The sequence below is a fragment of the Streptomyces sp. NPDC085946 genome, from assembly GCF_044540485.1.
GTDB lineage: Bacteria > Actinomycetota > Actinomycetes > Streptomycetales > Streptomycetaceae > Streptomyces.
In genome coordinates, this window is sequence record NZ_JBITSF010000013.1 from 1 (window position 1) to 57,142 (window position 57,142).

Genomic DNA, 57,142 nt, shown 5'->3' on the forward strand with positions numbered 1-57,142 from the left:
GGGTCGACGTGCTGTGGGCGATGCTGCGTGACAAGAGGCTGTTCACCTCCGCCCCGCCGGTCACGCAGGCGGCTTGACACGATCATTGAGATTCCCTTCGAGGGGCGCGGTCGGACGACGGGGTCGCGTTCGGCCGGGCAGCTCATGCGGCACGGGCCGCCCCGGCCGCGGCCGGGCTCGGCACCGCTGGTCCGCGGGGATGCCGCGGCCGCTCCCGGACCGGCCCTTCGCCGACGGTCTTCCGGCGCGGCGCGGATCACGGTGAGTGGCCGCACGTCCCCGGGGCCCCTGGGTCCCGGGCGAGAAGTCCGTTCGGCCCCGCGCCGGACGTCGGCGCCGCGCCTGCGGTGTCATCCGGTTCACGGACGCGACCGGACGCGGGCCGCGCACGAGGCCGCGCGCGGAATCGGGACCGAGCCCTCACCCCGCCCCCGCCGATCGGTGAGCGCGGACTGAGAACGACCGCTTCAGTGGGCCACCAGGCCGTGTCCCCGGAACTGCCCGCGGACCCGGTCCACCAGCGCCGTGTCGGGGACCGGTGTGTCCCGCAGGGGGAAGGGGACGCCCAGCGCGTCGTACTTGGCGGCGCCGAGCTTGTGGAACGGCAGGATGTCGATCCGCTCGACACTGCCGAGGCCCGCCAGGAAGGCGGCGAGGCCGTCGATCGCCTCCGGGTCGTCGGTCCAGCCGGGTACCAGCACGTACCTGATCCACATGCGCTTGCCCAGCCGGTCGAGGCGGGTGGCGAAGTTCAGGGTGGGGGCGAGCGCGCCCCCGGTCAGCTTCCGGTACGTCGTGACGTCGAAGGACTTGATGTCCAGCAGCACCAGGTCGGTGTCGGCGAGGAGTCCGTCCGTGGCACGGGCCCCGAGGAAGCCGGAGGTGTCCAGCGCGGTGTGCAGACCGAGTTCCTTGCAGCGGCGGAAGACCGCGGCCGTGAATACCGGCTGCAGGAGGGCCTCGCCGCCGGTGAGGGTCACTCCCCCGCCGGCGGTGGTGATGAAGGCCCGGTACTTGCCGATCTCGGCCATCACCTCCTCGACGGTGGCCCTCCGCCCGTCGCGCATGTGCCAGGTGTCGGGGTTGGCGCAGTACAGGCAGCGCAGTGGGCAGCCGCTGACGAAGAGCACGAACCGGGTCCCGGGACCGTCCACGCCGGTGGACAGGTCCCAGGAGTGGATCCGGCCGGTGACCGTGCCGCTCACGGTGCCGTTCACAGCGATCCGTGGAAGGTACGGCTGATCACGTCGAGTTGCTGCTCGCGGGTCAGGCGGACGAAGTTGACCGCGTACCCCGAGACCCTGATGGTCAGCTCCGGGTACTTCTCCGGGTGCTCCATGGCGTCCTCCAGCACGGCCCGGTCCAGGACGTTCACGTTCATGTGGAACCCGCCCGAGGACATGTAGGCGTCGAGGATGCCGACCAGGTGACCGGCACGTTCCCCCGGGACGTGCCCCAGCCCTTCCGGGGTGATCGTGGTGGTCAGGGAAATGCCGTCCCGTGCCGCCTCGTACGGCAGCTTGGCCACCGACAGCGCCGAGGCGGCCACGCCGTGCCGGTCGCGGCCGTTCATGGGATTGGCGCCGGGCGCGAAGGGCTGTCCTGCGCGGCGCCCGTCGGGCGTGTTCCCGGTGTGCTTGCCGTACACGACGTTGGAGGTGATCGTCAGCACGGACTGGGTGTGCTCGGCGTCGCGGTAGGTGGGGTGCTTGCGCACCTTCGCCATGAACGACTCCACCAGGTCGACGGCGAGGGCGTCGGCGCGGTCGTCGTTGTTGCCGTACGCCGGGAACCCGCCCTCGGTCTTGAAGTCCACGGCCAGTCCCGTCGCGTCGCGGAACACCTTGACCCGGGCGTGCTTGACGGCGGACAGGCTGTCCACGGCGACGGACAGGCCGGCGATGCCGCAGGCCATGAAGCGGTGCACGGGGTGGTCGTGCAGGGCCATCTCGATGCGCTCGTAGGCGTACTTGTCGTGCATGAAGTGGATGACGTTGAGCGCGTCGACGTACGTCTGCGCGAGCCAGTCCAGGACGCGGTCGTACGCCGCCGTCAGCTCGTCGTAGTCCAGGTACTCGCCGGTCAGCGGCGGCATCTCGGGGGCGATCTGCTCGCCGGTCATCTCGTCGCGGCCGCCGTTGACGGCGTACAGCAGCGCCTTGGCGAGGTTGACCCGGGCGCCGAAGAACTGCATCTGCCTGCCGACCGCCATGGCGGAGACGCAGCAGGCGATCGCGGTGTCGTCGCCGGTGCGCGGGCGCATCAGTTCGTCCGACTCGTACTGCACGGCGCTGGTGTCGATGGACACCTGCGCGCAGAACCGCTTGAAGCCGTCCGGGAGCCGAGGCGACCACAGCACGGTCAGGTTGGGTTCGGGGGCCGGGCCCAGGTTGTACAGGGTCTGCAGGAAGCGGAAGGAGGTGCGGGTGACCAGCGGCCGGCCGTCGGCGCCGATGCCGCCGATCGACTCCGTCACCCAGGTCGGGTCGCCGGAGAACAGGGCGTCGTACTCCGGGGTGCGCAGGAAGCGGACGATGCGCAGCTTGATGACGAAGTCGTCGACCAGTTCCTGGGCGCGGGTCTCGTCCAGGGTCCCCTCGTCCAGGTCGCGCTGGAGGTAGACGTCCAGGAACGTGGAGGTGCGGCCCAGCGACATCGCCGCGCCGTTCTGCTCCTTCACGGCCGCGAGATAGCCGAGGTACAGCCACTGGACCGCCTCGTGCGCGGTGGTCGCGGGCCGCGTGACGTCGCAGCCGTAGGTCGCCGCCATGCGGGTCAGCTCGCCCAGCGCCCGGATCTGTTCGGCCAGCTCCTCGCGGTCGCGGATGACGTCCGCGGTGGAGGGGCGGGCGTCCAGCAGGGCCCGCTCGGCGCGCTTGGCCTGGATCAGGCGGTCCGTGCCGTACAGGGCGACGCGCCGGTAGTCACCGATGATCCGGCCGCGGCCGTAGGCGTCCGGCAGCCCGGTGATGATGCCGGCCTTGCGGGCGGCCCGCATCTCGGGGGTGTAGGCGTCGAAGACGCCGTCGTTGTGGGTCTTGCGGTAGGTGCCGAACACCTTCGTGACGAACGGGTCGGCCTCGTAGCCGTAGGCCTTCAGGCCGTTCTCCACCATGCGCAGCCCGCCGTTGGGCATGATCGCGCGCTTGAGCGGGGCGTCGGTCTGCAGGCCCACGATCAGCTCGCGGTCCCGGTCGATGTAGCCGGGGGCGTGCGAGGTGATCGTGGAAGGGGTGGCGGTGTCCACGTCGAGGACGCCCCGGGCCCGCTCCTCGGGGAACAGGGCGCTGACCTTCTCCCAGACCGCGCGCGTGCGGTCCGTGGGGCCGGTCAGGAAGACCGCGTCGCCTTCGTAGGGCGTGTAGTTGGCCTGGATGAAGTCGCGGACGTCGATGCGCTCGCGCCATCCGCTTCCGGCGAACTGCCGCCAGGCATCGGCGGTCCGGGGGCCGGCTGTCACCGTCGCGGTCATCACGGGTCCTCTCGTCGAACCAACGGTCCTCTCCTCGACGATGCTCGTCGTCCGGGCTGGCGGCGGGCAGTGCCGTACAGGGCACGGTGCGGGTCCCCTCCGGCCCCGGGCCGCCGGGACCTTCGGCCCCGGGCCGGCGGCGAGAACCGGCGGACGGCGGGCTCGGCCCTCATCGGCACCTGGAACGCCCCGCCGCTGCGGCGATCCGGCCGGTCCGGGTGGGCGGGTCGCGTGCGGGCGGGCTCAGCCGTGCGGGACCACGGCGACGGGGCAGCCGACGTGGTGCGGGACGGCGTGCGCGACCGGGCCCGTGTGGGCACCGAGCCGACGTCCGTTCGTGCACCGGCCCACCACGAGGAGCCCGGCGTCCCGCGCCCCGTGCACCAAGGCGACGGTGGCCCGGCTTCCGGTGACCGTCCTCGCCCACCTCGACGAGGGCGTCTTTCCCACCTCCCCGTTCGAGACGCTCGACCGGGACGGCGTGGGGCGGCTGGCAGGGATCGCCGTCGCGGAAGGCCGCGCCACCCGGCCGGACCTGAAACTCGGCGTCCGCGGCGAGCACGGCGGGCGTTCCGACTCGGTGCGCTTCTGCCACGTCGCCGGCCTCGACTACGTCTCCCGCTCGCCCTTCCGGGTCCCGGTGGCACGGCTGGAGCCGGGCGGGCCGCACTGGAGGGAGCCGATGTGGGCGACAGCAGGTGAGCGGGACTCCCGGCCCGGTCCCGGGGGCCGGGAGTCCCTGGGACCGGGCCGGGACGCCCGGCAGGCTGGAGGCGTGCCGGAACGATCACAGGGAGTGGAGCACATGACTGCCAAGGACATCGGTATCCGTGGCCTCGACGCCACTGTCCGGGTGCGTGCCGAGGGCGACGTGGACGAGGAGTCCCTCGCCTATCTCCGGGAGAAGGTCGGCGCCGCTCTGGACCGTCCCGGGCTGCCGCCCGCCGGCGGCGAAGTGCGCGTCGTCAGGGCCGCGGCCCACCACGTCGAGCTGCCCTGGTCCGCCGGCGCGGAGGTCCGGGTGGGGAACCACCTCGTGGTCGTCCACGCCCGCGAGGCGAGCGCCCGGGAGCTCGCCGACCGGTTGCAGGACCGGCTGCGCAGCAGCACGGACCGGGTCGCACACCGCCGGGACGCCACCCGCAGGACGGCCACGCCGCCCCCGTGGCGCGGCGGTCCGGAGCGATAGGCGCACCCGGCGCCCGACCTGGCGGGGAGACGGAGCCGTCCGGCCCCCTCCCCGCCGTGCTCGTGCAGGAGGAACCGCCGTGCCCACTCGCACTGTCGGTGAAGTGATGACCAGGAACGTCGTGCGGGCCCGCCGAACGGCACGTTCGAGGAAGTGGCCGGGCTGCTCGATCACCACCGGACCAGCGGAGTGCCGGTGGTCGACGACGACAAGGTGCTCGGTGCGGTCCCCGGAACCGACCTCGTACGCGCGCGGGCGCACCGGGCCGACCACGGTCCGGCTCCCGCCGTCACGGCGGCGGAGGTGACGCCGAGTCCCGCGATCACCGTGCACCCGGAGCAGACCGTCCCGGACGCGGCCCGGCCGATGGAGCGCCGTGGCGTCGAGCGGCTGCCCGTGGTCGACGAGGAGGACCGGCTCATCGGCATCGCCACCCGCCGGGACCTGCTCCGGGTCTTCCTCCGCACGGACGACGGCATCCGCCGCCGGGTGACCGAGGAGATGTTCGCCGGCGCCCTGGGACCGCCGGCCGGAGCCGTCCGCGGCCGCGTCCGCGACGGTGTCGTCACCCTCGACGGTCGGGGGGGAGCCGCGCAGCCAGGTGCCGGAGGCCGTCCACGCCGCATGGCTGCTGGAGGGCGTCGTCGGTGTGATGAACGCCCCGACGTTCCGCGTCGACGCCTGCGCACCGCCTGTCGCGGCCGGTCGCGCGGAAGTCCGGTGACCTGCTCGGCCGGCGGGCCTGCCGGACTGTCCGGGGCCCGGGCCGACAGACCCCGCCGACCCGGGCCGGACGGGCTCGGAAGGGGACCTTCGGCGCCTGCTGCGGCACCGGGTTCGCCAGGACAGTGGAGTCAGGGAGGGTCACCGGTTCCCGCGTTGCCTCTCCCGTCCCGAGCCGCCGCATGTGCACGGCGGCCCTGACAACGGAGGCGGACCACCATGACCCGACAGGACTCGCGGACCGCGGTCACCACCGGCACCGAGGCCCCGTCCGACACCGCGGTCGCCGTGGACCGTCTGGTCACGGCCGGTCTCAAGGCACTCGCCGACTACGAGGACCTCACCCAGGAGCAGGTCGACCACATCGTGAAGAAGGCATCCGTCGCCGCCCTGGACCAGCACACCGCGCTGGCCCTCCTGGCGGTGGAGGAGACCGGGCGGGGTGTGTTCGAGGACAAGGCGGCCAAGAACATGTTCGCGTGCGAGCACGTCACGCACAGCATGGGCCGCATGAAGACCGTCGGGGTCATAGCCCGCGACGACATCGAGGACATGGTGGAGATCGCCGAACCGGTGGGCGTGGTGTGCGCGGTCACGCCCGTCACCAACCCGACCTCCACCACGATCTTCAAGGCGCTGATGGCCCTGAAGACCCGCAATCCGATCGTGTTCGCCTTCCACCCCTCGGCCCAGCGGTGCAGCGCCGAGGCCGCCCGCATCGTGCGCGACGCGGCCGTCGCCGCGGGAGCGCCGGAGCACTGCGTGCAGTGGATCGAGCAACCGTCCATCGAGGCCACTGACACGCTGATGCGGCACCCGGGCGTCTCGCTGATCCTCGCCACCGGTGGCAACGCCATGGTCAAGGCCGCCTACTCGGCCGGCAAGCCCGCCCTCGGCGTGGGCGCCGGCAACGTCCCCGCCTACGTCCACAGGAGCGCGAGGCTGCGCCGGGCCGTCAACGACCTCGTCCTGTCCAAGTCCTTCGACAACGGCATGATCTGCGCCTCCGAGCAGGCCGTCATCCTGGACACCGACATCTACGACGCGGCACTCGCCGAGTTCCGCACCCTCCACGCCCACCTGGCCACCCCGCGGGAGAAGGAGAAGCTGGAGGCGTTCCTGTTCCCCGCCACCGGCGGCTCGGGCGCCGGCTGCGCACCCAAGGTCAACGCGGCGGCCGTCGGGCAGAGCCCGGCGTGGATCGCCGAGCAGGCCGGGTTCTCCGTACCGCAGGACACCTCGGTCATCCTCGTCGAGACCGGACGCGTCGGCCCGGACGAGCCGCTGACCCGGGAGAAGCTCTGCCCCGTGCTGGCCGTGCTCCGGGCCGAGAACGAGCACCAGGGCTTCGACCTGGCCGCGGACATGGTCGCCTTCCACGGCCAGGGCCACAGCGCCGTCATCCACACCGAGGACCGCGCCCTGGCGGAGGCGTACGGCACGCGCATGAAGACCGTGCGGATCATCGTCAACGCCCCGTCCTCACAGGGCGCGATCGGCGGCGTCTACAACGGCCTGCTGCCGTCCCTCACACTGGGCTGCGGCTCGTGGGGCAGCACGTCGGTGTCGAACAACGTCTCCGCCGCCCAGCTGCTCAACGTCAAACGGATCGGCACCCGCCGCAACAACCTGCAATGGTTCAAGGTCCCGCCGAAGATCTACTTCGAGCCGCAGGCCATCCGCTACCTGACGTCCATGCCGGACGTCCACCGCGTCACGATCGTCACCGACGCGACGATGACCCGTCTCGGCTTCGTCGACCGGATCACGCGAGTGCTGCAGCGGCGTCGTGAGCCGGTCACCGTGCAGATCATCGACAGCGTCGAACCGGAGCCGAGCATCGACTCGGTGCAGCGTGGCGCCGGCCTGATGCGGGACTTCCGTCCCGACACGATCATCGCGCTGGGCGGCGGCTCTCCCATGGACGCGGCGAAGGTGATGTGGCTGCTGTACGAGCAGCCCGACGTCGACTTCGCGGACATGCGGCAGAAGTTCTCCGACATCCGCAAGCGCGCCTTCCGCTTCCCCACCCTGGGCAGGCTGGCCCGCCTGGTCTGCATCCCCACGACCTCCGGCACCGGCGCCGAGGTCACCCCGTTCGCCGTCATCTCCGACCCCGCCACCGGCAAGAAGTACCCACTGGCCGACTACGCGCTCACCCCCAGCGTGGCCATCGTCGACCCCCTGCTCACCACCGCCCTGCCCCCGGCGCTGGCCGCCGACAGCGGCTTCGACGCCCTCACCCACGCCATCGAGGCGTACGTGTCCGTCTACGCCAACGACTTCACCGACGGCCTCGCCCTGCACGCGATCCGCCTGGTCTTCGGCAACATCGAGTCGGCGGTCAACGACCGCGACGGCTCGGCGGAGGCCCGCGAGAAGATGCACAACGCAGGCACCATCGCGGGCATGGCCTTCGGCAACGCCTTCCTCGGCATCGTCCACGCCATGTCCCACACCCTCGGCGCCACCTTCCACATCGCGCACGGCCGCACCAACGCGGTCCTGCTGCCGCACGTCATCCGCTACAACGGCAGCGTCCCCACGAAGCTCACCGGCTGGCCCAAGTACGAGAACTACCGGGCCCCCGAACGCTTCCAGGACATCGCCCTCGCCCTCGGCCTGCCCGCCGCCACCCCGGCCGAGGGCGTGGAGTCCCTCGCCCTGGCGGTGGAGCGGCTGCGGGACGCCGTGGGCATCGAGCCGACGTTCCAGCGCCTCGGCGTCGACGAGCGGACCTTCCTCGACGCCCTGCCGCGGCAGGCCCTCAACGCCTACGAGGACCAGTGCGCACCCGCCAACCCGCGGATGCCGATGCTGGACGACATGCAGGAGATCATGCGCACCGCCTACTACGGCTGAGCGCGGTCTGCGACGGACCACCGAAGCCGGCCGGGCAGGGGCAGCCGAACCCCTGCCCGGCCGGCTTCGTCCATCCGTCATCACGGTGCGGCTCGATGCCCTCACCGCTGCTCCGCGGCCCGATGTGGTGGTGGACCTGCGGCCGGTGCTCTTCATGGACCGCGCCGGGCTGAGTGTGCTGTGCCGGGCACGCAGGCGGACCGAGAAGCGGCACGGAGGCTGCGTGTCGTGGGTTTCGCCCTCATGGCAGCGGGGGTCCTCGGCCTCGTCGCCTTCCTGCCCACCCGGGGCGCGGTGCTCCGGCCCGGTGAGCGCGAGGCCGTCATCGAGGAACGGCACCACATCGGTCATCACGCCGACCACCACCACTGCAGGTCATGACCGGCCGGAATCCCGGGACCGGCTTCCATGAACACGTCCATCACGCCCCCCGGTCCATCCCGCCCGGCTGACGGCGGTGCTCGATCCGTCGCTGTCCCGCTGACTGTGGCTGGTCAAGTGGCTGCTCGCCCTCCCCCATTACGTCGTCCTGTTCGCCGGGGTCGCCCTGACCTTCACGGGCCGCTACCCGCACGGCATCTTCGACCTCGTCGTCGGCCTCGACCGCTGGGTGCTGCGCGTGGCGGCCTACGCTGCCCTGATGACCGATGAGTACCCGCCCTTCCGGCTCGACCAGGGAGGCGGGGAGCCCGGCCCGGCACACGAGAAGGAGGAACCGAAGCCATGACCACCGCTCTCGTCCCGGCCTTCCTGCTCATCCACGGAATCGTCCATCCGCCGGTCCGACTGGCGCGCGCCGCCGACGACGAGCCGTTCGCCCCCGGCGCTCCCGGGCGTCGGCCGCTTCGGGAGTGCCCGGCCCCCGTGTCACGGGCGCGGCCGCCATCGCACTGGCCTCCCTCACGTCCATGCTCGACGTCATCGCGGGCGCGGCCACCACGACGCAAAGCAGCGCCCGGCCCACGGCAGCCCTCGTCGCGGCCGGCACCGGATCGCGCCCTCGGTCACGGGCCTGGGTGGCAATGACCGCCGCCTGAACGGGAAAAGTAGTTCTTCACCGTCTTGTCCGCCAGACACAACCGCTGGCCGATCTTCCGGTCGGTCAATCCCTCTCCGATCGCTTCAGCACGTACCCCGACGCCCCTCGACACACCACCTCATGATCGTCCAGCAGAAACACCCGGATCGGGCCACCCGCACAATCACGCTGCTCACCGACCGCCGTCAAACACCCCTCATGCTTTCTCGGGCTCCACTGGCCGCCCTTCCCCGGCTCGGCAGCGAAAGGACACAGCCCTCACTTGATGAAGTCCACCTCATTCGAGGACATAAACCCTGCCCTCCACTCTCTTACAGGACGTAATTCAAGGTAAAGCTGGAAAATGACAAACACAATCAAACGGAAGCCGAAATGCCGGATTGATCCTGCGGAAGGGATTTGCTTGCCGAGTTTGCGCACGGCCTCCAGCGGGCGCATGATGGAAATACGACTGTAAAGGTGAGCGGTGCGCTGCGGAAGGTGTGCTGCTTCAAGGCAGGGCACTGCCATGGCGGGCCAGTAGGCTCATTCCTTGTCGGCCTCCATTGATCGGGGGCGCAATGGTTGCTCTTTTCAACGGGCGGCTCGGCAAGCGCGACGAAGACATGAAGGCCACCCAAGCCGCTCCCATCGCAGTCGGAATCAGTGTCCCCGCGGGCGCCATCGGATTCTTCGGCGAGCAGACAGGACCCACCTACGCGACCTGGCAGCGCATACCGGTATTCACCGGCTGCTCCTCCGAGTCGCCCTTCAATCCGAACGCCGTGAACCGGAACGACGTGAATTCCCCAGGCCCGTTGCAATCGGACGGCGCCAGGCTCAACTGCTCACGCGGCTACGCTCAAGCGATTCCCGATACGTCGCCGAGAACCACCAGGCGGGCACATCAGACCGGATCTACGACCTGGTGGCGAACATCGCGGGCGGCCGTCAACTACACCTGGCGCCGGTACGGCGACATCTCGTGTGTTCAACAGGCGAATCCGCATCATGATCCGGCCCTCTGCTGAAAGGAGGATGGCCATGCCTACGCTGGCACCCTTCCCAGGAGCGGGATTCTTCCACAAAGGACAACGCAGTCCCATGATCGCTGCGATGGGCAAACGCCTGGTGGCGGAAGGGTGCGGGAAGTACCGGAAAGGTCCCGGCCCCGAGTGGACCGAGGTCGATCAACAGTCGTACGCCGCCTGGCAGCGCAAACTGGGGTTCGACGGAGCTGAGGCCAACGGCATTCCCGGCAAGACGTCTTGGGAGCGGCTCCGCGTTCCAGCCGCGACGACGCCCACACCCGCAGGCGCCCGCGTCGCATCTCCCGTTCCGGGTCGCAGCGTCACGACCCCCTACCGGAAGAAGGGACCTCACTGGAGCCTGGGCTACCACACCGGTGCCGACTACGCCGCTCCGGAGGGCAAGCCGTGCGTCGCGGTGCGCAGCGGTTCCATAGTCCGCAGCGGACGAGACGCGAGCTTCGGCAAGTTCCTCGTGCTGCGCACAGGCGGGTTCGACTTCTGGTACTGCCACCTCTTCGAGCGGACGGTCACCGGGGGTTCGGTGCGGGCGGGCCAGAAGATCGGGAGTGTCGGGTCCACCGGTAACGCCACGGGTCCCCACCTCCACTTCGAGAAGCGCCCGGCCGGCGGTGGCTTCGGAACCGACGTGAAACCCGTCTGGTAAGCGTCCGGGGCGCCGTACCACGGCCGCCTGAGCGGGAGCGATTTCGCCGTACACCGTGCGACCGGTGCCGCGCAGCCGCCGAGGTATCGGGCCGCGCTCGCTCCCGCCGGATTGAAAGAGCCGGACGGTGGTGGCGGAACGAGGGCAGGGGCGGGCGCGGACCTGCCCGGTGTGTACGGGTTGGCTGGTGATGCGCTGGTACCAACTGCTCGTTTCAGAAAGAGATCCATCAGGAAGGCCTCGAAGGCTGAAGGCAGGCGCCATCGGCCTGCCGCGCGGTAGGCATGAGCGGTGGCTGCCTCTCTTCGGGTCGCCGGTCTCGTCGGCCACCAGGACCACGTCGTCGGAGCCGAGGTGGTCGACGACGAAGCTGCGCGGGTCGTCCCGGGCCCGGTCCGCGTCCCGCTCCGCCCTCGCCAGTAGGTGCCGCAGCCGGTCGGGGTTTGTGCGGCCGGCGTGCTCGGCCGGCGTCCAGCAGTTCTTCCGCGACAGCCCGGCCGGCAGCCCGAGCACGCACTCCCGGGCGCGGCGGCGTGGTTCGACCCGCCTGAATCGGGAGGCGATCCGGCCCGTCAGGACCTCGAACGTGTGCTGCCGACAGTCACGATCTATGGCTGGGTGCCCCTTGAGGCCGGTGACCTCGGATAGCTTTCCGGCGTGAGCATGTGGATCTACCTTCAAGGGATGAAGCCCTCTGACCTGCCCCGGGACCTGGCGGCCGTGGAGGCTCTGTTCGACGTGGAATTCGACGAGCTGCGTCAGCGAGTCCGGGCAGGCCGCGCGGTCTGGCTGGAGAGGGGCTTTTTCGAGTTGAACGAAATCTACCGGCCCCGGTCGGAGCCAGATGGCGACCGGGAGCTCCCCGTCTTCGGTGGGCGGCACATACCGGACCCTGGTGGTGGCCCCGGCCATGTGGTGCTTGAACCGGCTGAAGTGGCGCGCGCGGCGGTGTACCTGGAGGGGGCGTCATTCTCCGACCTGTGCCTGGAGTGGTGGTCGCAACTGCCCCCGTCGGAGCAGGACGAGGAACTACGGGAGCACCTGACCCAATGCCACGGGGACCTGAGGTCCTTCTATGGCAGGTCAGCGGAGCAAGGCCGGGCTGTGGTCAAGTACTTCTCCTTCTGACCGTCCGGGATCCTCAAGTCCGCGGCCGCTCAGCCCGCCGGATGAAGGTCCCCGCCACATCACCCGATCACGAGATCACGATCTACGGCTGGAGTACTGACACTCCAGTTGCAGTTCGCTATCTCTGCTGGTCAGAGGCCCCTTCTCGAATCTATTCGGTTGCCGTGGCGTCAGGTGCCGGAGGGTCGTGACCTCCACCGTGGCGGCGACGGCAGTGACAGCGGCGTGCGGTTGCCTGGCGGCGGCGCCGCCACCAGGACCGGTTCAGCGCGTGATCGGCCTTCCGCCGGCGTGTCGGGGGGAGACGGTGAGCTGCCAGGATCCACCGGTCATGCATGGGCTGGCCACCGTCGAAGTCGTGGATGGCCGGCAGTTTCGCCGCGGCCCGGTCGTAGGCGCGTGGCCCCTTCGCTCCGTCACCGCAGGAGTGGCGTTCCCAGGCTTCATCCGCCGCAGCCGCCGTTCTTGGCCGCAGGCCGAGTTCGCGGTCACCCAGGCGATGGGCGATCACACCGGGGCAGGCAGACGACGGGCCGTGGATGATCCCGGTGCTGGAGCGCGTCCGTGTGCCGCGCCCGGCCGACGGGCGTCCTCGCACTCGGCCGGACCACCTCAGCGGCGACAAGGCGTACAGCTCCCGCCGCGACCGCCGCTGTCTGCGACGTCGGCAGATCAAGCACACCGTTCCCGAGCGCCACGACCAGCGGGCCCATCGGCAAGAGCGCGGCCGCGAGGGTGGCCGGCCCGCCGTCTTCAACCGGCCCGGTACGCCCGCAGGAACGAGATCGAGCGGACGATCAACGTTCTCAAGAGCTTCCGCACCGTGGCCACCCGCTTCGACAAACGGGCGTACGTCTTCCACGGCACGGTGATCGTCACCGTGATCCGGCGCTGTGACTCCGCTCCCGAGCCCTGCTCGCTTGCTTCCGATTCATCGTGTCTGCCGCAGGACGGGACGGTTGGCGGATGTGTACTCGTCCGCGATCTTGAACATGCTGGCGCAGCGTGGGCATTCGGCCTGGCCGAAGAGGTGGGCGATTCCGTCGGCGAGGGCCTCGTGCCCGTCGCGGACGGCAGCCTCGTGCAGCCACCGGCCGGTGCCGAAGAGTGCCTCGGGAGACGCCGGCCGTAGGTCGCGGCGGTCCACGTCGCCCAGGTGCCAGTCCCGGATCGCTGAATAGCGCCCGTGGTCCCCGATGGCGACCGTCACTTCCACGGCGCAGTGGGGGCAGGCCAGGTGGTAGAAGTCGTCCGTGAAGTCCCCCAGGACGGCCGCCCAGTGGTACTCCTCTTTGGCCGCGAGCGAATCGCGCAAGGTCGCGAGGTAGTCGGCCGGCCTCGATCGCAGGTGCCGGTCCAGCAGCTCGCGGAACTCCGCGATCACGTCGGCGCGGTCCGCCAGCAGGTCGTCGCAGCCGTGGTGTCCTGCCGCGCGTCGCAGGATCGCTCCGGCCAGTCCACGCGCCCGTGCGCTCCTCGAGGCGAGACGCACCAGGCGCGGCAGGGCGGCAAAGCCGGCGGGGAAGACGAGGTCGTGTTCGAGGACCAACCGGTATCCCAGCTCCTCCCATGCTTCGGCGTCGTCCTCCAGCTCCACCCGTTCCAGAAGCGCGGGGACGCGATCGACATCCCCGTAGCAGTCGTGCATCTGCGTCCAGTTCACCACCTGGACATTGAAGCGCCCCATGGCAGCCGGGGTGGGCCCTCTGTTCCCGACCCATTCGAAAGGGCGCGGGTTCCTCGGGCAAGTCTCGCCGGGGCGAGCAGGTGCGGTACTTCCACGCAGGCTTCCGGGGTGCGGCGGTGATCGGCCCACCGTCGTCCACGGACCGGATCGGCCCGCATCAGCAGCTCGATCCGGTCCCGCATCCCATCGGTGATGACTCAACGCATCACAACCGCCCCGGATGAGGACCGTTGCCGCCGTCTCGCTCCCCTCGGCCGGAGAGCCGGACGAACCGCCGGCTCTTGACGGTGTCTCCCAAGACACTCGGCTTCCCTGACGAGTCGACCCGCACCGTCCTCAGGATGAGGCGCCGGCCGGCCGGGAGGTGAGGCCCGGTCCTATGCGCGGGCGGCGGGCGCCTTCTGCTCCAGGCGGGCGCCCAGGGTGGCGGCGAAGTCCTCGGCGCGCGCCAGCTGCGCGCGCAGCTTCTCCACCTGCTCGGTGGCGGCCTGCTGGTAGCTCCGCACGCGTTCCAGGAGGGCCTCTCGCTCGTCGGCGTCGAGGTCGGTGCCTGCGTCGAGGCGGTCGGTGGCTTCCAGCAGGTCGCGCATCTGGTCCAGGGTGAAGCCGAGCGGCTTCATGCGGCGGACGACCATGAGCCGGGCGACGTCGGCCTCGGTGTAGAGGCGGAACCCGCCCTGCGAGCGGGCCGAGGGGACGACCAGGCCGGTCTCCTCGTAGTGCCGGATGGTGCGCAGGGACAGCTCCGTGCGCGCGGCGACCTCGCCGATCTGCATGTGCTTGCCGTCCACGCCCGTGATCCCCTGATCCTTCTCGTCGTCAGTGCTCTCGGCCCCGGGTGGGCACCGCCGATCCCTACTCTAACGTTAGGGTAGAGTTGCTGGTGGTGAGAGCGGCGTGCTGCCGCCCCGCTGTTGCCGTGTCGGGGCCGACGACGCCCCCGGCGAAGATCCGATTCCTGCGGGAGAAAGCGTGCGCGAGTCCAAGGCGCCCGACGCTGCCGCCTGCCCGCCGTGAGGATTCACCCCCGGACGTGAGGCAGGGCCGCGCCCTTGCGCAGGCCCCACCCCGCCCGTCCGCCACTTCCGGCTCCGCGTTCGCGGGGCCGCCCGCGGGGTGCCGGCCCGGCCCCTCCGCGCCTTCCCGCACGCCCCGGCCAGTCGAACGGGGTATGCCCGAGCACGACAGGTTCCCTCTCCCTTGTCTTCTGCCGCCACCCCTGTGTCTCCGGCTGCGCGCCTGCGCGGCCTGAAGCCCGACTGGATCTCCGACCCGAAGGTCTGGGGCACCGAGGTCCTCGCGGGCCTGGTCGTCGCGCTCGCGCTGATCCCCGAGGCGATCTCCTTCTCGATCATCGCCGGTGTCGACCCGGCCGTCGGCCTGTTCGCCTCGTTCACCATGGCCGTGACCATCGCGATCGTCGGTGGTCGCAGGGCGATGATCTCCGCTGCCACCGGTGCGGTGGCCCTGGTGATCGCCCCGCTGAACCGGGAGCACGGCTTCGGCCACCTGGTCGCCGCCGTCGTCCTGGCCGGTGTCTTCCAGGTCGTCCTGGGCGCGGTCGGGGTGGCGAAGCTGATGCGGTTCGTCCCGCGCTCGGTCATGGTCGGCTTCGTCAACTCCCTTGCGATCCTCATCTTCGTGACCCAGGTCCCGGAGATGCAGAACGTGCCCTGGCCGGTCTACCCCTTGGTCATCGGCGGCCTCGCCCTGATGGTGTCCCTCCCGAGGATCACCACCGTGGTCCCGGCCCCGCTCGTCTCGATCGTGATCCTCACCGTGATCACGGTCGCGGCCGGTATCGCGGTGCCCACCGTCGGGGACAAGGGCGAGCTGCCGTCGTCGCTGCCCGTACCGGGCCTTCCCGACGTGCCCTTCACGCTCGACACCCTGACCACCATCGCCCCGTACGCGTTCGCCATGGCGCTGGTCGGGCTGATGGAGTCGCTGATGACCGCGAAGCTGGTCGACGACATCACCGACACCCGTTCCGACAAGACCCGCGAATCGATCGGCCAGGGCGTCGCCAACATCGTCACCGGCTTCTTCGGAGGCATGGGCGGCTGCGCCATGATCGGCCAGACGATGATCAACGTGAAGGTCTCCGGTGCCCGCACACGCGTCTCCACCTTCCTCGCCGGCGCGTTCCTGATGGTGCTGTGCATCGTCTTCGGCCCGGTCGTCTCCGACATCCCCATGGCCGCCCTCGTCGCCGTCATGATCATGGTGTCCTTCGCGACCTTCGACTGGCACTCCGTCGCCCCCGGGACCCTCAGGCGGATGCCCGCCGGCGAGATCGCCGTCATGGTGATCACCGTCGCCTGCGTCGTCGCCACCCACAACCTCGCCATCGGCGTCGTCGTCGGCTCGGTCACCGCCATGGTCGTCTTCGCCAAGCGTGTGGCCCACCTCGCCGAGGTCACCGCCGTGGTCGACCCCGACGGCAAGGCGGTCGTCTACCGCGTCACCGGCGAGCTGTTCTTCGCCTCCTCCAACGACCTCGTCGGCCGGTTCGGCTACGCCACCGACCCTGACAAGGTCGTCATCGATCTGTCCGCCGCCCACATCTGGGACGCCTCCTCCGTGGCCGCCCTGGACGCGATCGAGACGAAGTACGCCCAGCGCGGCAAGACCGTCGAGATCACCGGCCTGAACGACCCGAGTGCCGATCTTCACGGCAAGCTCACCGGCGAACTGGCCGGCAGCCACTGACCCGGCACACATGAGCGGCGTGAGGACCCCGGCACCCGGCCGGGTTCCTCACGCCGCTCTGCGGTGCGGCTCCGGCAGCCCGGCCCGGCGGTGACAAGCCCGAAGTGACACCGCGACGACACTGCGCACGAGCGCACCCGCAGTTGCCGGCCGGGGAACGCCCTCTCGGTACCGCCGTGCTGTGACTGTGATGTGCGGGGAACCGGCGGGTGGGTAAGGGGCGTTGGGGACTCAGGGACGGATGAGCGGCGCGGCGGTGGCGTGCCGGGGAGGAGCGGGGGTGCGTCTCACACTCGGCGTACAGGCGGAGACCGGCGACCACGCGAGCGCCACGGACGAGTTGTACGACTGGCTGCGTCAGGATCCCGAGCTGCGCGGACTGGTGCGGCGCGACCTCGCGGACAGTGCGCCCGCGGGAGCGATGGGCGGTGCCTGGAGCGAGCTGCTGACCCTGCTGCTCGCTCCCGGCGGGCCCACCGCGGCGGCCGGTGCCGCCCTCGTCGTCTGGCTGCAGAACCGGCGGAGCAATGTGACCGTCACCATCAACCGGCCGGACGGCACCCAGTTGGTGGTCGCCTCCGAGAAGGTCCGGCCGCTGACCGCGGAGGGCACCGGCGAGCTGGCCCAGCGGGTGGCGGAGGCCCTGCGGGAGCCATCGGCTCAGGACGCCGGGCGGGAGCCGTCCGCGCCGGACACGGGCGAGCGCGGACCGTCCGGCGGGGACGGCACGCGGCAGGCCGACGGGGACGGTTCCCGCCGGGCGGACGGGGACGGCACGCGCCGGGCCGAGGGGGACGGTTCCCGCCGGGCGGACGGGGACGGCACGCGCCGGGCCGAGGGGGCGCACTGACCATGCCGTCAGGGGGAGGGCCGGATCTGACCGGACCCGGCTGTCACGCGGTGGTGGTCGGTACGGGCCGCCACCCGGGAGACCGGCTGCACGATCTGCCCGCGGCCGTGCCCTCGGCGCGGGCGCTGGCCGAGACGTTGCGCACCCAGTGCGGCATGGGCGACCGGGTCCGCGTGCTGGCGGACCCCGCGTCACCCAGCGAGGTGCTGGAGGCGCTGGCGGAGGCCGCCGACCGGGCGGCGCCCACCGAGGAGCGGCCTGAGAGCGGCATCGTCGTCTTCTGCTTCGTCGGCCACGGTCTGCGCGGGCCCGGCGGACGGCTGTATCTCGCGACGGCCGCGACGAAGTCCCTCACGGACACGGCCCACGCGGTGCCCTACGCGGAGATCGAGCGCTACCTCGGCGACGCCGCCGCGGACCCGGTGCTGATCCTCGACTGCTGCTTCGCCGGGAACGCCCGGGAACCCGACCGCGCCCTCGCCCCGGACCCGTTCGGCGCGTCCCGCCCCCAGGGCAGCTACCTGCTCGGATCGGCCCAGCGCAACACCCTCGCCCACGCCCCCGAGGGCGCCGAGTACACCCTGTTCACGGGCCATCTGCTGCAGCTGCTGCGGGAGGGTGACGCGGGCGCCTCCCGCCTGCTGACGCTCGGCGGGGTCTACCGCCTGCTCGACCAGCGGCTCCAGGGTGAGGCGGCCCGCCCCTACGGCGGCGGCACCGCCCGCATGGCCGAGCTGGTCCTCACCGTCAACCGCCGCTATCCCGCGTCCCCCGCCCCGGACACCCCGCCGGCGCCGGACGACGACGCGGACGCCGTGTGCCCGTACCCGGGCCTGCGCCCGTTCCTGCCCGAACAGCACCACCTCTTCTTCGGCCGCGAGGAGGTGACGGAGCGGCTACTGGCCAGGGTCGCCGGGACCCGGCCGGGGGAACCGCTGGTGCTCATCGGCAACTCCGGCGTCGGCAAGTCGTCGCTGCTGCGGGCCGGGCTGGGCGTGGCGGCGCACCGCGCGGGACTGGGACCGGTGTGCCTGGTGCCCGCCCCCGGGGCGTGGCCGTTCCGGCGGCTCGCCGAGGCGTGGGCGCAGGCGGTGGGCCGCCCGGTCGGGGAGGTCGTACGTGATCTGGAACGGGGACGTTTCACCCGCGCGGGATCCGGGGCGCGCGGCGGGCCGGTGCCCGGGGTCCTGGTCGTCGACCAGCTGGAGCAGTACTTCACGCACGGCGCGGACGAGGCCGAGCGCGGCCGGTTCGCCGCCGCGCTCACCGCGTCCGACGGCCCGCGCGTCGTGCTGGCGCTGCGCGCCGACTACCACGGCGACGTCCTCGGCGACCCGCACCTCGCCCCGTTCGCGGAACGCGACCACTTCGTCGTGCCCGCCCTGGACGACGACGAGATCGAGGCGGCCGTCGTCGAGCCCGCCCGCTACGCCGGACTGGAGTGGGAGGCGGGTGTCCCGCGCATCCTGGTGCGCGAGGTGAACGAGGAACGGCGCGGCGGACGCACCGGCGACGCGGCGGCCCTGCCGTATCTGGCGTACGTCCTCCAGGAGATCTGGCTGCGGCGGCGCGGCGCGACGCTCACCTACGCCGCCTACCAGCAGGCGGGCGGCATCCGCGACGCGGTCGCCCGCGCCGCCGACCGGATCCACGACGGCCTCGCCGAGGACGGCCGTCAGCGGTTGCGCGCCCTGATGCTCGCCATGGTGCAGGTCGCCGACGGCGAGGGCCGGCTGGTGCGCCGCAGGGTGCCGCGCGAGGAACTGGCCGACGCGCAGGACCTGCTGCGGCTCCTCGCCGACGCCCATCTCGTCGTGGTGGACGAGGACGGCGGGGCGCAGCTCGGGCACGACTCGCTGCTGCACGCCTGGGAGCGGCTGACCGGCTGGATCGAGGAGGTCCGCGGCGATCTGCTGCGGCTGCGGCGGCTGACGGCCGCGGCGGAGGGCTGGGACGAGGGCGGACGCGGGCCCAGCGGCCTGTGGCGGGGCCTCGACCTGCGGGAGGCACGTGAGCCGGCCGCCGGCCGGACCGCCGGGGCGGCGCCCGTACGGCAGGTGGTCCGCGACTTCGTCGCCGCGAGCGAAGCCGCCGAGCGGCGCCGGCGCCGGGCCGTCCGGACGTGGGTCTCCGTGCTGTCGGTGCTGACCCTGGTGGCGGCCTCCCTGGCGGGTTGGGCGTTCTACGAGAACGGGCAGGCGGCGAGCCGGGAACGGGCCCTGATCGCCCGCGAGCTGGCGGGCCGCGCCGACCGCATCCGCGACCGCGACCCGGGCACGGCGCTGCGCCTCAGCCTGGCCGCGTACCGCACGGCCGAGACCCCGGAGACCCGCTCCAGCCTGTACGCGGCGGCGATCACCCTGACTCCTGTCCACCTCTCCCCCGCCGAGCCCCACCGCGAGCCCGTCCTGAGCCTCGCCTACCGCCCGGACGGCGAGGCGCTGGCCGTGAGCCACCGGGACGGCCGGGTGCGGTTGTGGGACCTGTCCGATCCCGGGCGGCCGGCCGAGGGGGGCTGGTTCCAGGTGAAGGGCCGGCCCGTCCTCGCCCACCATCCCGACGAGCCGCTGCTGGCCGCGCAGACGGGCACGGAACTGACCCTGTGGAACACCGCGGACCCCGAACGGCCCGAGCGGCTGGCGCGTCTGCCGGTCGAGGGGAGCGAGGCGACGTTCAGCGTGGCGTTCAGCGGGGACGGCCGGACCCTGGCGTCCGGCGGCGACAAGGGCCGGCTGCGGTTGTGGGACGTCTCCGACCCGGCGCGCCCGGTGCTGCGCGCGCAGCGCACGGTGGCCGAAGCGGATCTGATCTCCCTGGCGTTCACCCGCGACGGACACCACCTGATCACCGGCAACGGCAACGGGCCGGGCGCGGACGGGCATCCCGCCCAGGTGCGGCTGTGGGACCTGACCGACCCCGGCCGGCCCGTCCTGCGGGACACCGAGCAGGCCGCCTCGGTCACGTCCGTCGCCGCCCACCCACGCCGTGACCTGGTCGTCGCGAACGGCGGCGGCGGGAAGACGCCCTGGTGGAAGGTGGTGGACGGGCGGGAACTGCGGCGGGTGTCCACCGAGGACGGCCTGGACAGCTGGGGCGGCTACTACGGATTGCCGCAGCTCGCGTTCAGCCCGGACGGCAGGTTCCTGGCGGCGGCGGCCCGCGACACCGGCGTACGGCGGCTCGACGCGACGGCCGAGGCGGCCGATCTGGCCCGGATCAAGCCGGAACTCGGTGTGCTGTCCGCGGGGCAGCCGGTCCAGTCGGTCGCCTACAGCCCCGACAGCCGCTATCTGGCCGCCGGTGAGGTGGGCGGCGAGATCCGGCTGTGGACCGAACACGCCTGGGCGCCCGCGCTCCCCGGCTACCTGCCCCTCCAGGAGGTGGCGGGCACGGGCCCCGTCAGTGCCGACGGCAGGCTGCTCATCACCAAGGAGGAGGAGCCGGACTACTCCGAGACCACCCGGATCTGGACCATCGGCGATCACGGCTCGCCGAAGCCGCGCTACACCCTCCCGAAGGACTGGGAGGCGAACTGGTTCCTGACCGGCCGGGACGGCGACCCGGTCCTGCTGGCCCACCACTGGACGGGAGGGCTCGACCACACCCTCCAGCTCTGGCGGTTCGGCGCCGAGGGCCCGCCGCGCCGAAGCGCGAGCATCCGGTACACCGCCGACGTCTCGCACATCACCGTCAGCCCCGACGGCCGGCTGCTGGCCGTCGGGTCGCGGGAGGAGCGGGCCATCGCCCTGTGGGACATCGGCGACCCCGCGAAACCCGTGCGCCGGGCCGACATCCCCGCACAGGCGAAGGGCGGGCTCTTCGAGACGGGAACCCTGTGGTTCGCGGGCCCGCACACCGTCGTGACCGTCGAGAACGAATGGCACCTGCGGTTCTGGGACGTCTCCGACCCCGACCATCCGCGCAGGGGCGACGTGATCGAGGACGCGGCGCTGCACCAGGGCGCGATGTACGACGATGTGTCGAAGCTGCTCATCACCGAGGAGAGCGGCGACACGATCCGGCTGTACGACCTCTCCCAGCCGGCGCGGCCGGTCGAGGGGAAGCCGATCCCGGCCGCTCCCGAGAGCTACTTCCCCGCCGGGAAGGACGAACTCGCGACCGCGGCCGCCGACGGCACGATCGAGTTCTGGGACGTGTCCAACCCCCGCAAGCCGAGCAAGAAGCGCGAGACCGTACGCCTCGACCGCGCCATCACGTCCCTCGCCGTCACCGCCGACGGCCGTCACGCCATCACCGGCGGCCCCTACCGCATCTGGTCCCTGGGCCGCGACGGCCGCTGGGTGACCCCGGAGTTCGCCACCCTGGAGGCCGCGGAGTCCGTCCGGCTGCCCTCGGGCAGGAACTGGCTGGCCGTCACCACCAGGACCGACACGTCGGGCCTGTCCGACGAGCAGAACACGTACATCCTCGACTACGACACCGACCGCCTCTACGACGCCATGTGCCGCTCACAACCCGTCAGCCTGTCGGAAGACCGCTGGAAGGCGCTGTTCCCGCACCTGAAGCACCGCGACGCCTGCACCGGAGGGGAGTGATCACCGGGACGATCACCGCCCTCACGACGCATGTCGCGCATATCGAGCACAGGGGGACGCGATGATGCAGTGCTGATCATGGACCAGGAGGTACACGCCTCACCTTGCCGTCTCGAGAACAGGCCCGCTGCCAGACCGCCGGGACGGCGCCCGGTCAGGGTGAGTCGGCGGGGGCGGGCGAGGGACGGTAGGCGCCCTGGCGGGTGACGCTGACCGGGCGGCCAGGGTAGCCGGATCGGGCGGGCCCGTTCACGGGTGCGGCATTCGGTCGCTCGTCGAGCTCTGCGGTCCTGCGGCGGAGGACCAAGCCGTCGCGCGGGCCCGTCGGCGTCGGCACGGCTTGTAAGGTGGTGAAGCCGACAGGGCCTCTCCTGCGCGGGCACGGGAGGGATGTGGGGTGGTCATGACCTGTGACGTGTCCGCCGCCGGAGACGCGGGCAAGCACACGAGTGCGGTGTTCGCCAGTGATGCCGAGTGGGCCGACCATCTCGTGGCCTTCGTCCGCACCGGGCTGGAGCGGGACGAACAGGTGCAGTACTTCGCGGACGCCACTCATCCCGGCCACGTGATGCGCGCACTCACCGATCATGGCATCGACGCCGCCTCGGCCGTACGGCGCGGACAGCTCGTGGTGACGACCGCGGAGGAAACGTACCTGGCCGGCGGCTGTTTCGACCCCGATGCCATGATCGGGCTGTGGCAGACAGCCGTCGACTCGGCCGCGGCGCAAGGACACCGGGCGCTGCGGGCCATCGGGGAGATGTCCTGGGCCGTCCGCGACATACCCGGCGCCGACCGTCTGCTCGAATACGAGCTGCGCATCCACCACGAGGTCTTCGCCCGTCTGCCCCTGACGGCGTGCTGCTTCTACGATCAGCGCTTGCTGCCCCGCGAGGACCTGGAGGTTCTGGCGGGGGCACATCTGATACAGGCGGGCCGGAGCGGTCACCCGCCGAGCCTGTCGGTCGCTCCACTCGCCGACCGGCCCGGGCTGCGGCTGGCGGGATCGGCCGGATACGAGAGTCGCCGTACCGTCACCTCCGCGGCGGCCGCCCTCGCCGCGTCGCCGGCGGAGCAGGTGTCCTTGGACCTGTCGGCGCTCGATCACCTCGACGTCGCGGCACTGGCCGACCTCGCCCGCGCGGCGAAAGGCCGGTCTCCCGATACGCCCGTCCGGCTCCTGGGGGCGCCGCCCTCGCTGACGCGCATGCTGGAGTTCTTCCCCGAGCTGGGGTCGGCTCTGGAGGTGACCGGTCCGTGACCGCTTTCAGTCAGCTGTACGCCGAGCCGGGACAGGGATCGGGCTTTCACCACCCGGCCCTCTTCTACACGACGGAAGAGGAGTACGTGAAAGGCGTCGGGGAGTTCCTGCGCGCGGCCGCCCTTCGCGACGCACCGGTTCTCGTGTCCGTACCGGAGGAACGCCTGCGCCTGCTGCGGGAAAACCTGCGCACCGACCAGGCGGACACCACCTGGGTCGACATGCGCAAGGCGGGCCGCAACCCGGGGCGCATCCTGTCGCTGCTGCAGGACTTCGCCGACCGCTGCGGCGACAGGCGCCCGTGCCTCGTGGGCGAGCCGATGTGGGTGGGACGCACCTCCGCGGAGGCGTGCGAGGCCACTCGTCACGAAGCGCTGATCAACCTCGCGTTCGCCGGCCGTGACGCCACCATTCTGTGTCCGTACGACAGCGCACTGCCGCAGCAGGTGCTGGCCCTGGCGCACCGGACCCATCCCGTCATCGGCGGTCCCGGTGACTACCGGCCCAGCCCGGCGCACACGGACCCCCACGAAGTCTGCCGGGACTGCGACACTCCGCTGCCCGAACCGGCCGACCCCCTCGTCCTGCACTTCGCCGAGCGTGATCTCGCCGTCGCCCGGGACGCCGCGATCCGATGGGCCGAGGCGGCAGGCCTGCCCCCACACCGCCGTACCGACTGGCTGCTCGCCGTCAGCGAGGCGACCAGCAACTCGGTGCGCCACGGCGGCGGCGAGGGCACCCTGCGCTTGTGGCGCACCACCGACACCGTGGTCGCCGAGACCCGTGACCGCGGCCAGTTGACCGATCCGCTCGTCGGCCGACGCCGTCCCGACCCCTTCTCCGCGGCCGGCGGCCGGGGCGTATGGATGATGCACCAGCTCTGCGACCTGGTGGAGACCCGGGCGTTCAGCTCCGGCTTCGTCGTACGCCTGCACATGGCACTGGACTGACGGACCACGGACCGGAACGGACTGCCCCGTCCCTGGGCGTCTCCGGCACCGACCTGCACGACAGCTGCCGTCCACAACCCCTGGTGCAGGGTATTGCGCCCGCCCGTTCCCGGCGCGGCCCGCGCCGCAGACACCCGACCGCTCCCCCGTCGCGCTCCCGGCCGTGTACACCATGACGGCGCTGCCCTTGCTGAGCACAGTGAGATCCTGGCCAGCCCTGACAGCGCCTCGGCCATGCCGGACGCGTTACCGGGAGACCGCCGCGCGCACACTTGACCGCGTTGCCAAGTGCCGGCTGCCCGCGCCCGTCCCCAGACAGGAACACGGACGACGAGCCCCCCTCCCCCAGACCCTCCGTGCGGCGGTCTTCGGTGGGCAAGCGGTGGCGGATGTCCGGCGGCTTCCTCAGGCCGTGCGCCACAGGGCCGGCACGGCCGGCGTACGTGACCCGGTCGCCCGCCCGGTAGGCGACGCCCACGGCCCAGGTCCCGCCCGGCGGCGGGGTGGGGCCGGGCCCGGGGTCCTGCGCGACGTCCAGGACGAAGTCGAACGCCGCCTCCCGGCCGCCACCCCCGTCCCGTACGGTCATCAGCAGCCGCGGGTCGAAGATCGTGCCGGTGTTGTTGCGCGGCTCGTTCGGGAAGTAGAGCCGTGTGGTCAGGACCGGACGGCCGGGCGCCTGCAGCTTGACGTGCAGGTGGCGCGTGCGGCCGGGGTGGAGGCCCGGCACGATGGTGGTCAGCGCGAAGGAGCCGCGGGAGTCGGTGAACTGGTGCCCGCGCAGCCGGAAGCCCGAGTTGTCGTGGGCGCCGTTCGCGTCGGCCTGCCAGAAGTCCAGCAGGACGCCGGCCAGCGGGAGGCAAGCGCGGCCGAAGACGTAGCCGCTCACGGTGAGCGGGGTGCCGGGCGTTCCGGGTTCCAGCAGGCTGGTGCGCTGCGGTGAGTTCGGTTTGAAGTAAGGGCCCTTCATCTGCTCCGGGGTCGGGTGGTCGCCGTCGTCGCAGGACGGCGTGAGGCCCGGAGCCGTACCGCTCGCCGCCGCGGTGCGGGCGAGGGCCGGGCCGCCGGCCAGGGCGACGGGGATCGCGGCGGTGGCGGCGAGCGCCGCGCGCAGCACCGTCTTGCGGCGCACGAGCCGGGGGACTCCGCCTCGCGGTCGGCTCCGGGGTCGTCCGGGCCCGCGCCGCGCGTGCCTGCTCCGTCCATGTCTCCTCCTCGTGGGGGCCCTGTTCTCGTACAGCTACGACGAACGGACATGTAACGCTGTGTGATTGCTGTGGTCGTCGTTTCCCCTCGCCCGGCGCCTCGTGGAGCTGAACGGGTGATCTCGGGCGTGGGGCAAGGAGTACGGGTGCGGCAGGACCGGGAGCCTGAGGACCTGATCGAGGTCTGGACGCTGCTGGAAGACGACATGAAGCGGGTGCGGAACAAGTCCGGGCGACTCGGCTCGGGTTCGCGCTGCTGCTCAAGTTTTTCGAGGTGGAGACCCGGTTCCCCGAGTCGGCCCAAGAGGTGCCGACCGCCGCGGTGGAGTACGTGGCCCAGCAGGTCGAAGTGCCTGCAGAGGCGTGGGCGGACTACGGCTGCTGGAACTCCGCGAACAAGGACCTCTTCTACGGCAAGGACGGCGACCTGGTCGGACAGGACAAGGAGTCCCAGGAGGTATCGATGCTCGCGCTGCGTCTGCTCCAGTCCGCCTTGGTCCATGTCAACACGCTGCTGATGCAGCAGGTCCTCGCCGATCCGAAGTGGGCTGACACCCTCACCGACGCGGACCGGCGGGCGCTCTCCCCGCTGTTCTGGACCCGTGTGAATCCCTGCGGCCGGTTCGAGCTGGACATGAACAGACGCCTCGACCTGGACCTGACCGCCCGGGACGCCGTGCCCAGGCCGCGCGCCCCCGAGGGCAGACCGGCGGCGGCCCCGGGGTGAGGAGCTGGGGCTCCGATCGCCTACGAACAGCATCCGGTCACCAGCACCCTCGCCGCACAACGACACAAACAGGTGTCCACTTCAAGGGGAAGGTTCAGTCGGCGTGTCTTCGTGGGCCGCGACAACCTCCTGGTGCGAGCATCCTGACGCCGTCGCCGCCGAACTCGATGGCCGCCCACGCAAAACGCTCGGCTGGGAAACCCCAGCCGAGCGCCTGCATGAACTGCTCGCGGCCTGATCCACACGACCACGTGTTGCAGCTCCCCGCTGAAACCGCCGTGGTAGTGGGCCTTACACCCGTGGCGGGACGGCAGACGAGCTCAGAGCTGGGTTTCGCCGCCGTCCACGGCCAGCTCGATGCCGGTGGTGTACGTGGCATCGAAGGCGAGGAATGCGGCCGCCTTGGCGAACTCTTCGACGGTGCCGTAGCGCTTCATGGGGTTGCTCGCGGTCCGCTCCGCCCTGAACTGGTCAGCGGCCTCTTTGGACAAGTTCATCGTTTCCAGAATCCCCGAGTCGATGGGACCCGGGCTGATCGCATTGACACGGATTCCCCGCGGAAGCAGCTCCCGGGAGAAGGTGCGGGCCATCGAGCGCAGCGCCGCCTTGCCGGCCGCATAGACGCTGGTGTCCACCATGCCGATGACGTTCGCGATCGAGGTGGTGAGGACGATGCCGGCGTTCGCGCTCAGCAGCGGAGCGAGCTTCTGCACAGTGAAGAAGGCGCCCTTGACGTTGATCGCGAACAGCTCGTCGTACACGTCCTCGGTCGTCGACTCGAGGGGCGTGAGGGGTGAGATGCCGGCGTTGACGAACAAAGCCTCGATCGAGCCGAGCTCGCTCTTTGCACGGCCGACGAGCATATCCAGGTCGGACAGTGAGGCCACATCCGCCCGGACAGCCACGGCATTCTCGCCGAGCCGCTCGCGTGCCGCGTCGAGCTTGGCCTGAGAACGGCCGGTGATCACCACGCGGGCTCCGCCTTGCACCAGCAGCTCCGCCAGCGCGAGCCCCATGCCGCTGCTGCCACCCGTGATCACCACATTCTTGTCGCTGTACTTACCCATACCGAGGTTGCTCCGTTCCACCATCAAAACATGTCGATATATCCGGATGTCGCCATTCATGAAGCGAATCAGCCGAGGGTTTCGATCTTCATGTCGCCTGTGGTGACCGCGCGGATGTGATCGCCGGCGAGCAGGTCGTGCGGATTGCCGAGGTCGATGGAGCTGACCTCGTCGAGGCGGGCCAGCTGGGAAGGAGTGAGGTCGACCTGCAGAGCACCCAGGTTGTCCTCCAGCTGCGCGACGGTGCGGGCGCCGATGATGGGTGCCGTCACGCCCGGGGCGTTCAGGGTCCAGGCCAGTGCGACCTGGGCGGGTGTGCGGCCCAGCTCCGAGGCCACCTCCTTCACCACATCGGCAATGGCGAGGTTGCGGTCGGTGACCCATCCCAGGGCGACGTTGAGGCTCTTGCGGTTGCCGGCGGTTTCGCCGGCGACGGAGCCCGCCCGGTTCTGGTCCTCCCGGCTGTACTTGCCGGTGAGCACCCCGCCGCCCAATGGGGAGAAGGGGACCACGCCGAGTCCCATCGCGCGTGCCATCGGGATCAGGTCACGCTCCGCGGTGCGCTCGATCAGGCTGTACTCGGTCTGCAGCGCGACCAGTGGTGACCAGCCGCGCAGGTCGGCGATCGCCTGCATGCGCGACACCTGCCAGGCCGGGGCGCTGGAGATCGCCACGTACAGCACCTTGCCCTGCCTCACCAGGTCGTCCAGGCCCCGCAGGATCTCCTCCACCGGCGTCCTGAAGTCCCATACGTTCACGTAGAGCAGATCGATGTAGTCGGTGTTCAGCTGCCGCAGACTGGCTTCCACCGACGCCCGCATGCTCTTGCGGTGGGTACCCCCGGAATTCGGGTCACCGGGCTGACGCAGCGTCGAGTACTTCGTCGCCAGCACCATCTTGTCGCGGTCGGTGCGGGCGAATTCGCCGAGCAGCCGCTCGGAGCTGCCGTTGGTGTAGGTGCTGGCGGTGTCGAAGAAGTTGCCGCCGAGCTCGGTGTAGCGGTCGAAGAGCTTGCGCGCCTCGTCGCGCTCGGCGCCCCAGCCCCACTCGGTGCCGAAGGTCGCCGTGCCCAGCGCCAGCGGTGAGACCCGGAGTCCGGAACGGCCCAGCAGCCGATAGGTGTCGAGAGTGAGTGCCATCGTGTTCTCCTGTGAGGTGCGGTTCGTGGCGTTCGAGAGGTGCGGATCGGTGGTCGACTCGCCCGGGTTTCAGGCGCCGAGCCCGTAGCCGCCGGCCACGGTGATGTCCTGGCCGGTGATGTAGCCGGCGGCGTCCGAGGCGAGGAAGGCGACTGCTTCCGCGACCTCCTGGCTGGATCCGAAGCGCTCGAAGGGGATCTTCGAGCGCATGGCGTCCCGGCCGCTCTCGGACACCCCCAGCTTGTCGAGCAGCGGGGTGTCGGTGGCCCCGGGGCTCACGGCGTTGACGCGAATCCTGCGCGGGGCCAGTTCGAGCGCGAGGGAGGGCAGCATGGCGAGCAGCGCGCCGCGTGTCGCCGCCCCCACCGTGGCGCCAGGGGTGCCGCGACGGGATCCGACGCCGACGGTCAGCACGATCGAGCCGCCGTCGTTCATGAGGGGAAGGGCCTTTTGAAGGGTGAAGTACTGGCCCTTGAAGTTGAGGTCGGCGTGCTCGTCGAACGATTCCTCCGTCACCTCGGCAACCGGTGCCGGACGGAAGATCCCGGCGTTGAGGAAGAGCAGGTCCAACGATCCGAACCGCGCCGACACCGCCGACATCAGGGCGTCGGTGTCGGAGAGCACGCGCCCGTCGGATCGGACGACGAGCACGTCACCGGGAAGCTCGGCCTGCGCCCGCGCGAGGGACTCAGGATTCCGTCCGGTGACCGCGACCTGGTAGCCGCGGGCGTGCAGCAGCTCGGCCGTCGCTCTGCCGATCCCGGTCGTCCCCCCGGTGATGACCGCTGTAGGCATGACAAACCTTTCGTCGCTGAAGCGATGGGTGAGACCACCCGTAATCGGGGAACTCCCCGGTTATCTCACCGTACACTGAACCGGGGACATCCCCGGATCGTTCCCGAGCCTCATCCGACACTCACGATCGCGAAGTCATGACACCTCCACGCAGCACCCTGCGCGCCGACGCGCGGCGCAACCGCGAGCAGCTGATCGCCACGGCCGCCGAAGCCTTCGCCTCCGGACGCCCGGTCTCGCTGGACACGATCGCCAAACGCGCGGGAGTGGGGAACGCCACCCTGTACCGGCACTTCCCCACCCGAGAGGATCTGGTCGAAGAGGTCTACCGGGACCAGATCCGCCCCTTGCGCGAAGACGCGCGCACCCTGCTGGCTGCCAAGCCGCCCGCACAGGCCCTCCACGCGTGGATGCTCCGATTCGCCGACTGGGCCGGCGAACGACGCGGCATCTGCGAGGCCCTGGTCGCCATGAGCGCTTCCGGCCGCTTCGGCACCGGACCGGTCTGCGACGAGGTCCAGCAGGTCCTGGCGATGGTGCTCGAGGCCGGCGCCACAGCAGGAGAACTGCGCAGTGACATCGAGCCGGTCGAGGTAGGCGGCATCCTCGCCGGTTTGCTCTCCGTGGCCGGCGCACCCGAGCAGCGCCCCCAACTGAACCGCATGCTGGACGTCGTCGTCGACGGACTCAGGCTCCGCTGAGCGATACGCCGGCGGTTCGGCGAGGCGTCGGCCTATGCCGGACGGCATGGCTGCGGCCGCGGCGGTCGTGGCGCCCCAGACCTTGGTCAGAACTGCCGGGATGGTTGCCTGCGTTCGGCTCGTTCCCCGCCTCGCGACAGCGCCCGAACGGCTCGTCGGGTGTTCCTGCCGTCGCCGCCCAAGGGGGATCACCGAGGTGGACCCAGAGCCGCCAGTAGTTGATCTTGGAGGCGTCAGCGCTTCCGGCGGGCGGCGGCGTCGCGTTCGGCGACGTGTCGGGCGACTGCGCGACGCTGGGGCGGGCGTAGCGTTCCAGGGAGCGGACGGATGCGTGGCGGGAGCGGGCCGGCAGCATCGGGGGGGAGGTGCCGCCCTCAGCGTCGTGTGTCAGGGCACTGTGACGTAGCCGATGGAGCGCCCAGCCGTTCAGGTCCTCGATGTCCTCGGGCGAGGCGAGAGGGTCGGCCAGTAGCCGGGTGTTCTCCTCGAAGATTTCCTCGGCCCGGCGATAGGAGAGGGCGGCCGTGCCGCATGGGCTCGGGAACGTAGAAACGGCGTCCCGTGAGCACGACAAGAGTGTCATGACACCGTAACCGCGCTTCCCAGGGGGTCGCCGCACCGTTCAGGATGGTGATCGGCAAGGCAGAGACCAGCCGGAATGACCACCGGCCCGGCCACATCACCATCAGCAGGGGGAGTCCCACTATGCTTCGCACGTACCGCCGCAAGTCCGTCCTCGCCGCCGCGGCCCTGGTGGCCACGACGATGCTGCTGACCGCCTGTCAGGGAGAGGACACGCAGGACGGTGGCAAGTCGACCGGGGTCACGGCCTCGGGCTCGGCCGCCAAGGGGAAGTCCGACGACGGCGGGAGCGGCACCGGTGCCGGCAGCAAGTCCCCGTCGGGCGAGAGGGGATCGAAGAGCGGCATGGTGTCGGGCAAGTGGGTCGGCACGGTCTCCTACCTCGCCCCCGGCAAATACATCGTCACGGACGCGAACGACGTGGGGCAGGCGTTCTTCACCTCCGAGGACACCGACATCGAGGGCGCGGGCAAGATCTGCGGTGACGCGGACGGCCAGGCCGCCACGCCGTGCACCGAGGAGGAGCTCGAAGCCGCGGCCAAGAAGGGGTTCGGAGCGACGGTCGACATCAAGGACGGAGTGGCTGTCAGCATCATCGAGGACCACACCGACAGCGGCACCGGTACCGGCGGCGGCAACGGTACGGGCGAGGGCGAGAGGTCGGGGCTCTTCTCCGGCACGCTCGGGTACATGGCCCCGGGCAAGTACTCCCTCAGCCGCGACGGCAACCAGCGTGCGTTCTTCACCGCCACCGACACCGTCATCAACGGCGCCGGCTGGATCTGCGGTGACGCGGAGACCATCACGCCCTGCACCGAGGAAGACCTCGAAGCCGCGGCCAAGAAGGGCAGCGTCGCTGTCGTCGTCCAGGTCGAGGACGGGGTCGCCGTCACCATCGACGAGGAGCACAACTGATCGCGGACCCGAGCGGGGCGACGTACTCTCCACGACGCTCCGCGACGGCACCTTCCACGAACTCCGAATTCCACGTCCCGCCCGACGGGAACGCGGCCCGTCCTTCCCGTTCACAGATCCGGTGCCGTCCCTGATCCCTTCGGCTCTTCTTCGCTGAGCGTTTTCAGAGTGCCCACCGATGGGGTGACGGCGGGGTGGGCGCAACGCACGAGGCACCTGTGCCGTTGAGGGAGATGTTCGAAGTCTCGACTCATCAGCGCGGATGCCTCGTCGGTCTACTGTCCTGCCGCGCTCGACCTGCCTCATGCGCTGGTCGAGTGGGTCACCCTGCTCATCGTCACCCGCGAGGGTGACCGCCGCTGCAAGCTCCCGCCGCACCAACGCGCGCTTGTCGGTCTGGTGTACCTGCGCAAGCACGACACCCTGGCCCAGACAGCGGCCGGCTTCGGCATCTCGGTCGGCACCGCCCACGCCTGCACCACCGCGGTGGTCGACCTTCTGGCTGCCCGGGCGCCCGGCCTGCCGAAGGTCCTGCGCGAGCACGAACCGGAGTACGTGCTGCTCGACGGGACGCTCGCCGAGTGCGACCGTGTGGGCGACGGCCGGGCCGACCACTCGTACAAGCATCGTCGCCACGGCGTGAACGTGCAGGCCGTGACCGACCCGGCCGGGCAGGTGCTGTGGATCTCTCCGGCCCTGCCAGGCCGGTGCCACGACCTGACCGCGGCCCGCACCCACCGGATTATGCGGATCTGCGAACGCCAAGGCGTGCCCGTCTTGGCCGACCGCGCCTACCGGGGCGCCGACTCCTGGGTCACCACCGGGCGCAGACAGCTGCCCGGCGGGCAGTTGTCCCCTGCACCGCAGACGGTCAACCGGGCACTGGCCACGTCCAGGGCACCCGTCGAACGGGGCATGGCACTGCTGAAGTCCTGGCGAATCTTCCGAAGATCCCGGATCAGCCCGAACCGCATGACGTCAATCGCCAAGGCCGTCCTCACCCTGGAGAGGCAACGCTGCAAACGCTCAATCGCCCACGGCATCGCCCCGAACGGCCCTGAGCGCCACCCGGCCTCTACGACCTGCAGCGACACATTCTTGAGCGGCACAGGTTTTCAGGCCGTCAGCTACTCGATGCCGCCAGTCTCCTCGATGAGAACGAACCATCCTTTGGACGCGCTCAACTGCGCCCTCCCCTACTGCTGTATTCGCCATGACTGGAGTCGATATCGCCCAGGCGCGCCGCTCCCGGAAGTCAACTCCCTTCCTGGGGTCGGATATCGAGAGGCGCGGCGGTGGGGGCACCAGGAGTGACCACCGGATTGAGGTCATGCCACGCCCGCGCTTATATCTGGCAGGTGGATACCCTCGGCCCACAGTACCGACGGCCAGGTGATCCAAACGAAACCGCCCGGCAGCCCGCCACCAACCCGGCCGCCCTGGTCACACCGATCATTTGACCGACCTGCACGGCGGACGAGAGAACGCTTTCGGAGATTGATTTCGGCCAATAAACACCGAATTGATGTCATGTTTTTGTCATGTCTGTAAGTTCGGAGAGTGCACACCGCAGGTGGCTGTCTGGCCACCGAAGCGGACCACGAGGCAAGGGCGCCCGTCGCACGCGGGCCGTTCCGGAACTATCGAGGAGGCATCCATGGCACGCACGTCGATCCGGAGCAAGGCCGCGGCGGTGGCGGCGACGGCGCTGCTGGCGCTCAGTACGGGGGTCCTGTCGGCGTCGCCGGCGTCGGCGGCCACCAACGGCTGTCCGTCCGGTGCCGCGTGCATCTACGGAGGGCCCAACTTCAGTGGTGGTGTGACCAACCAGTACTGGTCCCGCGGGGTTCACAAACTCTACAACCAGTACGGCGTCCACACGGTGTTCAACAACCAGACGGACGGCTGGAAGTTCATCCTGTGCCGGGGCTCGAACGGCGACAACTGCGACTGGACCTTCTACGAGGGCGCCTTCTGGGACGTCGACCTCACGCCGTACAACTCGGTCATCGTCACTCCGTAGCGTGTCGCGGGAGCCCCGGGAGGCTTCTTCCTCTCCCGGGGCTCCCGCGCGTCCATGCCCCGACGGCCCGCCGCCCTCTCCGTCAAACTGCGGCACTACCGCAGCAGCCGCCGGTCAGACAGGCTCGGAAGGTCAGACCGTTGAGACCGCTGTAGTCGCCGGAGAACGATCCGCCGTTGCACGAAGACGAACGAATGCCTTCCGCTTGAAAAACAGCATTGTCACAGCTTGGCGGCGGCCGGGTCTTGGTTTTTCTCGTCCGCTGCAAAGTCCGAGCGCCGCCACGACGTCGACAACGGGGTCCAGCGCGAACGACGGCGTCCGCCCTGCGGCCGCGCACCCTCTGTGGGAACTTGGCGGCCACCTTTCAGGCCACACCTCACACAATATTCGAATCCTCGGTGCGTCGTGCTGCCTCCCGAAGTGGTGAACATCTGCTGTCCGTTCTCAGGTTCTGGCTCGCTTTCCGTGAACCGATCACGGTGGGTCATGCGGCGTCGCTCAAAGGCTGTGGTTCTGGTGTGGTTCCGTGGCGAGAAAGTCTCGCGCCGCGGAGGTGACCCGGTCGCGCATGTGCTGCCGGTCCGGAGGTCGATCGTTCGGCAGGTCGAGTGCTCTCGCCAGATCAACGATGGGCTGCAGCACGTCGGGGTAGTCGAGTTCGGCTGCAGCTTCCTCGTAGATCAGCTTCGCTCCGTGCACGGGATCGAGTAGGCACGCCACGATCCGGCTGGCCCACCACTGGGCCACGGTCCATCGCGCTCGGCGAGATCTTTCAAGGTCGGCGGCAGCAGACCCAACTCTTCCAGCACAAGGTCGAACAGTTCGCGGGCCTGGGGATACTCACCACGCGCGAGGCCGGCCAGCAGGGGAAGCGAGGGAGCCTCGATGCCGGCCGCGAGAGCGTGGAGACCGGGAAGGTCGTACTGGCGGACGGCGTGGAGCCACTGCGGGAGTCGTTCGACGCGGGTGCGTTCCCACGGCGCCTCGGTGAGGGTGCTCGACCGGACCGCCTTCTCGGTGTCCACGAGCCACTTCGTGTCGGGCTGGGCCTACTTGCTGGCGATGCTCCACGTACCGTCACCGTCCTCGGCGGTGCCGCCGAGGGCGGTCCACTCGGCGTCGTCGAGGCCGAGGGCCGCGCGAAGGTAGGCGGAGATCGCGTCGGCGAGGAGGACGACGCGGGCGGGGTCCTCGTCGGTGGTCTCGGCGACCCTTTCACCGACGATGCCGCCCATGGTGTGCTCGGCCTCGGCGATGGTGAGCAGGCTCTTGGGTGCCGGGCTGAGGTGATAGGCATCGGTGAACCACTCCGGCCCCCGGGTGGAGAGCTGCGACTGGTCCTTGCCGCCCGCGATGACCAGCGCCGGGGTGGCCATGGTGGAGAAGTCCGGCTTCATGAACGGAAGGTGTTCGGCGGCGAACGGGGTGAGGGAGTCGCCGGTTCCCGTCGCGGCGATCAGCGCGCCGGCCGACACCGCGGAGTGGGAGAAGTCCTCGCCTGGAACGCCGTCGGCGTCGAGTACGCGGGCACCGAGGAGGGCGCCCGCGGTCTGGGCGCCCCAGGAGTGGCCGACCACGGCGATGCGCTCACGGTCGACGCGGGTCTCCAAGCCAGCCTGGGCCAGGATGTCGCCGAGGTTGTCGAGGACCGCGTGGAGATCGGCTATCCGCACGCGCCAGATGGTGGCGAAGCGCGGGTCGTCCCAGCCGATGGCGTTGCGGCGGGAGTCAAGGTGGGTGGGCTGCACCACGACGAATCCGGCGGCGGCCCACCGGTCGACGAGGGGCTCGTATCCGTCCAGGGACCACGCGTTGCCGTGAGAGAAGACGATCACGGGCAGGTCCTGGCCCGACCGGGGGGCGGTGACCTTCACCTGCAGGTCGATGCCGCGGCCGGGTGCGGGAACAGGGATGGGCTTGACCGAGACGATCTGGCGGCCGAGAGGGCGGGAAGACATGGGAGGCCCTTGCTTTCTCTGCGGAGCGACTCTGCCATACTTTGACGGAGCGACGTTCCGCCAACTTAGCGGAACAATGTTCCGCGAGTAAAGGGGGCCGTCCGTGCCGGAGTCGGTCGGGGTACGCCGAGCACAGGCGCAGCGCACCCGCAGCGGCGTACTGGAGGCCGCCGCGGCGGTCTTCGTCGAGCAGGGCGTCCAGGCGCCCGTCCGTGACATCGCCGAGCGCGCCGGCGTCGGTGTCGGCACGGTCTACCGGAACTTCCCGACCCGCGCGGACCTCGTCACCGCCGTCTACCGGCACCAGATCGACGCCTGCGCCGCTCTGGCGCCCCGGCTCCTCGAGGAGTCCGCCTCGCCGTTCACCGCACTGACCCTGTGGACGGACGCGTTCGTGGACTTCCTCGTGACCAAGCACGGCCTCGGCGCGGCGCTGGGGTCCGCGGATCCGGGACTGGAGAACCTCCACGCCCTCATGCTCGACACTCTGGTCCCGGCCTGCGCGACGCTGCTGGACGCCTGCGCCGCCGACGACGGACTTCGCCCGGGCGTCACCGCCTACACGCTCATGCGCGCCATCGGAAACCTCTGCATCACCGGCCCCGACTACGATCAGGCCGACGCCAAGCGCATGGTCGCCCTCCTCCTCACCGGATGTCGCAACACGGCATGACGACAGGCCCAGCGCCCGCGCCGCCCGCACCCGCGACGCCGGTCTCCGTCCCCTGCGCGAAGTCGCAGCGTGGACTACGGCTGCGTTGAACCACTCCGGGTCTGATGGAGGCTCGATCCCCTGAGAGGATCGAGTTCACGGGCCGCGATGAAGACGGTCGCCGCGAGGCTGGGCATCGGTTCCGCCGAGACCGTGCGGACCTGATCCCGCAAGGCCGAGGTCGACGCCAGCCGGCGCCCCGGGGTGACCTCGGAGGGGCCGCGGAGATCAAGCGGCTGAAGGCCGGGAACGCCGAGCTGCGCCGGGCGAACGAGATCCCCGAAGCGGCCTCGGCTTTCTTCGCTGCCGAGCTCGACCGGCCGTCGAAGCGCTCGTAGCGTTCATCGACGCCCGTCGGCAGGTGTGCGGAGCCGAGCCGATCTGCACAGTCCTCACCAGTCACGGACTGAAGATCGCGACGAGCACCTGCTACGCCGCCGGGGCCCGCAAAAAGGGCTCCGGTCGGCGAACCGGACGACCACGCCATCGGCCGGTCCCGCGGTGGATCAACCACGAAGATCCACCTCGCCGCCGACGGCGGTTGCCGCCCCCTGACCTTTCATCTCACCGCCGGACAGGCGGGCGACGCACCTGCTTTTGCCCAGGTGATGACACGCCTGCGTGTTCCGCGCCGACGCGGACGGCCCCGCACCAGGCCGGACGTGGTCCTGGCGGACAAGGCGTACTCCTCCCGCGCGATCCGCGACCGCCTGCACAAGCGCGGGATCCGTGCGGTGATCCCCTTCCCGGCGGACCAGCAGGCCCACCGGCTGCGGCGCGGCAGACAAGGCGGCAGACCACCGGCCTTCGACCGCGACGCCTACAAGCAGCGCAACACCGTCGAGCGGTGCATCAACCGCCTCAAGCAGTGGCGCGGCATTGCCACCCGCTACGAGAAGACGGCGACCATCTATCTGGCCGGACTCCACATCGCGGGCATCTTCCTCCGGTCCGCCCGCTGAACCGAAACCGCCTAGCGGCGGGTGAGGCGGGTGAGGGTGACCCCGTTGGGGAAGGCGGTGCGCTCGGCGACGTCGAAGACAGTGGGGTCGAAGGCACCGTCGACTACCGGGACTCCGGTGCCGGCAATGACCGGATACGTCTTGATCAGCAGCTCGTCAATCTCGGGCATCAGGGTGCCCGCGAGCTGGCCACCCCCGCAGAGCCAGATGTCCAGCAGGGCGCCCACCTCGCCCTTGAGCTCGCGGACGAGGGCGAGCGGGTCACTCGGCACGACGGTGACGGCTGGGTCGGTGTCCGGCTTGAGAGTGCTGGACACCACGTACTGGCGCAGGTGCGCGTACGGGCTGGTGATCCCGTTGTCGAGGGCTGGGCGGTAGGCACCGAGGCCCATGACGACGGTGTCGAAACGCCGGTTGGGCGCGTCGGCGACGCCGACGGCCGCGCGATAAGCGGTCGGGACGGTCTCCGGGTACAGCGCGTTCATCCAAGCCGAATAGGCGGTGGCCTGCTGCTCGTCGCCCTGCGGATAGAAGTCGAACTCGCCGCCGGGACCGGCGATGCAGCCGTCGAGCGAGACGCCGATGTAGTACACGAGCTTCCGCAAAATGGTCCCCCACGCGTAGTACTCTGATTGAAGTGGTTTGAACGTAGTACTACATCTGGAGTGGTATCAAGTGAGACGCAATGACCGGCGGCGCGCGGCCCTCGTCGACGCGGCGATCGAGGTGCTGGCCCGGGAAGGCGCACGCGGTCTGACTTTCCGGGCCGTGGATGCTGAGGCGGCCGTTCCCGCCGGTACGGCGTCCAACTACTTCTCCAGTCGCGACGACCTGCTCACTCAGGCCGGCGCCCGGGTCTACGAGCGACTCCAGCCCGACGAGGCCACGATTGCCCGACAGCAGGCGGCCGGCCGCGACCGGGACACCTACGTAGAGCTGATGCGCGAACTCGTCGGCCGCATCGCCTCCTTCCGCACCGGTTACCTCGCGCTGCTGGAACTCCGCCTCGAAGCCACTCGCCGCCCCGAACTGCGCAAGGTCCTCACGGAGCGAGTCCGGGCCGACGTGGATGCCAACGTCGCCTATCACGAGACTTCCGGTCTCCCCGGCGACACCACGGCGGTCAAGCTGCTCATGCTGACGTTGAACTGGCTGATCGTTGAACAGCTCACCCTGCCGGACGTCTTCACGGAGGCGGAGCGTGAACAACTGGTAACGGCCGCAGTGGAGCGCATCGTGGCGGCGGAGTAGCCGCCCGGCCCGGGATGACTGCAGTCTGCTGCGGTGGAAGTGAGCGGGACCGGACCGGCCTCGGCAGTCACCCGCTCCTGGTTCCGTCTGCTGATCCGAACGAAACGGCCTAGTCCGCGGTCGGTCCGCGACGCGGAGCTGAAAACACAGATCAGCCGCGTCCACACGGACAACTTCGGTGTCTTTCGGTGTCTACGGAGTGCGGAAGGTCTGGAGGCGGCTGCACCGGGAGGGCATCCTGGTGGCCCGCTGCGCAGCCGCCCGGCTGATGCGCGACCTCGGTCCCGCGGCCGCCCGACGCGGGTGGAAGATCCACACCACCGTCAGCGACACCCCGGGCCTGCGGGGCGGTCGGGACGACGCCGGCGCGGGCGCTGCCGATCGCGGGGTTCTTCCAGCGCTCGAGCCCGTCGGTACGGCCGGTTCTTTGCGGCCCGAGCCCTTACACGGCGGCGGGAGGGATCTTCGGGTCGAAGAGGTTCTGTGGCGCGCTCGGCTGGGAGGTGGATGTCTGGCGCAGCACCTGGGCCAGGTCGCGGTGTATGCGGTCGGCTTCACCGCGGACCTGGACGGGGATGTCTCCGCGTTCGGCGACGAGGCGGTCGTAGACGGGGGTCTGCTGGAACACGGTGGGACGGTTTCCTTTCAGCGGGCGGTTCACCGGACTGGCGCAGCATACGCGCCCGGGTCACGCCCCGCTGGAGGCGGGCGTTCGGGCCAGAACGGCGGGGACTGCGGCCTCGGTCGTCCATTCGCCGTCGAAGAACACGGCAACCCGGCGGGCATGGTCGTCGGGAGCCGGCCGGTGCGGTGTTCGGTGCGGGCTGTCGGTCCATGCCGGTCGGCGGCCTTCTCGGGCGGACGGCCCTGCTCCTCGGTCCATGTCAGGACCCGAGTCCTGGACTTGATCACAACCACAGGCAGTCCCTGGGCGGCCGTGGCGCGCGAGGACGCACGGGAACCGCAGCGAGCCGTGCCGTGGTAGTCGCCCTCAGGAGCCGAACAGCTCCGCGCGTCGCACTCGCCACCGCTCCATCATCTCCGCGACCTCGCTCTCGACGAACTCGAAGAAGGCGAGGGTCTCGGCCATGCGGCGGCCGGCCGGGGTGTCGGGGCCGAGGCTGTCCACGCCCTCGCGGAGGGCGCCTTCCCACCGCCTGATGATGGCCTCGCGGTTGGTGAGGGCCTCGTACCACTGGTCGCCGTGCACCCGGTACCGCTCCCGCCGCGACCCCGGCTCCCGCTCGCGCGAGACCATGTGCGTCATGGTCAGGTAGCGCACCGCCCCGGACACCGCCGCCGGGCTGATCCGCAGCTGTTCGCCAAGTTCGGACGAGGTCATCACACCGGCGTCGGAGGAGAGCAGCGCGGCGAAGACCCGGGCCGGCATACGCTGCATCCCCGCTTCGACGAGCTGCGCCGCGAAGTTCTCCACGAACTTCGAGACCGCTTCCGCGTCCCGCCCCACCACATCCGTCATGGTCACCACCCTAACCGGGCTTCGAGGACCTCTGTATCTTCACAAATTTCTGAAAGAAGTGTACGTTCTGAAGAATGACGAAGGCCATCACGGTCGCCGGACTCCACAAGTCCTTCGGCCGTACCCACGCCCTGGACGGCCTGGACCTGGAGGTCGAGGCCGGCGAGGTGCACGGCTTCCTCGGCCCGAACGGCGCCGGGAAGTCCACCGCCATCCGTGTCCTGCTCGGCCTGCTGCGTGCCGACTCCGGCGCCGCGCAGGTACTGGGCCGCGACCCGTGGAAGGACGCGGTGGAGGTGCACCGCCGGATCGCGTACGTGCCCGGGGACGTCACCCTGTGGCGCAACCTCTCCGGCGGCGAGGTCATCGACCTGTACGGCCGCCTGCGCGGGGGTTTCGACCCGGCCCGGCGCGCCGACCTCATCGAGCGCTTCGAACTGGATCCCACCAAGAAGGGGCGTACCTACTCCAAGGGCAACCGGCAGAAGGTCGCCCTGGTCGCCGCGTTCGCTTCGGACGTCGACCTGCTGATCCTGGACGAGCCGACCTCGGGCCTGGACCCGCTGATGGAGGAGGCCTTCCAGCGCTGCGTGGAGGAGGAGCGGGAGCGCGGCCGGACCGTCCTGCTGTCGTCCCACATCCTCAGCGAGGTCGAGGAGCTGTGCGACCGGGTCAGCATCATCCGCAAGGGCCGTACCGTCGAGACGGGCTCCCTCGCCGACCTGCGCCATCTGACCCGGACCAGCGTCACGGCCGAACTCGCGGGCGCTCCGGACGGGTTGGCGCATCTGCCGGGCGTGCACGACCTCGACGTCCAGGGCCGCCGGGTCCGGCTCCAGGTCGACACGGACAAACTCGACGCCGTCCTGCGGTCGTTGACGGACTCCGGCGTACGGTCGCTGACCTCCACTCCCCCCACGCTGGAGGAGCTGTTCCTGCGCCACTACCAGGAGACGTGATGACCTCCCTCACCGGCACGGGCACGCTGCTGCGGTTCTCGCTCCGCCGCGACCGGGTGATGATCCCGGTGTGGGTGGCGGTCAATGCCCTGATGGTCCTGTCCATGCCGAACACGCTCGGGGGCCTGTACAGCACCGGGGCCGAGCGCGCCGATCTGCTGCACCAAGTCGCCACCAACTCCTCTCTCCGCGCGCTGGTCGGCCCGGCCTTCGACACCGGCCTGGGCGCCCTCACCGCTTGGCGCGTCGGCGTCTACGCGGGCGCGCTCGCCGCCGTCACCGCTCTGCTGGTCGTCGTACGGCACACCCGGGACGAGGAGGAGAGCGGCCGGCAGGAACTCATCGCCTCCGGCTCGGTGGGCCGCCGCGCCTCGCTGACAGCGGCGCTGCTGGCGGCGGCTGTCGCGAGCGGCGTGCTGGCCCTGCTGGTGACGGCGGGGCTCGCGGGACAGGGCGCCACGGGTGCGCTCGCCTTCGGCCTCGGACTGGCGGGCGTGGGCATGGTCTTCGCGACGCTGGCCGCGATCGTCGCGCAGTTGACGGAGAGTGCGCGGCTGGCGCGGGGGCTGACGGCCGGGCTGCTGGGCGCCGCGTTCGTGCTGCGCGCGGCGGGGGACGCGGCGCGGACGGACGGCTCCTCCGTCTGGACCTGGGTGTCCCCGCTGGGCTGGCTGGAGAACCTGCGGGCATTCGCCGGCGAACGCTGGTGGGTGCTGGGGCTGTTCGCGGTGGCGGTGGTGGTACAGGGCGCGGTGGCGTACGCGCTGGCGGGCCGCCGTGACGTGGGCATGAGCTTCCTGCCGACCCGGCCGGGACCGGCGACCGGGCGGCTCGGCTCGGCGGGCGCGCTGGCATGGCGGTTGCAGCGGGGCGGTGTGCTCGGCTGGTCGATCGGCTTCTTCCTGGCCGGGGTGATCTACGGCGGCCTCACGGACGGTGTGGCCGATCTGGTCGGCGACAACGAGCAGGCCCGGGAGATCTTCGAGCGGATGGGTGGGCAGAGCGGCATCACGGACGCGTTCCTCGCCTCGATGACCGGAATGCTCGGGCTGGTGGCCGCGCTGTACGTGGTCGCCTCGGTGCTGCGGCTCAGCGGCGAGGAGACCTCGGGCCGCGCGGAGCCGGTGCTGGCGAACGCGGTGGGCCGGTTGCGGTGGGCCGCCGGTCATCTGGCGATCGCCTTCGGGGGCGCCGTACTGATCATGTTCCTGGCCGGACTGGGCTTCGCCGTCGGCTACGGCCGCCAGGTCGGGCCCGTCCTGGGCGCGTGTCTGGTGCAGGTCGCCGGGGTGTGGGTGATCGGCGGTGCGGCGGTACTGCTGTACGGACTTATGCCCCGGGCTGCGGTGGCGGCGTGGGGGGTGGCGGGGGCGGTCCTGCTGATCGGCTGGATCGGCCCGGCGCTCGACGTACCGCAGGCGGTGCTGGACGTGTCACCGTTCGGCCACCTGCCGAAGCTGCCGGGCGGGCCGATGGAGTGGGGGCCGGTGCTCGTCCTTCTCGGGGCGGCGGTGGTGCTGGTGGGCGTGGGGCTGGCGGGACTACGGCGGCGGGACATGACGAGCTGACGGCAGGCGTTCAGGCCCTCATCCGGGTCCGGATCGCTGTGGCAGTCCACACGGCCGCGGCCACCTGGTGCACGCCCGGCTTCGTCTTCCACCAGGCAGCCCGTGCAACCAAGGGCTCCCGCCCTCTCGGCCCCGCTCGGAGGTGGCGACGAGGACCGCACCGGCGCGTTCATGAACGGAACGCTGTGGGGAACGCCCGGTTCCAGTCCAGCTGGTTCCTGGCTCGAACGCGTCCTCGGGCAGGGCCACCTGGGAAATCCCATGGATGGAGAGGAGCGGGCCGTGAAAACCTGTTTCTGGACCGGAGTCGACTGCCCACTGACCATCAGGAGTTGGGGTCACCGACAGATCGACTGGTTGGGCTGACTGGGGGGCATATGGTTCGGGGGCGTTTGCCGCGTTCGAAGGTTGCCGGGTTGGTGTGTGTTCTCGCTGCTGCGGCCGGGTGCTCGGGAGGGGAAACGTCGCCCCCTGGCGCGGCGATGTCTGACGAGGCCCGGTCCTACCTGTCCACCGCGTTGACCGTCATGGAGAACAACGCACTTCGCCGCGACGATGTCGACTGGGACGAGATACGGCGAACAGCCTTCACCGAAGCCGGCGACGCGCAGCGCCCTGCCGATACCCATCAGGCCATCGAGGCAGCCCTGGGCAGCTTGGGAGACGGGCACAGCCGCTTCTACGACCCGAAGAGGGCGAAGGAGTTGTCCGGGGACCAGCAGGTCCGCCAGCCTGTGGAAGGGAGGGCGTTGCCCGGCCGCGTGGGGTATCTGTCGCTCCCCGGAGTGAAGGGATCCGGGAAAGTCCTCCAGCGGTACGTGCGGGAAGGACGAGATGCCGTGGCGAAGGCTGATCGCCCGAACGCCTGCGGCTGGGTGATCGACCTCCGCCGCAACCGCGGTGGCAACATGTGGCCGATGCTCGCCGTCGTGGGACCGATCCTCGGTGACGGCGACGTCGGATCATTCGTCGATGCGGACGGCAAGAAGACGGTGTGGTCCATCGAGAAGGGCAGCCCTCGCCTGGACGGTGATTCCACCGGCTGGGGAACAAGCCCTCCAGTAGGCGGCGGATCAGTCCCTGTCGCGGTGCTCACCAGCCGTTCCACTGCCAGTTCCGGGGAGGCGGTGACCGTGGCCTTCCGCGGGCGCCCTGCCACGCGCTCCTTCGGCGAGGACACCACAGGCGTGCCCACCGGCAACGCACCGCATCGGCTGTCCGACGGAGCGATCCTCAACCTGACAGAGGTGAGGGATGCCGACCGCACGGGGCGCGCATACGACGGCCCCATTCCGCCTGACCAGCCGGTCGTCGACAACCTCGGGCGCGGGGGAAGCAAGGATCCCGTCCTGGACGCGGCAACGGAGTGGTTGTCCGAGCAGCCCGGCTGCGCGTAGGCGGATCCTGGTGCCGGCGACCCTTTTCGTTTTGTTCGCTCCTGTCTGATCCCAACGCACCCCGGTCGGCGGGCTGAGCGCAGGGGCAGGGATTCCGGCATCCCGTGGGAGGACCTGCCCCGCTACTTCGCCTCCCGGGAAGCCGTCTACGGCTGCTTCGCCGCCCTGGCAGAACGAAGGTGTCGTCGAGCAGCTCGACGGTCTCCTGCGGCGCCTGGCCCGGGAGGCCGAAGGCCGCGACGGCGAGCCGACCGCCCGCGTGCCGGACGCGCAGAGCGTGAAGACCTCCAGCACTGTGCCATGGGCCGGCCAGGGCATCGACGCCGGCGCTGGGTGGCCGAGCGGACCTTTGGACCGGCCTCATGAGCCGACGTCTCACCCGTCAATCCGCCCCGAACCGGCGCGACACCTGAACCTCGCACCGGACAACCCTGCCGGGACAACGCTCTTCGAGCTGTCTTGACCGCGCGGTCACCGAACTGCTTCGATCATGCACATGATGGACAGGCCCGGGATCCTCACGCGACGACGTCACGTCGATCTCGCGCGGACCTCCGGCGCCCTCTGTCGCCGCTCCCGGGGCTGACCCGGCGGGCCGCCGTGCCCGGCGCCGCCACCGGCCGCACCGCCGCGTCCTCCGGCGGCTCCCCGCCAACTCGGACCGTCCGGCCGGCACCTCCCATCGGCTTCGACGCTTCCCACCCCGCACGGGCATCGCATCGTTCCGACGTCACCCGATGACCCCCGCAGGGCCGTGCACGACCCGCACGGCCCTGCCCGCCCTGCCCTGTCGTCTCCGACGGCGCACCCTCGATCGAGGGCCCTCCCTCCCCTCAACGGAAGGACTCCGTCCGCGTCATGTCCCTCTCCCCCGCCCGCCGCCGCCCGCTCCGCAGACCCCTGATCACCGGGCTGATCTCCGCGTTCCTCGCGGTGGCCGCCACCGCGCCGGCCGGCGCCGCGTCCACGGGCAGCGGGTACGTCCCGGTTCCCCCGCACAACCCGTACGCCGGTCCGGACGGCACGGCCACGATGCACGGGGACACCGGCTCCTCGGACACCACTCCGCTCCCCGGTCCCGGAGCCGGAACCCTGGCGTCGCACCGGGTGGCCCTCGCCTCCGCCTGCCCCACCGTGCTGGTCGGCGCGGACGGCCACCCGGTCGTCCTGTGCACCCCGATCTTCGGCCAGGTCCCCACCGTGCATCTGCTCGACCCCGACGACGGATCCTCCCTCGCCACGCTCCAGCTCACCAAGGGATCGCTGCTGGGCGGCGTCTACGCCTACCTCGACAACGAGGACCGGCTCGTCGTCGCGGACGGCAGCCGCAGCCTGCTGCGCGTGGCCCACCACCGGAACACCGATGGTGACTGGGAGCTGTCGGTCGACCGGCGCCTCTCCCTGGCCTCCGCCATCCCCGAGGGCGACGCGGTGACCGGCCTGTCACCGGACTGGCAGGGCCGCGTGTGGTTCGCCACCGGCGGCGGCGTCGTCGGCGTGGCGGACGACCGCACCGGCACGGTCCGCTCCCTGGCCCTGCCCGCGGGCGAACGGGTCGCCAACAGCATCTCCACCGCCCCCGAGGGCACGGCCGTCACCACGACGCACGCCACCTACCTGCTGTCGGCCGGAGCCGACGGCACGCCCGAGATCCTGTGGCGCCAGGCGTACGACCGCGGCCAGGCCCGCAAGCCCGGGCTGCTGAGCTGGGGCAGCGGCTCGACGCCCACCTTCCTCGGACCGAAGACGGGCACCGAGTACGTCGCCATCGTGGACAACGCCGACACCACCGTTCGCCTCGAGGTCTACCGCACCGACACCGGCGCGGAGGTCTGCTCGGTGCCGGTCCTCCGGGCCGCGGGCGGCCCCGGAAGCGAGAACTCGCCGATCGGAGCGGGCCGCAGCGTCTTCGTCGCCGGCACCTACGGCTATCCGTACCCGGCGGTGCCGGAAGGGGCAGGTGACGCCGTACCGTCCTCAGCGAACTTCGCCGGCGGCCTGACCCGGGTGGACGTGCGCGCCGACGGGACCGGCTGCACCCAGGTCTGGGACAACACCCTGCGGTCGGCCGCCGTGCCGAAGCTGTCCACGGCCGACGGCACGCTGCACACCGTGCTGCGGGACCCGGTGATCCCCGGCACCAAGGGCACGAGCCTGCTGGATCCCTACCGCTACGCCCAGATCGACCCCGGGACCGGCCTCGTCACCCGCTCCGTCCGCGTCGGTGTCGGCTCCCTGTACGACACGCTCCAGATGGCCGGCACCGTCGCCCCGGACGGCTCCTACCTCCAGGGCACGGTGACCGGCGTCCTGCGGATCACCGCCGGGTGAACCCCGGTCCGCGCCGGTCCGCGCCGGTCCGCCTCGGCGCGTGACCGGCCGCCGGGCGTGCGGTCCGGCGGTAGGCGCTGCGGGGCGGCGGGCTCGATGTTCTGATCGGCGTGGAACAGGTCGTGCGGGGCGTACGTCCACTTGACCCGCGCGAGCCGGTCGTAGTGGTCGCGGTGGGCGGAGCGGACCCGTCCCCGCTCCTCGTCCTGCTCCGTGGAGTTCACGTACGTGCCGCTGACCGTGAACGTGGTCCCCTTGGTCCGTGCGCACCACGAGGCCTGGAAACGGCCGGTCGGACCGCGGGGGCGTCGCCGGGCCGCTCGGCCCGGGGTCTTCCGGGACCCGGGCCGAGCGCGGGAGTGTCCGGGGGTGGTGTCCTTGGCGGTGACGCGGTCGTCGAGGTGGATGACGGCTGTCGGCCCGTCCGAGGGGACGGGATTGCCCAGGGCCCGGGAGATCGCGGCGCCGACGCGGCGTCCGATCGACCGGTCCGGCCCGGCCCAGGGACTGCGGAGGTGTCCGGCTGGATGATGCGGCGGGGAAACGGCGCGAAGCGCCCCTCCTTCGTGGTGCCGGGTAAGGGCACTGGCGCGGAACACTTACGGGCTTACCGGAGCTTCATGCCCCCGGGTGAGGTGAGGCCCTTGTCGGGGTGGGCACGGAATGTTGCCGTCCATGCAATGGGTGGGCAGGACGTGCCGTTGGGGCGCTGCTCCTTCAGCCTGGCCCGGGTGCTGTCCTCGACGACCGTGTCACCGCTCTTCGCGGAGGTCACGGTGAGCCGTACCGGCACGGTGGACGCACCGACGTCGTCGGGGAGTTGGACCGACAGCGAGGCGAACGGGTCGTCGGGACTGCCCGATGCCCGCTCCTCGCAGGTGCCGTCCACGCACAGCCGGATTCTTGCCTCGTCCCGGCCACCGAAGTCGGCGGGCTGCCACACGGCGGAGACCCGCGAGTCCGCGTCGGCTTCGGTACATGGCGTGTCCTGACCGAGGAGTGAACATCCGGTCAGGGATACCGCCAGCAACGGTGTGAGAAGGACGCGGCGCATGTCAGTACCTCTCTGCCGTGCCGGGAAACCTGCCGGCCGGATCGGCGCGGCCTGAGCTGTTTCGGTACCCGGCGTCGTGGCGGCCGTCAGGGCGGCATGGGCGAGCTGGGCGAGGTTCTCGGGCATGTCGGTCCTCGAAGAGACGATGTCCTGCACGTGTGAAGGAGCGCGGAACGGGTGGCCCACCGGCCATCGGTGGGTCACCCGGGCGTGCCGCGTGCGCACGGAGATGATCACCGTACGCGGTTACAGGCCAGGAACTGGCTTCGCAGATGGACGAGACGGCCGTCACGAAGCCGTTCCGCTCCAGGACCACACCGTTGCCGTGGGTCACGATCCTCGTGCCCGGCTCGACCTGGATGTCGTAGTGGACCTTCCCACTGCTTCTTCCACGGCGTGTACCAACTGGCCTTGCCCTGGAGCTTGCTCGTCTTCCGCTTGCCCGGACGGGTGCCCCAGGTCTCCGCGCAGACGGCGTTGCGGGACAGGTGGCGGTTGGCGAAGCCCTTGATCCGGGTCTCCACGCAGTAGCCGATGCAGCGGTGGCCGTCCCTGGTGACACCGCCGCCCCGGCGCCCGGTGATGATCCACAGGCTGTGGCCGTTGGTCTTGTGGGCCTTGCCGCACTTGGGGATCAGCCCCGTGGTGTCCGTGCTGTTGCACGGGTCGGCGTTGGCGTAGTCGTCGTAGTCGAGGGCGGTCGGCGCGCTGGTGCCCGGCAGCGGGAGCTGCAGAGCCGTGTCGCCGTGCGCGTTGGTCCGTTGCAGCACCACGTCACCGGTTTGCCGCTGGTCGCGGTGAGCGCTCCGGTGACGGAGACGATGTTGCGGGTGACCGCTCCGGTGGCGGTGTCCTCGACCACCCATCCGGGGTTGTCGGAATCGCTGTCGTACGGATTGGCCTTGGACGACGTCCGGGTCCAGGAGGTGCCGGAACCGGAACCGGGGAGAGGCTTCCGTCGCGGCAGAAAGCCGCAAGTGGAACCTTCCTTGCCGGAAGACTCCAGTGATCTCCATCACCTGGCAGGGCCTGGTCCTCGTACCGTGCGTGACCGGTTTTCGATCTTTCCGCTCCGGCTGTCGGCGCTGCCGTACAACCTTCACCCGGTTGTCCGAGTCTCCCGCGTGCCGCCTCTTCAGGGCGGCCGACTCCCCGCTCGCCCCCTGCCCAGAAGGACTTCGCAAGCTGACATGCGCACACCACGACATTTCTGGAAGGCGTCCGCCGTCGTCGCGGCCGGCCTGTCCGGAGCACTCGTCCTGCAGGCCGTGACGGGGCAGGAGAGCACCGGCTCCCACGCCGACGGCACGCCGGGCCCCGTCACCAGCAAGGCGGAGACCACCGCACTGCGAATCTCCGCGGACGGCACCTCCGCCTCCCTGGGCAAGCGGGACACCGCGCCGTTCAGCATGCTCGGCGTGACCTGGGCCGACCCGTCCTCCCGCGTCGGCGGCACGGTCGAGGTCCGCACCCGGGCCGCCGGCACACAGACCTGGTCGCGGTGGCTGACGCTGGACGGCGACAGCGGCCAGGGGGAGAACGGCGCCGCGCGCGGGGGTACGGAACCGGCGTGGGTGGGCCCGTCCGACGGCGTCGAAGTACGGATCGACGGAAAGAATTCGGCCAGGTTGCCGAAGGGCCTGCGACTGGACATGGTGGACCCCGGCAGCGGTGAGGTCACCGGGCTGGAGCCTGCGGCCTACGCGGTCGAGGAGACCGGGGTGCCCGACCCCTCGGCCACCGAGCCGGGCACCGGCACCGAGCCGCAGCCGGACACCACCGTCCCGGAGACTCCCGCCTCCGAGACGGCGTCGTCCGCACCGTCCTCCCCCGAGCCCTCGGCGCCGGAGCCCTCGACCCCGGATCCCTCGGTGACCGGGCCGACGGCCACTGTTTCGCCGTCCGCCCCCGACACCTCCTCCCCCACCGCCTCCCCCAGCCCTTCGGCAAGCGTTCCGCCCGCGCCGCCGTCCACCGCGCCGCGCCCGTCGATCACCTCCCGCGCCGCCTGGGGCGCGGACGAGTCGATCAGCCCGGAGGAGCCGGGTTACCTGCCCGGCGAGAAGATCAAGGCGGTCGTGGTGCACCACACCGCCGAGTCCAACGACTACACCTGCGACCAGGGTCCGGCCGTGGTGCGCGGCATCTACGCGTACCACGTGAAGCAACTGGGCTGGAAAGACCTGGGCTACAACTTCCTCGTCGACAAGTGCGGCACGGTCTACGAGGGCCGCAAGGGCGGAGTCGACCGGCCGGTGCTGGGCGCCCACGCCTACGGCTTCAACAGCGAGACCACCGGCATCTCCGTGCTGGGCACCTACACCGCCACCGCGCCCTCCACGGCCGCCATGACCTCCGTCGCCCGGATCGCCGCGTGGAAGCTCGGCCAGTACGGTGTCGACCCCACCGGCACCGCCACCCTCACCACGGGCGACAGCGGCCGCAGTTACTCCGGGAAGACCTGGGCCAAGGGCGCCCAGCTGGCCCTGCCCGCGATCCACGGCCACCGCGACGGTTACAACACCCAGTGCCCCGGTGACGCCTTCTACGACAACCTCGCCACGATCCGTGCCTGGGCGGGCGGACCGGTCTCCGGTCTCACCCTGAAATCCGTCACCGGCAGCGAGACCTCCGGCTCGACCACCTACACCAAGGCCGGCATCACGGTGAACTGGTCGGCCGCCACCCCGGCCGCGCTCATCTCGAAGTACGACGTCCTGGTGGACGGCAAGGCCGTGGCCACCGCCGCCGGCACCGCCACCTCCGCCAAGGCCACCCTGGCCGCCGGCACCCACCAGGTGGCCGTCCGCGCCGTCCACCAGTCGGGCAGGACCGCCACCACGGCGGCCGCGACCGTCGTCGCCGAGACCACCGCCCCCACCTTCGCCGCCAAGCCGAACCTGGCCCTGCGCACCGGCACCGTCGGCACCTCCGCTGTTCCGCTGACGCTGAAGTGGAAGGCCACCGACGGCACCGCGCTGAGGGAGGTCCGGCTCACCGCCCCGACCGCCAAGACCTACGGGCCCACGGTCACCAGCGCCAACCACACCGCCGCGTCAGGCGCCGCCACCACCTGGTCGATGACCGCCCACGACCGGGCCGGCAACACCGCCACCGCCTCGGTCGCCGGCACCCCGCTCATCCTCCAGGAGAGCTCCGCCGCCAAGTCCGGGACGTGGACGACCAAGTCCTCCTCCAGCTACCTCGGCGGCAAGTCGTACACCAGCTCATCCAAGAACGCCTCGCTGAGCTGGACCTTCACCGGCCGGTCCGTCGCCTGGGTCGTCTCCCGCGCCACCACCTCCGGCCAGGCCCACATCTACGTGGACGGCACCAAGGCCGCCACCGTGGACCTGAAGTCGTCGACCACCAAGTACCGCGACGCGATCTGGACCAAGACCTGGAGCAGCAGCGCCAAGCACACGATCAAGATCGTCGTCGCCGGCACCAGCGGCCGGCCGGCCGTCACCACCGACGGCATCGTCCACCTCAAGTAACGGCCCTCCGCCCTCGGCGGACCACAACAGCCCGGGGCCCGTCCGCGTGTGTGCGGACGGGCCCCCGGCACGTTCGGGAGCGCAGCAGACTGCATCGCCGCTCCCCGTGCGGTGCGGTCACGTCGTCAGGTGTGTGAATGCTTGCCGACGTGCCAGGGTGCGGTGGTGCGGGGTTCCGGGTCTGTGGTCAGGTCGTGGTGGGCCGACCGGCGACGCCGATGATCTGGACCCCATGGTGAAGCGGGCGGTCATTCCGGCGTGGTGCCAGGGCGCGGTCATCGAGTGCCGCCGGCAAGGCCGGAAGCGGGGGCGGACTCCTGCCCGGCGCGAACAGAAACCCAGCCTCGGCGGCACCAGTGCGCCGGTTCCCGGGCCCGACGCCTCAGCCGCCCCCGGCGATCCGTGACGCGGACCGCCGCACCTCCCGCGACAGCGCCCCGGACGCGGCCGCCCCCGCTCAACTCGGCTCCCCCTGCCCGCCGAGCGCCGCTGTCAGAGGTCACCAGTAGTTTCGTTCTTGTCGCGCCGCTCCGGCGTGACAGTCCCCTTGTGCTGCGCCGACACGGCGTGACACGCCGTGTGCCGCGAAGGAGATGGTGCGTTGTCGGACTGGGAGAAGTCGAGCACGGCCCGGGTGGTGCCACCCGCCCGGCCCCGCAAGCTCGCCAAGGTCCCCTTCGTCGAACTGGCCGACGGACGCCTCCAGGGCGTGGTCTCCAGCGGCTCGGACATCGAGCGCGTCTACGTCTCGTCGGTCGTCTCCGGCACGTACGCGTTCGCGTGCAGCACCAACAACAACCGCCCCTGCGGCGGAGCCCGGGGCTCGTTCTGCAATCACATCCGCGCCCTGATCACCGAGGCGGTCCTTCAGTACGGCGCCGAGCGCGTCGCCCGCTACCTGCGCGTCGAGCCCGAGGGCGGGGAGGCGGACGCCCCCGCCCTCACCGCAGCCATGATCGCGGCTGGCCCCGCGCAGGCGGACGGCAAGACCGCGGCGGCCCCCGTCTTCAGCCGGTTCCTGCGTCACCTCGCCTACCTCGAACTCGCTCCGACCACCGCCCCGTTGCCGGAGATGCAGTGGTTCACCCCGACCCGGGCGGCGACCGCGGAGGTGCCTCCGCGCGCGCTCGCTCCGGCGGCGGGGGAACCCGCCGGTCCGCTCACCGCGCCCCTCGACGGGCTCGACGACGCCCTGGCCGCGGTCGACGCCTTCGACCGGGCCCTCGTCGCGGGCCTGCTGCGACCCCAGCCCGCCCGCATCGCCGATCTGACCGAACTCGCGCATGCCGTCGCCGGTTCGCCACTGGCCGCCCGGGTCGCCGAAGCGGCCGAGAAGGCGGCGGCCGGGGCCGCGGGCGAGGACGACTTCACCGCCCTCGCCGCCGCCCGCTCCGCTCTCCTCGGCGCCGCCCACGACGCGCTGCTCGCCCGCGCCGACGAGACGGCCGGCCGCACCCGCGACGAGAAGGCGCCGGCGGCCCCCGCCGGACGACCGACGGTCAACCTGCTCCTGGCCGCCCGGACCTGGCTCGCCGACCTCGCGCGCACCGGCTGGCAGGGCATCGACCACGAGCTGGTCGGCGCGGCGGCGTCCATCGTCTCCGCGATGCTCCCCGACCCCGCGCTGCGCCGCCTGGCCACCTTGCTCGACGGCTTCGCCGCCGAACTCGCCGCCTCGTGCCCCGGGTCCTCCCTGGAGCGGTTCCCGGCACGCCGCTGGGGCGACCTGTGGGCGCGCGCCCTGCTCCTGACCCGCCCCGGCGCCCTCGGGGCGGCCGCGACCGGGACCGCCACCGGCCGTCTGCTGCCCCTCGGCCTCGACCTCCACGAACACGCCACCGCGGCACAGGCCCAGGTCCACGCGGTGTTCGAACCCGCCGACGGCGGGGCACCCCGTCTGGTGCGGGCGAGCGTCTCCGTACCCAAGCCGGACACCGTCGTCGCGGCCGGTGTCTGGCAACTCCTGCGGCCCCACCTGTCACTGCTGGCGGCGCTCGGCGAGGGCCGAGCCGTCGACCTCACCGACATGCCGCTCTCCGAGGAGGGCGACCTGATCTGGGACGACGAGCGGGCCCGCCCGGGCGAACCGGCCGACGCCTTCGCCACCGCCCGCGTCGCCCTGCCGACCGCGACCGCCGCGCCCACGGCACCTCTGGACCGGCATCCCGCACGCCTCGCCGAACCGGTGTTCCTGGAGGGCTACGACACCCTGCGGGACGGCGACACCCTCACCTTCAGGCTCCCCGGCTACTCCCTCGCCGTCGACACCGACCGCGTCCCGGCCGCGGGACCGCTCACCCCCGACGCCGTCGCGGCCTCCAGCGCCTGCATCGGCCTGCTCCGCTGGGACGACGGGGACTTCCGCGTGCAGCCGCTCGCCGTCGAGACGACCGTGCGCAAGAAGACCGTCGCCCTCCAGGCGGGCGCCTGGGCCGGCGGCACCGCCGACAAGGCGGGCGTCAAGGCGGAGAAGGCGGCCACGGACGCCGTGACCGTGCTGCGGGAGCGGGCGGGGAGGCTGCTGCGCACATGAGCGAGCACACCACTGAACAGGCCACCGGACCGGACCGCGACGACAACCGCCGCCAGGTCCTCTACTGGAGGCTGCTCGCCCGGCTGTTCGACCCGGAGGAGCAGGCCGCGCTGGAATCCGCGAGCCTCGCCGTCGTGGAGGACATCGGTCTGCCGCCCGCGCTGCTGGACCCGCAGACCTCCGTCGACTCGATCGTGCAGCGCCACCCCGGGCTGGCCGCCGAGTTCGACGGCCTGATGGTCCCCGCGACCGGCGGGGGCGGCCAGGACGCCGGGACGACCGGCGGCGATGCCGCCGGAACAAGCTCCGACGGGAACGGCGAGGGCCCCGAGAACAGAGGCGACACCGGTGACGTACGCGACCGGGCCGCCGAGGTGCGGCGCGCGGCGCTGGTCTCCAAGGTGCTGCTGAACGTCTTCGCCACCGGCAGCGGATCCGTCAGCGCCGGTCAGCTCGCGCGCTGGCAGTCCGACGCCGGCTGGCTGGAGCGTGCCCTCGGCTGCTCACCCGGTGACCTCCGGGGCGGCCGGGGTGCGGTGCCCGGCCATGGGGCAGCCGCGCTCAGCCCGGAGCTCGGCGCCCTCGAGGCCGACCTCGTCCGGCGGATGCGCCTGCGCGAGGTACTGGCCGACCCCGGGCTCGCCGCGCGGCTCACCCCGAGCATGTCGCTGATCGAGCAGCTGCTGCGCGACAAGAACAACCTGTCGGGCGTCGCCCTGGCCAACGCCAAGGCGCTGATCCGCCGCTTCGTCGACGAGGTCGCCGAGGTGCTGCGCACCCAGGTCGAGAAGGCCACGGTCGGCGCGCCGGACCAATCAATCCCGCCCAAGCGGGTCTTCCGCAACCTCGACCTCGACCGCACCATCTGGAAGAACCTCACCAACTACAGCCCCGAGGAGGAACGGCTCTACGTCGACCGCCTCTACTACCGGCACACCGCCCGCAGGACGACACCGCAGAAGCTGATCGTCGTCGTGGACCAGTCGGGCTCGATGGTCGACTCCATGGTCAACTGCACCATCCTCGCGTCGATCTTCGCCGGACTGCCGAAGGTGGACGTCCACCTGATCGCCTACGACACCCGCGCCATCGACCTCACCCCGTGGGTGGACGACCCGTTCGAGGTGCTGCTGCGCACCCACCTCGGCGGCGGCAACGACGGCCCGGTCGCGATGGCCATGGCCCGCCCGAAGATCACCGAGCCGCGCAACACCGTGATGGTGTGGATCTCCGACTTCTACGAGTTCGACCGCTCGCAGCCACTGTTCGAGGGCATCGAGGCGGTCCACCGCTCGGGCGTGAAGTTCATCCCCGTCGGCTCGGTGACCAGTTCGGGACGGCAGGAGGTCAACCCCTGGTTCCGGGAACGCTTCAAAGCCCTCGGCACGCCGGTGGTCTCGGGCCACATCCGCAAGCTCGTCCACGAGCTCAAGACGTCACTCGCGTAGGCGACCGCCTCCTCACCGGGCAACCGCCCCCTACTGCTTCGAAAGGCCCCGACATGACCGACCTGCTGCGCGCCCCCGCCGAGATCAAGTACGCCGAGGAGCTCGACTGGCTGGAGTCGATCGACGACGACCCCAAGCCGTTCTCCTGGCGACTGTCGCCGAAGATGGTCCGCCTGTTCATCTGCGGCTCCGAGCGCGCCGACGGCCTGGACCGGGAGATCCCGCAGAAGTGGTTCGGCGACCGCAGCTTCGTCGAACGCTCCATCGTCACCCTGGCCTCCGACCGCGGGCTGCTGCTCATCGGCGACCCCGGCACCGGCAAGAGCTGGCTGGCCGAGCTGCTGTCCGCGGCGATCTGCCGCAACTCCACGCTGGTGGTGCAGGGCACGGCCGGCACCACCGAGGACCACATCAAGTACTCCTGGAACGTGTCCATGGTCATCGCCAAGGGCCAGTCGCGGCAGTCGATGATCCCCTCGCCGATCATGACCGCGATGGAGGCCGGCGCCATCGGCCGCTTCGAGGAGCTGACCCGCTCCACCAGCGACGTCCAGGACGCGCTGATCTCCATCCTCTCCGAGAAGTACATCTCCGTCCCCGAACTGGAGAGCGGCGGCAGCGACAACATCGTCTTCGCCAAGCCCGGCTTCTCGGTCATCGCCACGGCCAACAGCCGCGACCGGGGCGTCAACGACCTGTCCTCCGCGCTCAAGCGCCGCTTCAACTTCGTCCGCATCCCGGTGGTGACGAACAAGAGGAGCGAGGCGGAGATCGTCCGCTTCCGCACCGAGGAACTGCTGCGCCGGCACTCGATCGACCTGGACGTGCCGCCGACGCTGCTGGACGTGCTGCTGCAGAGCTTCGCCGACCTGCGCGCGTCCGCCGCGGCGGCCGGCAGCGACGACGAGAAGCTGGAGTCCGCGCTGTCGACGGCCGAGCAGATCGGTGTGCTGGAGGACGCCGTCCTGCACAGCAACTTCTTCGGCGAGCGCACCCTCACCGCCCGCACCCTCGCCTCCTCGCTCGTCGGTTCCCTCACCCGCCGCGAGCCCGAGGACCTGGCCATCTTCAACAAGTACCTGCACGGCGTCGTCGAGCCGCGCAGCAAGGAGGAGGGCGGCTCCTGGCCCGAGTTCCTCGAGGGCGGCCGCGACGCGATCGCCACCCTGTCGTGAGCGCACCGAACACGATGAGCGGATCCCACGAGAACACGTTCGCCGGGCTGCGCGGGCAACTGCGAGAAGCGGCCGCCACGTTCGCGGGCGGGCCCGACGCCCTGGAGGGCATCCTCCTCGGCATGGTCGACGACGTCGACCGCGCGGTGCGCGAGCCGCTGGAGATCTTCCCCGTCTGCCACCACTCGCCCGCCTCGGCGCTCGCCATGGCCCGCCGGCTGCGCGAGAAGCAGCCCAAGGTCGTCTACCTGGAGCTGTGCGAGGACATGGCGCCGCTCCTGACCGAGCTGCGCAACTGCCGGCTGCCGGTGGCGGTGCAGGCGTTCGCCGGGGACGTCGACGGCTTCCCCGCCGCGTGGGCGCCGCTGTCGGTCGTCGCGCCGATCACGGAGGCGTCCGCCGAGTACCAGGCCATCGCGTACGCGCTCGACACCCCGGGCGTCGAACTGGTCCTGGTCGACCGCTCCTCGGACCACGTCTTCCAGTGGGACAGCCGGGACGGGCGGACGGCGGAGGGCGCCGGCGACGCCCCCGACGCGTCTCGGCCCGGGGCGCCCGAGACGGAGGCCGCGCTGCACGGCGACGCCGTCGGCGTCGAGATCGGCGACCTGCGGCCCCGCTTCGCCGAACTGGAGGAGCACCTGCTGCGCCACGGCCGGGTGCGGCACTGGTCGGAGTGGTGGCACCAGTACGTCGAGGTGCCGCTCGGCGGCAGCGACCACGACACCTACCGCCAGGTCATGTTCCTCGTCGGCAGCCTCTTCCGGCGCCTCGCCCCCGGTGACGGCGACCGGGTCCGGGTGGACGAGGACCGCGAGCGGTACATGTGGACCCGGATGCGCGAGCACCTCACCGCCACCGGCACCGACCCCGCCGACTGCCTCTACGTGTGCGGCGCGTTCCACGCGGCCAGCCGCGTCGAGGAGTTCGGCATCCACGGCAGTGACACCTTCACCATCACGCCGCGCACCGCGACCGAGTGGCGGCACGGCCTGATCCCGTCCAGCCACGCGGCCATCGAGGCACAGTTCGGCCTCGCCGCCGGGTCGGTGTCCATCGCCGCCACGGAGTGGGCGAAGAACCTCCGGCGCACCGGCGTCCGGCCGTACCGCCTGGCCGGCCAGGCCGGCACCAGGAACACCAAGCCGAGGAAGGCACTGCCCGCGACCGGGTCCGCGCCCGAGGGCCCGGCCGCCGACCGGCTCACCGGATTCCTCCGGCGTCCGCCCGCCCTCGACCCCCTCGACGAGGCCGAACTGCTCGGCTGGTCGGTGGACATCGTGCGCGCCGCCCGTCGCAACGGCTACCTCGCCTCCACCGCCGACGCCATCGCCGTGTTCGAGACGTCGATCCTGCTGGCCGGGATGCGCGACCGCGTCAAGCCGACGCCGTACGACCTCCAGGACGCGGCCGTCACCTGCATCGAGAAGGACGCGGTACCGGGGCGGCGGGACGTGCGCCGACTGGTCGAGATCATGATGGGCGGCGACCGCGTCGGCCGGGTCGGCTACGACGCGCTGCCGCCGCTGGCCCGGGACGTGCACGACCGCCTCGCCC

Annotated in this window: 44 protein-coding genes and 16 pseudogenes (1 of these 60 cut by a window edge); 39 read left to right on the forward strand and 21 right to left on the reverse strand. The window is 71.0% G+C overall.

Annotation, left to right across the window (positions count from 1 at the left end):
* Window positions 1-467 precede the first annotated feature (467 nt).
* Both pflA and pflB read right to left on the reverse strand, forming a co-directional pair.
* Window positions 468-1,217: a pyruvate formate-lyase-activating protein gene (gene pflA / locus ACIF8T_RS24375; protein WP_400038218.1), complete on the reverse strand. Its 750-nt coding sequence runs from the start codon at window positions 1,215-1,217 to the stop codon at window positions 468-470.
* Entirely contained in the window at window positions 1,214-3,472 is a 2,259-nt protein-coding gene (gene pflB / locus ACIF8T_RS24380; protein ID WP_400038219.1) for a formate C-acetyltransferase, read from the reverse strand. Before pflB ends, pflA begins: the two co-directional genes overlap by 4 nt.
* Before the next feature lie 421 nt (window positions 3,473-3,893).
* Here pflB and ACIF8T_RS24385 point away from each other — a divergent pair.
* The 7 genes and pseudogenes from ACIF8T_RS24385 to ACIF8T_RS24415 all read left to right on the forward strand — a co-directional run.
* Window positions 3,894-4,174, forward strand: a pseudogene (locus ACIF8T_RS24385) (putative PEP-binding protein); the annotation flags it as partial.
* A gap of 103 nt (window positions 4,175-4,277) precedes the next feature.
* Entirely contained in the window at window positions 4,278-4,661 is a 384-nt protein-coding gene (locus tag ACIF8T_RS24390; RefSeq protein ID WP_400038220.1) for a hypothetical protein, read from the forward strand.
* Window positions 4,662-4,850: 189 nt separating this feature from the next.
* Entirely contained in the window at window positions 4,851-5,585 is a 735-nt protein-coding gene (locus tag ACIF8T_RS24395; protein ID WP_400038412.1) for an HPP family protein, read from the forward strand.
* Window positions 5,586-5,603: 18 nt separating this feature from the next.
* The gene (gene adhE, locus ACIF8T_RS24400) at window positions 5,604-8,246 is read left to right on the forward strand and encodes a bifunctional acetaldehyde-CoA/alcohol dehydrogenase (RefSeq protein WP_400038221.1); all 2,643 of its coding nucleotides are present in this window, start codon (window positions 5,604-5,606) and stop codon (window positions 8,244-8,246) included.
* A gap of 52 nt (window positions 8,247-8,298) precedes the next feature.
* Window positions 8,299-8,451 (forward strand): annotated as a pseudogene (locus ACIF8T_RS24405) (STAS domain-containing protein); the annotation flags it as partial.
* A 23-nt stretch (window positions 8,452-8,474) separates the two neighbouring features.
* Entirely contained in the window at window positions 8,475-8,627 is a 153-nt protein-coding gene (locus ACIF8T_RS24410; RefSeq protein WP_400038222.1) for a hypothetical protein, read from the forward strand.
* 49 nt (window positions 8,628-8,676) lie between these two features.
* Window positions 8,677-8,973: pseudogene (locus ACIF8T_RS24415) on the forward strand (DUF4389 domain-containing protein); the annotation flags it as partial.
* Between the two features lie 267 nt (window positions 8,974-9,240).
* Here ACIF8T_RS24415 and ACIF8T_RS24420 read toward each other — a convergent pair.
* Window positions 9,241-9,364, reverse strand: a pseudogene (locus ACIF8T_RS24420) (DNA-binding response regulator); the annotation flags it as partial.
* 179 nt (window positions 9,365-9,543) lie between these two features.
* Window positions 9,544-9,795, reverse strand: a complete 252-nt coding sequence (locus ACIF8T_RS24425) for a hypothetical protein (RefSeq protein WP_400038223.1) — start codon at window positions 9,793-9,795, stop codon at window positions 9,544-9,546.
* A gap of 50 nt (window positions 9,796-9,845) precedes the next feature.
* On the opposite strand from ACIF8T_RS24425, the gene ACIF8T_RS24430 reads away from it, so the two are divergent.
* The 3 genes and pseudogenes from ACIF8T_RS24430 to ACIF8T_RS24440 form a co-directional block, all read left to right on the forward strand.
* Window positions 9,846-10,295, forward strand: a complete 450-nt coding sequence (locus tag ACIF8T_RS24430) for a hypothetical protein (RefSeq protein ID WP_400038224.1) — start codon at window positions 9,846-9,848, stop codon at window positions 10,293-10,295.
* A 16-nt stretch (window positions 10,296-10,311) separates the two neighbouring features.
* Window positions 10,312-10,554 (forward strand): annotated as a pseudogene (locus ACIF8T_RS24435) (peptidoglycan-binding protein); the annotation flags it as partial.
* A 117-nt stretch (window positions 10,555-10,671) separates the two neighbouring features.
* A pseudogene (locus ACIF8T_RS24440) lies at window positions 10,672-10,959 on the forward strand (M23 family metallopeptidase); the annotation flags it as partial.
* A 294-nt stretch (window positions 10,960-11,253) separates the two neighbouring features.
* Here the strand turns inward: ACIF8T_RS24440 and ACIF8T_RS24445 are convergent.
* Window positions 11,254-11,535 (reverse strand): annotated as a pseudogene (locus ACIF8T_RS24445) (IS701 family transposase); the annotation flags it as partial.
* Window positions 11,536-11,616: 81 nt separating this feature from the next.
* Between ACIF8T_RS24445 and ACIF8T_RS24450 the strand changes: the two are divergent.
* On the forward strand, window positions 11,617-12,087 hold the full coding sequence (locus ACIF8T_RS24450) for a hypothetical protein (RefSeq protein ID WP_400038225.1): 471 nt from the start codon (window positions 11,617-11,619) through the stop codon (window positions 12,085-12,087).
* A gap of 500 nt (window positions 12,088-12,587) precedes the next feature.
* A pseudogene (locus ACIF8T_RS24455) lies at window positions 12,588-12,976 on the forward strand (transposase); the annotation flags it as partial.
* 42 nt (window positions 12,977-13,018) lie between these two features.
* On the opposite strand, the gene ACIF8T_RS24460 reads toward ACIF8T_RS24455, so the two are convergent.
* From ACIF8T_RS24460 to ACIF8T_RS24470, 3 genes and pseudogenes are all read right to left on the reverse strand, one after another.
* Window positions 13,019-13,774: a hypothetical protein gene (locus tag ACIF8T_RS24460; protein WP_400038226.1), complete on the reverse strand. Its 756-nt coding sequence runs from the start codon at window positions 13,772-13,774 to the stop codon at window positions 13,019-13,021.
* A 19-nt stretch (window positions 13,775-13,793) separates the two neighbouring features.
* Window positions 13,794-13,956 (reverse strand): annotated as a pseudogene (locus ACIF8T_RS24465) (IS5/IS1182 family transposase); the annotation flags it as partial.
* 195 nt (window positions 13,957-14,151) lie between these two features.
* Window positions 14,152-14,565 (reverse strand): MerR family transcriptional regulator, encoded by a 414-nt coding sequence (locus ACIF8T_RS24470; protein WP_400038227.1) that lies wholly within the window; start codon window positions 14,563-14,565, stop codon window positions 14,152-14,154.
* 430 nt (window positions 14,566-14,995) lie between these two features.
* Between ACIF8T_RS24470 and ACIF8T_RS24475 the strand changes: the two genes are divergently transcribed.
* The 6 genes and pseudogenes from ACIF8T_RS24475 to ACIF8T_RS24500 form a co-directional block, all read left to right on the forward strand.
* On the forward strand, window positions 14,996-16,486 hold the full coding sequence (locus ACIF8T_RS24475) for a SulP family inorganic anion transporter (protein ID WP_400038228.1): 1,491 nt from the start codon (window positions 14,996-14,998) through the stop codon (window positions 16,484-16,486).
* Window positions 16,487-16,766: 280 nt separating this feature from the next.
* A complete protein-coding gene (locus ACIF8T_RS24480) occupies window positions 16,767-17,336 on the forward strand; it encodes a hypothetical protein (protein ID WP_400038229.1) in 570 nt (189 codons plus the stop codon).
* Window positions 17,337-17,338: 2 nt separating this feature from the next.
* Entirely contained in the window at window positions 17,339-21,892 is a 4,554-nt protein-coding gene (locus tag ACIF8T_RS24485) for a caspase family protein (protein ID WP_400038230.1), read from the forward strand.
* Between the two features lie 403 nt (window positions 21,893-22,295).
* A complete protein-coding gene (locus tag ACIF8T_RS24490; RefSeq protein WP_400038231.1) occupies window positions 22,296-23,153 on the forward strand; it encodes an MEDS domain-containing protein in 858 nt (285 codons plus the stop codon).
* Entirely contained in the window at window positions 23,150-24,103 is a 954-nt protein-coding gene (locus tag ACIF8T_RS24495; protein ID WP_400038232.1) for an anti-sigma factor RsbA family regulatory protein, read from the forward strand. Before ACIF8T_RS24490 ends, ACIF8T_RS24495 begins: the two co-directional genes overlap by 4 nt.
* Window positions 24,104-24,112: 9 nt before the next feature.
* Window positions 24,113-24,240 (forward strand): annotated as a pseudogene (locus ACIF8T_RS24500) (IS5/IS1182 family transposase); the annotation flags it as partial.
* Between the two features lie 290 nt (window positions 24,241-24,530).
* Here the strand turns inward: ACIF8T_RS24500 and ACIF8T_RS24505 are convergent.
* Window positions 24,531-25,235 (reverse strand): annotated as a pseudogene (locus ACIF8T_RS24505) (dioxygenase); the annotation flags it as partial.
* A 257-nt stretch (window positions 25,236-25,492) separates the two neighbouring features.
* On the opposite strand from ACIF8T_RS24505, the gene ACIF8T_RS24510 reads away from it, so the two are divergent.
* A complete protein-coding gene (locus tag ACIF8T_RS24510) occupies window positions 25,493-26,035 on the forward strand; it encodes a Tn3 family transposase (RefSeq protein ID WP_400038413.1) in 543 nt (180 codons plus the stop codon).
* A gap of 320 nt (window positions 26,036-26,355) precedes the next feature.
* Here the strand turns inward: ACIF8T_RS24510 and ACIF8T_RS24515 are convergent, their stop codons facing one another.
* From ACIF8T_RS24515 to ACIF8T_RS24525, 3 genes are all read right to left on the reverse strand, one after another.
* The gene (locus ACIF8T_RS24515) at window positions 26,356-27,102 is read right to left on the reverse strand and encodes an SDR family oxidoreductase (RefSeq protein ID WP_400038233.1); all 747 of its coding nucleotides are present in this window, start codon (window positions 27,100-27,102) and stop codon (window positions 26,356-26,358) included.
* A 68-nt stretch (window positions 27,103-27,170) separates the two neighbouring features.
* Window positions 27,171-28,241, reverse strand: a complete 1,071-nt coding sequence (locus ACIF8T_RS24520) for an aldo/keto reductase (RefSeq protein WP_400038234.1) — start codon at window positions 28,239-28,241, stop codon at window positions 27,171-27,173.
* A gap of 69 nt (window positions 28,242-28,310) precedes the next feature.
* The gene (locus tag ACIF8T_RS24525) at window positions 28,311-29,036 is read right to left on the reverse strand and encodes an SDR family oxidoreductase (protein WP_400038235.1); all 726 of its coding nucleotides are present in this window, start codon (window positions 29,034-29,036) and stop codon (window positions 28,311-28,313) included.
* Window positions 29,037-29,173: 137 nt separating this feature from the next.
* On the opposite strand from ACIF8T_RS24525, the gene ACIF8T_RS24530 reads away from it, so the two are divergent.
* The 4 genes and pseudogenes from ACIF8T_RS24530 to ACIF8T_RS24545 all read left to right on the forward strand — a co-directional run bounded on the left by ACIF8T_RS24530 (window position 29,174) and on the right by ACIF8T_RS24545 (window position 33,257).
* Window positions 29,174-29,737 (forward strand): TetR/AcrR family transcriptional regulator, encoded by a 564-nt coding sequence (locus tag ACIF8T_RS24530; protein WP_400038236.1) that lies wholly within the window; start codon window positions 29,174-29,176, stop codon window positions 29,735-29,737.
* Between the two features lie 705 nt (window positions 29,738-30,442).
* Window positions 30,443-31,234 carry a hypothetical protein gene (locus tag ACIF8T_RS24535; RefSeq protein WP_400038237.1) on the forward strand — a complete coding sequence of 264 codons (792 nt, stop codon included), beginning with the start codon at window positions 30,443-30,445 and terminating at the stop codon, window positions 31,232-31,234.
* Window positions 31,235-31,486: 252 nt separating this feature from the next.
* Window positions 31,487-32,251, forward strand: a pseudogene (locus tag ACIF8T_RS24540) (transposase family protein); the annotation flags it as partial.
* A 640-nt stretch (window positions 32,252-32,891) separates the two neighbouring features.
* Entirely contained in the window at window positions 32,892-33,257 is a 366-nt protein-coding gene (locus ACIF8T_RS24545; protein ID WP_400038238.1) for a hypothetical protein, read from the forward strand.
* 501 nt (window positions 33,258-33,758) lie between these two features.
* On the opposite strand, the gene ACIF8T_RS24550 is transcribed toward ACIF8T_RS24545, so the two are convergent.
* Genes ACIF8T_RS24550 through ACIF8T_RS24560 form a run of 3 tightly spaced genes read right to left on the reverse strand, consistent with a single transcriptional unit; the run spans window position 33,759 to window position 35,218 of the window.
* Window positions 33,759-33,959, reverse strand: a complete 201-nt coding sequence (locus ACIF8T_RS24550; RefSeq protein ID WP_400038239.1) for a hypothetical protein — start codon at window positions 33,957-33,959, stop codon at window positions 33,759-33,761.
* Complete coding sequence (locus ACIF8T_RS24555) at window positions 33,941-34,285, reverse strand: hypothetical protein (RefSeq protein WP_400038240.1); 345 nt, start codon at window positions 34,283-34,285, stop codon at window positions 33,941-33,943. The genes ACIF8T_RS24550 and ACIF8T_RS24555 overlap by 19 nt, the downstream gene beginning before the upstream one ends.
* A 24-nt stretch (window positions 34,286-34,309) precedes the next feature.
* On the reverse strand, window positions 34,310-35,218 hold the full coding sequence (locus ACIF8T_RS24560; RefSeq protein ID WP_400038241.1) for an alpha/beta hydrolase family protein: 909 nt from the start codon (window positions 35,216-35,218) through the stop codon (window positions 34,310-34,312).
* A gap of 103 nt (window positions 35,219-35,321) precedes the next feature.
* Between ACIF8T_RS24560 and ACIF8T_RS24565 the strand changes: the two genes are divergently transcribed.
* Window positions 35,322-35,891 (forward strand): TetR/AcrR family transcriptional regulator, encoded by a 570-nt coding sequence (locus ACIF8T_RS24565; RefSeq protein WP_400038242.1) that lies wholly within the window; start codon window positions 35,322-35,324, stop codon window positions 35,889-35,891.
* A gap of 524 nt (window positions 35,892-36,415) precedes the next feature.
* Window positions 36,416-36,892 (forward strand): annotated as a pseudogene (locus tag ACIF8T_RS24570) (IS5 family transposase); the annotation flags it as partial.
* 11 nt (window positions 36,893-36,903) lie between these two features.
* Here ACIF8T_RS24570 and ACIF8T_RS24575 read toward each other — a convergent pair.
* Window positions 36,904-37,497 carry a dihydrofolate reductase family protein gene (locus ACIF8T_RS24575; protein ID WP_400038243.1) on the reverse strand — a complete coding sequence of 198 codons (594 nt, stop codon included), beginning with the start codon at window positions 37,495-37,497 and terminating at the stop codon, window positions 36,904-36,906.
* A 70-nt stretch (window positions 37,498-37,567) separates the two neighbouring features.
* Between ACIF8T_RS24575 and ACIF8T_RS24580 the strand changes: the two genes are divergently transcribed.
* Together ACIF8T_RS24580 and ACIF8T_RS24585 are read left to right on the forward strand one after the other, a co-directional pair.
* Window positions 37,568-38,143, forward strand: a complete 576-nt coding sequence (locus ACIF8T_RS24580) for a TetR/AcrR family transcriptional regulator (protein WP_400038244.1) — start codon at window positions 37,568-37,570, stop codon at window positions 38,141-38,143.
* A 178-nt stretch (window positions 38,144-38,321) separates the two neighbouring features.
* Window positions 38,322-38,432 (forward strand): annotated as a pseudogene (locus ACIF8T_RS24585) (IS3 family transposase); the annotation flags it as partial.
* A gap of 153 nt (window positions 38,433-38,585) precedes the next feature.
* On the opposite strand, the gene ACIF8T_RS24590 reads toward ACIF8T_RS24585, so the two are convergent.
* Both ACIF8T_RS24590 and ACIF8T_RS24595 read right to left on the reverse strand, forming a co-directional pair.
* Window positions 38,586-38,771 carry a hypothetical protein gene (locus tag ACIF8T_RS24590; protein WP_400038245.1) on the reverse strand — a complete coding sequence of 62 codons (186 nt, stop codon included), beginning with the start codon at window positions 38,769-38,771 and terminating at the stop codon, window positions 38,586-38,588.
* 363 nt (window positions 38,772-39,134) lie between these two features.
* Window positions 39,135-39,623: a GbsR/MarR family transcriptional regulator gene (locus ACIF8T_RS24595; protein ID WP_400038246.1), complete on the reverse strand. Its 489-nt coding sequence runs from the start codon at window positions 39,621-39,623 to the stop codon at window positions 39,135-39,137.
* A gap of 74 nt (window positions 39,624-39,697) precedes the next feature.
* On the opposite strand from ACIF8T_RS24595, the gene ACIF8T_RS24600 reads away from it, so the two are divergent.
* From ACIF8T_RS24600 to ACIF8T_RS24625, 6 genes and pseudogenes are all read left to right on the forward strand, one after another.
* Window positions 39,698-40,582: an ATP-binding cassette domain-containing protein gene (locus tag ACIF8T_RS24600; protein ID WP_400038247.1), complete on the forward strand. Its 885-nt coding sequence runs from the start codon at window positions 39,698-39,700 to the stop codon at window positions 40,580-40,582.
* Window positions 40,582-42,150, forward strand: coding sequence for an ABC transporter permease (locus ACIF8T_RS24605; protein ID WP_400038248.1), 1,569 nt, complete (start codon window positions 40,582-40,584; stop codon window positions 42,148-42,150). The genes ACIF8T_RS24600 and ACIF8T_RS24605 overlap by 1 nt, the downstream gene beginning before the upstream one ends.
* Window positions 42,151-42,632: 482 nt before the next feature.
* The gene (locus tag ACIF8T_RS24610) at window positions 42,633-43,547 is read left to right on the forward strand and encodes a S41 family peptidase (RefSeq protein ID WP_400038249.1); all 915 of its coding nucleotides are present in this window, start codon (window positions 42,633-42,635) and stop codon (window positions 43,545-43,547) included.
* A 45-nt stretch (window positions 43,548-43,592) separates the two neighbouring features.
* A pseudogene (locus tag ACIF8T_RS24615) lies at window positions 43,593-43,875 on the forward strand (IS5/IS1182 family transposase); the annotation flags it as partial.
* Window positions 43,876-44,046: 171 nt separating this feature from the next.
* A complete protein-coding gene (locus tag ACIF8T_RS24620; protein ID WP_400038414.1) occupies window positions 44,047-44,133 on the forward strand; it encodes a putative leader peptide in 87 nt (28 codons plus the stop codon).
* A gap of 272 nt (window positions 44,134-44,405) precedes the next feature.
* The gene (locus ACIF8T_RS24625; protein WP_400038250.1) at window positions 44,406-45,878 is read left to right on the forward strand and encodes a hypothetical protein; all 1,473 of its coding nucleotides are present in this window, start codon (window positions 44,406-44,408) and stop codon (window positions 45,876-45,878) included.
* On the opposite strand, the gene ACIF8T_RS24630 is transcribed toward ACIF8T_RS24625, so the two are convergent.
* From ACIF8T_RS24630 to ACIF8T_RS24640, 3 genes are all read right to left on the reverse strand, one after another.
* Complete coding sequence (locus ACIF8T_RS24630; protein WP_400038251.1) at window positions 45,830-46,102, reverse strand: BBE domain-containing protein; 273 nt, start codon at window positions 46,100-46,102, stop codon at window positions 45,830-45,832. The two genes, ACIF8T_RS24625 and ACIF8T_RS24630, sit on opposite strands and share 49 nt — an antisense overlap.
* A gap of 383 nt (window positions 46,103-46,485) precedes the next feature.
* Complete coding sequence (locus tag ACIF8T_RS24635; RefSeq protein ID WP_400038252.1) at window positions 46,486-47,058, reverse strand: hypothetical protein; 573 nt, start codon at window positions 47,056-47,058, stop codon at window positions 46,486-46,488.
* A 107-nt stretch (window positions 47,059-47,165) separates the two neighbouring features.
* Complete coding sequence (locus tag ACIF8T_RS24640; RefSeq protein WP_400038253.1) at window positions 47,166-47,705, reverse strand: hypothetical protein; 540 nt, start codon at window positions 47,703-47,705, stop codon at window positions 47,166-47,168.
* Window positions 47,706-48,122: 417 nt separating this feature from the next.
* Here ACIF8T_RS24640 and ACIF8T_RS24645 point away from each other — a divergent pair, with 417 nt between their 5' ends.
* From ACIF8T_RS24645 to ACIF8T_RS24670, 6 genes and pseudogenes are all read left to right on the forward strand, one after another.
* A complete protein-coding gene (locus ACIF8T_RS24645) occupies window positions 48,123-50,429 on the forward strand; it encodes a peptidoglycan recognition protein (protein WP_400038254.1) in 2,307 nt (768 codons plus the stop codon).
* 601 nt (window positions 50,430-51,030) lie between these two features.
* A pseudogene (locus ACIF8T_RS24650) lies at window positions 51,031-51,537 on the forward strand (hypothetical protein); the annotation flags it as partial.
* 3 nt (window positions 51,538-51,540) lie between these two features.
* Window positions 51,541-52,962 carry a hypothetical protein gene (locus ACIF8T_RS24655; protein WP_400038415.1) on the forward strand — a complete coding sequence of 474 codons (1,422 nt, stop codon included), beginning with the start codon at window positions 51,541-51,543 and terminating at the stop codon, window positions 52,960-52,962.
* Entirely contained in the window at window positions 52,959-54,410 is a 1,452-nt protein-coding gene (locus tag ACIF8T_RS24660) for a VWA domain-containing protein (RefSeq protein ID WP_400038255.1), read from the forward strand. Before ACIF8T_RS24655 ends, ACIF8T_RS24660 begins: the two co-directional genes overlap by 4 nt.
* A 53-nt stretch (window positions 54,411-54,463) precedes the next feature.
* Complete coding sequence (locus ACIF8T_RS24665) at window positions 54,464-55,585, forward strand: AAA family ATPase (protein ID WP_400038256.1); 1,122 nt, start codon at window positions 54,464-54,466, stop codon at window positions 55,583-55,585.
* A gap of 14 nt (window positions 55,586-55,599) precedes the next feature.
* Window positions 55,600-57,142: the 5' portion of a hypothetical protein gene (locus tag ACIF8T_RS24670; protein ID WP_400038416.1), read on the forward strand. The gene runs 1,277 nt beyond the window's last position; the window shows 1,543 of its 2,820 coding nt (coding positions 1-1,543); it begins with the start codon at window positions 55,600-55,602; its stop codon lies off the right edge, out of view.

Excerpts from the sequence above, each read along its gene's own strand:
- pflB (WP_400038219.1), bottom strand. The coding sequence starts at position 3,472 with ATGACCGCGACGGTGACAGCCGGCCCCCGGACCGCCGATGCCTGGCGG.
- ACIF8T_RS24390 (WP_400038220.1), top strand. The coding sequence starts at position 4,278 with ATGACTGCCAAGGACATCGGTATCCGTGGCCTCGACGCCACTGTCCGG.
- adhE (WP_400038221.1), top strand. The coding sequence starts at position 5,604 with ATGACCCGACAGGACTCGCGGACCGCGGTCACCACCGGCACCGAGGCC.
- ACIF8T_RS24425 (WP_400038223.1), bottom strand. The coding sequence starts at position 9,795 with ATGGCAGTGCCCTGCCTTGAAGCAGCACACCTTCCGCAGCGCACCGCT.
- ACIF8T_RS24430 (WP_400038224.1), top strand. The coding sequence starts at position 9,846 with ATGGTTGCTCTTTTCAACGGGCGGCTCGGCAAGCGCGACGAAGACATG.
- ACIF8T_RS24460 (WP_400038226.1), bottom strand. The coding sequence starts at position 13,774 with ATGGGGCGCTTCAATGTCCAGGTGGTGAACTGGACGCAGATGCACGAC.
- ACIF8T_RS24485 (WP_400038230.1), top strand. The coding sequence starts at position 17,339 with ATGCCGTCAGGGGGAGGGCCGGATCTGACCGGACCCGGCTGTCACGCG.
- ACIF8T_RS24490 (WP_400038231.1), top strand. The coding sequence starts at position 22,296 with ATGACCTGTGACGTGTCCGCCGCCGGAGACGCGGGCAAGCACACGAGT.
- ACIF8T_RS24515 (WP_400038233.1), bottom strand. The coding sequence starts at position 27,102 with ATGGGTAAGTACAGCGACAAGAATGTGGTGATCACGGGTGGCAGCAGC.
- ACIF8T_RS24520 (WP_400038234.1), bottom strand. The coding sequence starts at position 28,241 with ATGGCACTCACTCTCGACACCTATCGGCTGCTGGGCCGTTCCGGACTC.
- ACIF8T_RS24525 (WP_400038235.1), bottom strand. The coding sequence starts at position 29,036 with ATGCCTACAGCGGTCATCACCGGGGGGACGACCGGGATCGGCAGAGCG.
- ACIF8T_RS24530 (WP_400038236.1), top strand. The coding sequence starts at position 29,174 with ATGACACCTCCACGCAGCACCCTGCGCGCCGACGCGCGGCGCAACCGC.
- ACIF8T_RS24535 (WP_400038237.1), top strand. The coding sequence starts at position 30,443 with ATGCTTCGCACGTACCGCCGCAAGTCCGTCCTCGCCGCCGCGGCCCTG.
- ACIF8T_RS24545 (WP_400038238.1), top strand. The coding sequence starts at position 32,892 with ATGGCACGCACGTCGATCCGGAGCAAGGCCGCGGCGGTGGCGGCGACG.
- ACIF8T_RS24560 (WP_400038241.1), bottom strand. The coding sequence starts at position 35,218 with ATGTCTTCCCGCCCTCTCGGCCGCCAGATCGTCTCGGTCAAGCCCATC.
- ACIF8T_RS24595 (WP_400038246.1), bottom strand. The coding sequence starts at position 39,623 with ATGACGGATGTGGTGGGGCGGGACGCGGAAGCGGTCTCGAAGTTCGTG.
- ACIF8T_RS24600 (WP_400038247.1), top strand. The coding sequence starts at position 39,698 with ATGACGAAGGCCATCACGGTCGCCGGACTCCACAAGTCCTTCGGCCGT.
- ACIF8T_RS24605 (WP_400038248.1), top strand. The coding sequence starts at position 40,582 with ATGACCTCCCTCACCGGCACGGGCACGCTGCTGCGGTTCTCGCTCCGC.
- ACIF8T_RS24610 (WP_400038249.1), top strand. The coding sequence starts at position 42,633 with ATGTCTGACGAGGCCCGGTCCTACCTGTCCACCGCGTTGACCGTCATG.
- ACIF8T_RS24620 (WP_400038414.1), top strand. The coding sequence starts at position 44,047 with ATGGACAGGCCCGGGATCCTCACGCGACGACGTCACGTCGATCTCGCG.
- ACIF8T_RS24625 (WP_400038250.1), top strand. The coding sequence starts at position 44,406 with ATGTCCCTCTCCCCCGCCCGCCGCCGCCCGCTCCGCAGACCCCTGATC.
- ACIF8T_RS24635 (WP_400038252.1), bottom strand. The coding sequence starts at position 47,058 with ATGCCCGAGAACCTCGCCCAGCTCGCCCATGCCGCCCTGACGGCCGCC.
- ACIF8T_RS24645 (WP_400038254.1), top strand. The coding sequence starts at position 48,123 with ATGCGCACACCACGACATTTCTGGAAGGCGTCCGCCGTCGTCGCGGCC.
- ACIF8T_RS24660 (WP_400038255.1), top strand. The coding sequence starts at position 52,959 with ATGAGCGAGCACACCACTGAACAGGCCACCGGACCGGACCGCGACGAC.
- ACIF8T_RS24665 (WP_400038256.1), top strand. The coding sequence starts at position 54,464 with ATGACCGACCTGCTGCGCGCCCCCGCCGAGATCAAGTACGCCGAGGAG.